Origin of the sequence: Vibrio sp. 10N.222.52.C12 (genome assembly GCF_041474215.1) — a bacterium.
GTDB classification, from domain to species: domain Bacteria; phylum Pseudomonadota; class Gammaproteobacteria; order Enterobacterales; family Vibrionaceae; genus Vibrio; species Vibrio crassostreae_C.
In genome coordinates this window covers 1-57,671 of record NZ_JBFRTR010000019.1, presented here as the reverse complement: position 1 = coordinate 57,671, position 57,671 = coordinate 1, and the positions used below count along the sequence as shown (strand labels likewise).

At 43.9% G+C, this 57,671-nt stretch carries 49 protein-coding genes, 1 pseudogene and 1 riboswitch (1 of these 51 running past the window's edge); of the genes and pseudogenes, 30 read left to right on the top strand and 20 right to left on the bottom strand.

Going from position 1 to position 57,671, the window contains the following annotated elements; translation table 11 throughout:
- On the bottom strand, positions 1-771 hold the 5' portion of the coding sequence (gene gbpA / locus AB4623_RS04310; protein ID WP_102332020.1) for an N-acetylglucosamine-binding protein GbpA. The gene continues 696 nt to the left of window position 1, outside the view; 771 of the gene's 1,467 nt are visible here — the first part of the coding sequence; the start codon lies at positions 769-771; its stop codon lies beyond the left edge, outside the window.
- Positions 772-843: 72 nt separating this feature from the next.
- A riboswitch (cyclic di-GMP riboswitch) is annotated at positions 844-933 on the bottom strand.
- A gap of 323 nt (positions 934-1,256) precedes the next feature.
- On the opposite strand from gbpA, the gene AB4623_RS04305 reads away from it, so the two are divergent.
- The 4 genes from AB4623_RS04305 (at position 1,257) to aroG (ending at position 3,977) form a co-directional block, all read left to right on the top strand.
- On the top strand, positions 1,257-1,610 hold the full coding sequence (locus AB4623_RS04305) for a hypothetical protein (RefSeq protein ID WP_017061749.1): 354 nt from the start codon (positions 1,257-1,259) through the stop codon (positions 1,608-1,610).
- A 100-nt stretch (positions 1,611-1,710) separates the two neighbouring features.
- A complete protein-coding gene (locus AB4623_RS04300) occupies positions 1,711-2,382 on the top strand; it encodes a DUF3313 domain-containing protein (protein WP_372098249.1) in 672 nt (223 codons plus the stop codon).
- A 13-nt stretch (positions 2,383-2,395) separates the two neighbouring features.
- Positions 2,396-2,611: a DUF3820 family protein gene (locus AB4623_RS04295; RefSeq protein ID WP_004730103.1), complete on the top strand. Its 216-nt coding sequence runs from the start codon at positions 2,396-2,398 to the stop codon at positions 2,609-2,611.
- 313 nt (positions 2,612-2,924) lie between these two features.
- A complete protein-coding gene (aroG, locus tag AB4623_RS04290; RefSeq protein WP_017061746.1) occupies positions 2,925-3,977 on the top strand; it encodes a 3-deoxy-7-phosphoheptulonate synthase AroG in 1,053 nt (350 codons plus the stop codon).
- 110 nt (positions 3,978-4,087) lie between these two features.
- Here aroG and AB4623_RS04285 read toward each other — a convergent pair whose 3' ends face one another.
- The 3 genes from AB4623_RS04285 to AB4623_RS04275 all read right to left on the bottom strand — a co-directional run bounded on the left by AB4623_RS04285 (position 4,088) and on the right by AB4623_RS04275 (position 8,319).
- Positions 4,088-5,512 (bottom strand): phosphomannomutase CpsG, encoded by a 1,425-nt coding sequence (locus tag AB4623_RS04285; RefSeq protein WP_372145826.1) that lies wholly within the window; start codon positions 5,510-5,512, stop codon positions 4,088-4,090.
- A gap of 15 nt (positions 5,513-5,527) precedes the next feature.
- Entirely contained in the window at positions 5,528-7,063 is a 1,536-nt protein-coding gene (locus AB4623_RS04280) for a mannose-1-phosphate guanylyltransferase/mannose-6-phosphate isomerase (protein WP_372145834.1), read from the bottom strand.
- Positions 7,064-7,149: 86 nt separating this feature from the next.
- Positions 7,150-8,319 carry a mechanosensitive ion channel family protein gene (locus AB4623_RS04275; protein WP_017064827.1) on the bottom strand — a complete coding sequence of 390 codons (1,170 nt, stop codon included), beginning with the start codon at positions 8,317-8,319 and terminating at the stop codon, positions 7,150-7,152.
- Positions 8,320-8,505: 186 nt separating this feature from the next.
- On the opposite strand from AB4623_RS04275, the gene AB4623_RS04270 reads away from it, so the two are divergent.
- Both AB4623_RS04270 and AB4623_RS04265 read left to right on the top strand, forming a co-directional pair.
- Positions 8,506-9,162, top strand: a complete 657-nt coding sequence (locus tag AB4623_RS04270) for a TrkA family potassium uptake protein (protein WP_019820412.1) — start codon at positions 8,506-8,508, stop codon at positions 9,160-9,162.
- A 19-nt stretch (positions 9,163-9,181) separates the two neighbouring features.
- Complete coding sequence (locus AB4623_RS04265) at positions 9,182-10,549, top strand: TrkH family potassium uptake protein (RefSeq protein ID WP_017065604.1); 1,368 nt, start codon at positions 9,182-9,184, stop codon at positions 10,547-10,549.
- Between the two features lie 98 nt (positions 10,550-10,647).
- Here the strand turns inward: AB4623_RS04265 and msrB are convergent, their stop codons facing one another.
- Positions 10,648-11,790, bottom strand: a complete 1,143-nt coding sequence (msrB, locus tag AB4623_RS04260; protein ID WP_017061740.1) for a peptide-methionine (R)-S-oxide reductase MsrB — start codon at positions 11,788-11,790, stop codon at positions 10,648-10,650.
- 200 nt (positions 11,791-11,990) lie between these two features.
- Here msrB and AB4623_RS04255 point away from each other — a divergent pair, with 200 nt between their 5' ends.
- Positions 11,991-12,389, top strand: a complete 399-nt coding sequence (locus AB4623_RS04255; RefSeq protein WP_371720962.1) for an OsmC family protein — start codon at positions 11,991-11,993, stop codon at positions 12,387-12,389.
- A gap of 133 nt (positions 12,390-12,522) precedes the next feature.
- Here the strand turns inward: AB4623_RS04255 and AB4623_RS04250 are convergent, their stop codons facing one another.
- The 4 genes from AB4623_RS04250 to phnW form a co-directional block, all read right to left on the bottom strand.
- Positions 12,523-13,581 carry an OmpA family protein gene (locus tag AB4623_RS04250; protein ID WP_372145824.1) on the bottom strand — a complete coding sequence of 353 codons (1,059 nt, stop codon included), beginning with the start codon at positions 13,579-13,581 and terminating at the stop codon, positions 12,523-12,525.
- Positions 13,582-13,913: 332 nt separating this feature from the next.
- Entirely contained in the window at positions 13,914-14,732 is an 819-nt protein-coding gene (phnX, locus tag AB4623_RS04245; protein ID WP_050649212.1) for a phosphonoacetaldehyde hydrolase, read from the bottom strand.
- Positions 14,733-14,824: 92 nt separating this feature from the next.
- Complete coding sequence (locus AB4623_RS04240; protein WP_372145822.1) at positions 14,825-16,246, bottom strand: aspartate aminotransferase family protein; 1,422 nt, start codon at positions 16,244-16,246, stop codon at positions 14,825-14,827.
- Positions 16,246-17,349 carry a 2-aminoethylphosphonate--pyruvate transaminase gene (gene phnW, locus AB4623_RS04235; RefSeq protein WP_102332028.1) on the bottom strand — a complete coding sequence of 368 codons (1,104 nt, stop codon included), beginning with the start codon at positions 17,347-17,349 and terminating at the stop codon, positions 16,246-16,248. Before phnW ends, AB4623_RS04240 begins: the two co-directional genes overlap by 1 nt.
- A 326-nt stretch (positions 17,350-17,675) precedes the next feature.
- Here phnW and AB4623_RS04230 point away from each other — a divergent pair, with 326 nt between their 5' ends.
- From AB4623_RS04230 to AB4623_RS04205, 6 genes are all read left to right on the top strand, one after another.
- Positions 17,676-18,686, top strand: coding sequence for a putative 2-aminoethylphosphonate ABC transporter substrate-binding protein (locus tag AB4623_RS04230; protein WP_372145821.1), 1,011 nt, complete (start codon positions 17,676-17,678; stop codon positions 18,684-18,686).
- A 200-nt stretch (positions 18,687-18,886) separates the two neighbouring features.
- Positions 18,887-20,308, top strand: coding sequence for an FAD-dependent oxidoreductase (locus AB4623_RS04225; RefSeq protein WP_372145819.1), 1,422 nt, complete (start codon positions 18,887-18,889; stop codon positions 20,306-20,308).
- A 227-nt stretch (positions 20,309-20,535) separates the two neighbouring features.
- Positions 20,536-21,645: a putative 2-aminoethylphosphonate ABC transporter ATP-binding protein gene (locus tag AB4623_RS04220; RefSeq protein ID WP_017067332.1), complete on the top strand. Its 1,110-nt coding sequence runs from the start codon at positions 20,536-20,538 to the stop codon at positions 21,643-21,645.
- Between the two features lie 21 nt (positions 21,646-21,666).
- A complete protein-coding gene (locus tag AB4623_RS04215; protein ID WP_372127501.1) occupies positions 21,667-23,376 on the top strand; it encodes a putative 2-aminoethylphosphonate ABC transporter permease subunit in 1,710 nt (569 codons plus the stop codon).
- Positions 23,377-23,443: 67 nt separating this feature from the next.
- Positions 23,444-24,148 (top strand): phosphonate utilization transcriptional regulator PhnR, encoded by a 705-nt coding sequence (phnR, locus tag AB4623_RS04210; protein ID WP_372145832.1) that lies wholly within the window; start codon positions 23,444-23,446, stop codon positions 24,146-24,148.
- Between the two features lie 137 nt (positions 24,149-24,285).
- Positions 24,286-25,188, top strand: a complete 903-nt coding sequence (locus tag AB4623_RS04205) for a multidrug transporter (RefSeq protein ID WP_372145818.1) — start codon at positions 24,286-24,288, stop codon at positions 25,186-25,188.
- A 127-nt stretch (positions 25,189-25,315) separates the two neighbouring features.
- On the opposite strand, the gene AB4623_RS04200 is transcribed toward AB4623_RS04205, so the two are convergent.
- The 3 genes from AB4623_RS04200 to AB4623_RS04190 form a co-directional block, all read right to left on the bottom strand.
- Positions 25,316-26,098 (bottom strand): siderophore-interacting protein, encoded by a 783-nt coding sequence (locus tag AB4623_RS04200; protein ID WP_102332033.1) that lies wholly within the window; start codon positions 26,096-26,098, stop codon positions 25,316-25,318.
- 200 nt (positions 26,099-26,298) lie between these two features.
- Positions 26,299-27,777, bottom strand: a complete 1,479-nt coding sequence (locus AB4623_RS04195; protein WP_069601584.1) for a peptide MFS transporter — start codon at positions 27,775-27,777, stop codon at positions 26,299-26,301.
- 415 nt (positions 27,778-28,192) lie between these two features.
- Complete coding sequence (locus AB4623_RS04190; RefSeq protein WP_372135170.1) at positions 28,193-29,563, bottom strand: L-serine ammonia-lyase; 1,371 nt, start codon at positions 29,561-29,563, stop codon at positions 28,193-28,195.
- Between the two features lie 356 nt (positions 29,564-29,919).
- On the opposite strand from AB4623_RS04190, the gene AB4623_RS04185 reads away from it, so the two are divergent.
- Entirely contained in the window at positions 29,920-30,798 is an 879-nt protein-coding gene (locus tag AB4623_RS04185) for a YdcF family protein (RefSeq protein WP_372145816.1), read from the top strand.
- Positions 30,799-30,952: 154 nt separating this feature from the next.
- On the opposite strand, the gene AB4623_RS04180 is transcribed toward AB4623_RS04185, so the two are convergent.
- Positions 30,953-31,213 (bottom strand): DUF333 domain-containing protein, encoded by a 261-nt coding sequence (locus AB4623_RS04180; protein WP_016769158.1) that lies wholly within the window; start codon positions 31,211-31,213, stop codon positions 30,953-30,955.
- A gap of 369 nt (positions 31,214-31,582) precedes the next feature.
- Between AB4623_RS04180 and AB4623_RS04175 the strand changes: the two genes are divergently transcribed.
- The 5 genes from AB4623_RS04175 to AB4623_RS04155 all read left to right on the top strand — a co-directional run bounded on the left by AB4623_RS04175 (position 31,583) and on the right by AB4623_RS04155 (position 36,924).
- Positions 31,583-32,101: an NUDIX hydrolase gene (locus AB4623_RS04175; RefSeq protein WP_372145814.1), complete on the top strand. Its 519-nt coding sequence runs from the start codon at positions 31,583-31,585 to the stop codon at positions 32,099-32,101.
- A 228-nt stretch (positions 32,102-32,329) separates the two neighbouring features.
- Positions 32,330-34,093, top strand: a complete 1,764-nt coding sequence (locus AB4623_RS04170) for an ABC transporter ATP-binding protein (RefSeq protein WP_372103278.1) — start codon at positions 32,330-32,332, stop codon at positions 34,091-34,093.
- Entirely contained in the window at positions 34,087-35,871 is a 1,785-nt protein-coding gene (locus tag AB4623_RS04165) for an ABC transporter ATP-binding protein (RefSeq protein WP_229647726.1), read from the top strand. The genes AB4623_RS04170 and AB4623_RS04165 overlap by 7 nt, the downstream gene beginning before the upstream one ends.
- A 235-nt stretch (positions 35,872-36,106) precedes the next feature.
- Positions 36,107-36,373 carry a hypothetical protein gene (locus tag AB4623_RS04160; RefSeq protein WP_017059525.1) on the top strand — a complete coding sequence of 89 codons (267 nt, stop codon included), beginning with the start codon at positions 36,107-36,109 and terminating at the stop codon, positions 36,371-36,373.
- A gap of 116 nt (positions 36,374-36,489) precedes the next feature.
- On the top strand, positions 36,490-36,924 hold the full coding sequence (locus AB4623_RS04155; RefSeq protein WP_017064806.1) for a hypothetical protein: 435 nt from the start codon (positions 36,490-36,492) through the stop codon (positions 36,922-36,924).
- Positions 36,925-37,004: 80 nt separating this feature from the next.
- Here AB4623_RS04155 and AB4623_RS04150 read toward each other — a convergent pair whose 3' ends face one another.
- The gene (locus tag AB4623_RS04150) at positions 37,005-37,520 is read right to left on the bottom strand and encodes a cytochrome b (protein ID WP_082151303.1); all 516 of its coding nucleotides are present in this window, start codon (positions 37,518-37,520) and stop codon (positions 37,005-37,007) included.
- A 276-nt stretch (positions 37,521-37,796) separates the two neighbouring features.
- On the opposite strand from AB4623_RS04150, the gene AB4623_RS04145 reads away from it, so the two are divergent.
- Both AB4623_RS04145 and AB4623_RS04140 read left to right on the top strand, forming a co-directional pair.
- On the top strand, positions 37,797-38,636 hold the full coding sequence (locus AB4623_RS04145; RefSeq protein WP_017067625.1) for a tetratricopeptide repeat protein: 840 nt from the start codon (positions 37,797-37,799) through the stop codon (positions 38,634-38,636).
- Between the two features lie 161 nt (positions 38,637-38,797).
- The gene (locus AB4623_RS04140; protein ID WP_372145812.1) at positions 38,798-40,063 is read left to right on the top strand and encodes a peptidoglycan DD-metalloendopeptidase family protein; all 1,266 of its coding nucleotides are present in this window, start codon (positions 38,798-38,800) and stop codon (positions 40,061-40,063) included.
- Positions 40,064-40,232: 169 nt separating this feature from the next.
- On the opposite strand, the gene AB4623_RS04135 is transcribed toward AB4623_RS04140, so the two are convergent.
- Both AB4623_RS04135 and AB4623_RS04130 read right to left on the bottom strand, forming a co-directional pair.
- Entirely contained in the window at positions 40,233-40,553 is a 321-nt protein-coding gene (locus AB4623_RS04135; protein ID WP_004730185.1) for a heavy metal-binding domain-containing protein, read from the bottom strand.
- Between the two features lie 28 nt (positions 40,554-40,581).
- Complete coding sequence (locus AB4623_RS04130) at positions 40,582-41,538, bottom strand: LysR substrate-binding domain-containing protein (RefSeq protein WP_372145810.1); 957 nt, start codon at positions 41,536-41,538, stop codon at positions 40,582-40,584.
- 91 nt (positions 41,539-41,629) lie between these two features.
- Here AB4623_RS04130 and AB4623_RS04125 point away from each other — a divergent pair, with 91 nt between their 5' ends.
- Complete coding sequence (locus AB4623_RS04125) at positions 41,630-42,655, top strand: DMT family transporter (protein ID WP_372145808.1); 1,026 nt, start codon at positions 41,630-41,632, stop codon at positions 42,653-42,655.
- Between the two features lie 42 nt (positions 42,656-42,697).
- On the opposite strand, the gene AB4623_RS04120 is transcribed toward AB4623_RS04125, so the two are convergent.
- The gene (locus AB4623_RS04120) at positions 42,698-45,721 is read right to left on the bottom strand and encodes an HD domain-containing phosphohydrolase (protein WP_029236400.1); all 3,024 of its coding nucleotides are present in this window, start codon (positions 45,719-45,721) and stop codon (positions 42,698-42,700) included.
- Positions 45,722-46,042: 321 nt separating this feature from the next.
- Between AB4623_RS04120 and AB4623_RS04115 the strand changes: the two genes are divergently transcribed.
- The 4 genes from AB4623_RS04115 (at position 46,043) to AB4623_RS04100 (ending at position 49,628) form a co-directional block, all read left to right on the top strand.
- On the top strand, positions 46,043-46,789 hold the full coding sequence (locus tag AB4623_RS04115) for a phosphatase (protein ID WP_017059533.1): 747 nt from the start codon (positions 46,043-46,045) through the stop codon (positions 46,787-46,789).
- Between the two features lie 144 nt (positions 46,790-46,933).
- On the top strand, positions 46,934-47,329 hold the full coding sequence (locus AB4623_RS04110; protein ID WP_017059534.1) for a cytochrome b562: 396 nt from the start codon (positions 46,934-46,936) through the stop codon (positions 47,327-47,329).
- A 301-nt stretch (positions 47,330-47,630) separates the two neighbouring features.
- Entirely contained in the window at positions 47,631-47,981 is a 351-nt protein-coding gene (locus AB4623_RS04105) for a hypothetical protein (RefSeq protein ID WP_017064798.1), read from the top strand.
- 111 nt (positions 47,982-48,092) lie between these two features.
- Positions 48,093-49,628, top strand: coding sequence for a PepSY-associated TM helix domain-containing protein (locus AB4623_RS04100; RefSeq protein WP_371724808.1), 1,536 nt, complete (start codon positions 48,093-48,095; stop codon positions 49,626-49,628).
- A gap of 111 nt (positions 49,629-49,739) precedes the next feature.
- On the opposite strand, the gene AB4623_RS04095 is transcribed toward AB4623_RS04100, so the two are convergent.
- Both AB4623_RS04095 and AB4623_RS04090 read right to left on the bottom strand, forming a co-directional pair.
- Positions 49,740-50,123, bottom strand: a complete 384-nt coding sequence (locus tag AB4623_RS04095) for a VOC family protein (RefSeq protein WP_017069423.1) — start codon at positions 50,121-50,123, stop codon at positions 49,740-49,742.
- Complete coding sequence (locus tag AB4623_RS04090) at positions 50,123-51,055, bottom strand: LysR family transcriptional regulator (RefSeq protein ID WP_065584581.1); 933 nt, start codon at positions 51,053-51,055, stop codon at positions 50,123-50,125. The genes AB4623_RS04095 and AB4623_RS04090 overlap by 1 nt, the downstream gene beginning before the upstream one ends.
- A gap of 455 nt (positions 51,056-51,510) precedes the next feature.
- Here AB4623_RS04090 and AB4623_RS04085 point away from each other — a divergent pair, with 455 nt between their 5' ends.
- Both AB4623_RS04085 and tdh read left to right on the top strand, forming a co-directional pair.
- Positions 51,511-52,704, top strand: a complete 1,194-nt coding sequence (locus tag AB4623_RS04085) for a glycine C-acetyltransferase (RefSeq protein ID WP_017064793.1) — start codon at positions 51,511-51,513, stop codon at positions 52,702-52,704.
- 110 nt (positions 52,705-52,814) lie between these two features.
- Positions 52,815-53,846 (top strand): L-threonine 3-dehydrogenase, encoded by a 1,032-nt coding sequence (gene tdh, locus AB4623_RS04080; protein WP_372145806.1) that lies wholly within the window; start codon positions 52,815-52,817, stop codon positions 53,844-53,846.
- A gap of 110 nt (positions 53,847-53,956) precedes the next feature.
- On the opposite strand, the gene AB4623_RS04075 is transcribed toward tdh, so the two are convergent.
- On the bottom strand, positions 53,957-54,994 hold the full coding sequence (locus tag AB4623_RS04075) for a tyrosine-type recombinase/integrase (protein WP_102257532.1): 1,038 nt from the start codon (positions 54,992-54,994) through the stop codon (positions 53,957-53,959).
- Positions 54,995-55,140: 146 nt separating this feature from the next.
- Here AB4623_RS04075 and AB4623_RS04070 point away from each other — a divergent pair.
- Together AB4623_RS04070 and AB4623_RS04065 are read left to right on the top strand one after the other, a co-directional pair.
- Positions 55,141-55,554 (top strand): annotated as a pseudogene (locus AB4623_RS04070) (ISAs1 family transposase); the annotation flags it as partial.
- Positions 55,555-55,847: 293 nt separating this feature from the next.
- The gene (locus AB4623_RS04065) at positions 55,848-57,476 is read left to right on the top strand and encodes a methyl-accepting chemotaxis protein (protein WP_017082422.1); all 1,629 of its coding nucleotides are present in this window, start codon (positions 55,848-55,850) and stop codon (positions 57,474-57,476) included.
- The last annotated feature ends 195 nt before the right edge of the window (positions 57,477-57,671 follow it).

The window sequence follows — 57,671 nt, the reverse complement described above, 5'->3', positions numbered from 1 at the left end:
GGCTTTGCCTTGTTCAGAAGTTTCAATCACAAGCTCAGTGCTGTATGAAGCGTTCTCACCAGACTGGTCGAATACACGCGTATAAACAGCGTCACCAACATTCAGGTCTTGTGTCGGGTTGATTTGACCACCTTGATCCCAATCAGGAATGATAGGGCCGTCACCATCAAATTTCACGTCGATAACGTTGTAGAAAGCCGCTGCAGTGTCACCTACATCCCATACGGCAAGGATCACTTGATAACCTTCACGCTCTGGCACATTACACAAGTGACTGACTTGCATCGGTGGCTGTTCCATATTGCCTTCAACAACACAGAATGGCGTTAAGTCAAAAGAGCTGCGAGCCAACGGCTGGTTTGGATTCCAGTCGGGTTGAGTAATGTAATATTTCCAATCGCGAGTCTTGTGGTTAGCTGTGAATGTCCACTCGAAGTATTGAGAACCAGACTTGATAGGGCGTTTAACCCAGCGGTCTGCCTTTTGTTCGTCTAGTGCTGCTGCTAAAGAAGATTGCGCACTGGCGATTCTCCCATCAGCAGGGCCAACTTCTGGGAAGCCTTCAGGGCCTTCTACACTTTGTGGTTCGTATTGGATACCACCACAGTTGGTGTTTTTCTCTTGCGTATCACTCGCAGGGAACTTACATAGGGCAACACGGCTCTCAGCTACGCCATTGTTGTATGCCGAGACATAACCGTGACCGAAGCTTGCACCGCTTACGCTAAGAAGCGATAGCGCGATGAGTGATTTTTTTTGGAGTTGTTTCATTATTTGTCCTTACTGTATTTGGCCGACAAAAAAGAGAACACCCCGGCATGCATTTACACTTAAATTCTATTAAGTGGCGGCCCCGCTATCATAGACAGAATATTTGTCGACAGACCGGTGGCTTTGCGTCTTGTTCTTTCAAATAGTTTGCCAGAAGTGCGTTTGAGCAATCGAAATGTAGCCAACCACTTTTATAAATGCGAATCAATCGATTGAAATGTGGAATGCCAATCTCGAACTTTTAATTCTTGATACAAATTAACTTGCTATATGTTTAGTTCGTTAACGTATAAATTATTGATATAAATAAAGAAAGCATTTGCTCTAATCGTTTTAGTGAATGACTTTGGGTTGTTTCGCTTCGCTCTGTACAACAATTGTGCACATATCAAAACCAAACCTTTGGTTTCCACTAACCGAACCCTGACACGCCATGTATGAAAAACCGGACAATTGATTGGTATGAGTTATATAAAGGAGCCGGTATGGAATTCACAGAACTAGACAGAGACGCGTTGTATCAAACGTGGATGTCACAAAAATCGAGAATGCGAATTACGCAGATGGAGTTTTCAAAAAAGCTAGGCATGAACCAGCTTGATTTCTCAAGAGTGCTAAGAGGGGAGACGCCATTAACCATGTCTTTCATTAGTCATTTTTGTCGTTTACTTCATTTGGAACCAAGGAATGTATTCCCCTCGCTAAAAGAGGGCAATGAATCGGGGCCTAAAGTGGTCTACCTGAAAAGTAGAATGAGTGTTGATGGTGAGATCCAAAATGCTTATATTGAAGGAAATCAGGTAATTGTAGAGTACGCACACACTGTTCAACATGATTAATTTTAGAGTTAGCTCTGATTTTTAACCCCCTTTTTCTACAACCTTTTCACATAGGGTATGTCATACTTAATTAGATTCCTTAATTTTGACTAAGTGCGTTATGAACCCTTTAAAAGTCCTTTTGCTTGTTGCAACCAGCATTTTCTTGCTTGGTTGTGCAGGCGGCCCAATTAGAACCGCTACTAAATTTACCAGCTACGAAGATTTTCAGGCTGGGCCTGACGGAGGCGTCGACTTGGTTTGGGCAAGGGTTGGGCTACGTGACGCGCAGCGTTTGAAATCCAAGTTAGATGACTACGATTCTGTAGTGATCGACCAAATTTTTGTTTTAACAGAAGAAGGTTCGTTGGATCAGGAAGAGATTCAGGAACTCACTGAGCACATGGTTGCGCGCTTGGAAGATAAAATATCGCCTCATAAAACGATTGTCGATGAACCGACAGGAAAAACGCTCCGCTTGAGTATCGCTCTGAGTAACGTTGAAACGCCCAATCCGATCTTAGCTGTAACGAGCAGCGTTCTGCCGTTTGGCCTTGCGATGTCAACCATATCTAAGGTCACGACTGGTGAGCACACCAATGTTGGGAGTGCGAGTGTAGAGTTATTGGTCAGTGATGCTCAAGAGGGCACACCACTGTTTGCAGCCATCGACCGTGAAGCGGGTAACAAAGATTTTTCAACCATGATTGATTCGCTGGATGATGCCAAAGACGCGATCAACTATTGGGTTGAACGTTTAGGTGATACTCTACACAACATAGATGACGCATAGTAAAGACCGAATAATGCTAGAGAAAGAGAACCTGATTAAGTTGGCTCGAATGCAGATGCCATTTGGAAAGTACGCGGGTCGTACACTGATTGACTTACCTGAAGAATATTTGCTGTGGTTTGATAAAAAGGGATTCCCGTCTGGTGAACTCGGCGATTTATTGAAACTGTGCCTTGCTCTGAAAATTGAAGGGCTTGATAGTGTCGTCAAGCCATTGAAAAGAATGTAATTAAATAAAAGCTCACGCTGATCACGTGAGCTTTTTTGTTTTTGAGTTCGACACAATTTTACATGCATGATGTAGCTTGAAGAATGGCTCTTCTTACCTTGCTATAAAATACGCAATCGATAGTGTGTAAATAATGGTATACAGGGTGTTTTAAATATAAAACACAAAAAAAATTGCGTTTATTTTTAATTAGTGATTGAAACTAGAGTTTTTACTAGTTAAGTTACAGGGAACAAGAAGATTAGTGCTGATAGAAAGTGACGTGAGACAACGTACATTCAGCTCAAGGATAGAAAAAAGGAAGAAGTAAGCAATGTTCCAGACTGATGATGTAAGAATTAACAAAGTAAAAGAGTTATTACCCCCTGTTGCTGTTTTAGAAAAGTTTCCAGCGACAGAAGTTGCTTCTTCTACAACCTTTGAAAGCCGCAAAGCGATCCACAATATTTTAGAAGAGAGCGATGATCGCTTGCTTGTTATTGTCGGCCCATGTTCTATTCATGACACAGAAGCTGCTCTTGAGTACGGTAAACGTTTGAAAGTGTTGCGCGACGAACTTGGTGATAACCTTGAAATCGTAATGCGTGTTTACTTTGAAAAACCACGTACAACTGTTGGTTGGAAAGGTCTAATAAATGACCCGTACATGAACGATACGTTCAAGCTAAATGATGGCCTTCGTCTAGGACGTAAGCTACTGCTGGACCTAACTGACATGGGCATGCCAACGGCAAGCGAATTCCTAGACATGATCACGCCTCAATACGTTGCTGACCTAATCAGCTGGGGTGCAATCGGCGCACGTACTACAGAATCTCAAGTTCACCGCGAACTGGCTTCTGGCTTATCTTGCCCAGTTGGATTTAAGAATGGTACTGATGGCAACATCAAGATTGCAACAGATGCTATTCGCTCTGCTAGCGCTTCTCACCACTTCTTATCAGTAACTAAGTACGGTCACTCAGCTATCGTTGAAACAGCAGGTAACCCTGATTGTCATATCATCCTACGTGGTGGCAAAGAGCCAAATTACAGCGCAGAACACGTTGGTAAGATTAAAGAAGAGCTAGCAGCTTCTGGTCTTCCACAAAAAGTGATGATCGATTTCAGCCACGCAAACAGCTCTAAGCAGTTTAAGCGTCAAATGAACGTATCTGACGACGTAAGCGCACAAATTTCTGGTGGCGACAAAGCTATCTTTGGTGTGATGATTGAATCTCATCTTGTTGAAGGTCGCCAAGACCTGGTTGAGGGCAAAGCTGCAACGTACGGCCAATCTGTTACTGATGCGTGTATTGGTTGGGAAGACACTGAAACAGTACTTCGCCAGCTGGCAGACGCTGTTGAAGCTCGTCGTAACAAATAGACTAATTACAGTCAGCGATTAAGCTACTGAAAATTCAAAGCCCTTAGTTAGCAACAGCTAATAAGGGCTTTTTTGTGGATCTTAGTTGAAAACTGGAAGTGTCTGTATTCTTAAATGAGAAAAGACAGTAACTCGTCGACTTTAAGTGACAGTAAAGCTTTATCTTGTTTGGTTTCAACGTTAAGGCGTATTAATGGCTCGGTATTGGACTTTCTTAAGTTGAAGCGCCATGAGTCCATATTCATGCTGATTCCGTCTGTGTGATCGATCTCAACGGCATTATCTTGGTAGTGCGATAACACGCAAGCCATGACCTGCTCTGGGTCTGAGACTCTTCGATTGATCTCCCCGGAAGAGGGGAATCTATCTATACTAGTACTCGTTAATTGGTGAAGAGATTGTTGAGTTTTCGACATCAGCTCGATAACCAATAGCCAAGGAATCATGCCTGAATCGCAATATCCAAAATCACGAAAATAATGGTGTGCGCTCATTTCGCCCCCATAGACGGCATTCGTTTCACGCATCTTCTCTTTGATCAGTGCGTGTCCTGCTTTAATTCCAATCGCTTTTCCACCATGCGTTTTTGCGATTTCAATTGTGTTCCAGGTCATGCGCATATCGTGCAATACAGTCGTGTTAGGCTGTTTGACCAAGAATGCTTCAGCAAGCAACCCTACAATGTAATAACCCTCGATGTAATTGCCTTGCTCATCAAAGAAAAAGCATCGGTCGAAGTCTCCATCCCAAGCAATTCCAAGGTTGGCAGAATGCTCTAAAACGGCATCTCGAGTGGCTGCTTGGTTCTCTCTAATCAAAGGGTTTGGAATACCATTTGGGAAGTTTCCATCAGGGTTATGATGAACTTTGATGAAGGTGATAGGGACACCGAGTTCGTTAAATTTATTATCTAAAGCATCAATGATATGTCCTGCAACACCGTTCCCAGCATTAACCACAATCTTCATCGGTGACAGCTTTGATGGGGTTATGTACGAGAGTAGGTGCTCAACGTACGGAGCAAGAATACTGTTCGATCTACTAGAGTTACTTGGTTGTGCATGAACGAACGGTAAATTGCAGTTCAGCTCTTGATGAAGTTCTTCAATGCGTCGTTTGATTTCATCTAAACCACTGTTTTTACTGATAGGGCTAGCGTCTACACCGACCATTTTCATGCCGTTGTAATTGATTGGGTTGTGGCTGGCTGTGATTTGTATTCCGCCAATCGCTTTTAGGTAACGAGTCGCAAAGTAGACCTCTTCAGTGCCAGTCATACCTAGATCAATGACGGTAATCCCTGACTCGATTAAGCCTTTGGTCATGGCTTCTTGTAATGACTGGGAGGTTTTGCGGTTATCACGACCAATCACTACCTGCGCCAAACCATCGAGTGAGGTTTCAGGCTTAGCGGATAGGACGTATTCGCCAAATGCCTTACCGAGCAGGTAGGCGAGTGGCTCATTGATTTGTTTACCAATGACGCCGCGGATATCGTTGTTCTTAAAGCAGTTTAGGTCTAATGTTGGTTTCATCGATTTGTCGCTGCTTTATTTCGTTTGGTTGTGCTTTGATGAGTGGACTTGTCGCTTGCGCACGTCTCGCCCATAACTGTCTTGATATCGAATGATGTCGCCTTCACTTAAATGACTGCCTGTTTGTACTTCAATCATCTCGAGTGGGAGATCCCCTGGGTTCTCTAGGCTGTGAATATGACCTAAAGGGATGTAAGTGGATTGATCTTCTTCAACCAGATAGGTTTTCTCATTGTTGGTCACTTTCGCAGTACCCGCCACGACTACCCAATGTTCCGCTCTATGGTGGTGCATTTGTAACGACAACTTGTGACCGGGTTTAACGGTGATACGTTTAACTTTGTCGCGCTTGCCTAGGTCGATAACATCGTATTTACCCCAAGGTCTAAACACCTCACGATGATGCACATGTTCTGTGCGACCCGCTTGATTTAGTTGACTGACAATCGATTTAACACCCTGAACCTTGTCTTTATTTGCAACCAATATAGCGTCTTTGGTTTCGACAATAATCAGGTTGTCGACACCTACCGTCGCAACCAGCTTATTTTCAGCATGGATGTAGTTGTGTTGAGAGTCGACGGTTAACACATCACCTTCAATGACGTTATTGTGCTGATCTTTTTCGCTTACATCCCAGATCGCGGACCATGAGCCAATATCGTTCCAGCCGACATCCATCGGGATCACCGCGGCGTGCGAGGTCTTTTCCATCACGGCGTAATCGATTGAATCACTTGGACTGCTTTTGAATGCTTCAGCGTCTATACGGATAAAGTCGAGGTCGGTATTTTGCGTTGCAAGAGCGAGTTTACAAGCCGCTACTATCTCAGGGTGGTGTTCGGCGAGTTCTTCAACATAGCGTGATGCCTTAAACATGAACATGCCACTGTTCCATAAGTATTGTTCTGAGCGGATGTACTCTTCTGCTGTTGCTGTGTCTGGCTTTTCTACAAAGCATTCTATGGCGAAGGCGTGATTGATTGGCTGCTCTGTTCCATTAGTATCAGTTTGAGCACTGGAGGAAAGAGGCTCTCCCTGCTTGATATAGCCATAGCCAGTCTCTGGGGAGCTAGGTGTTATACCGAATGTCACCAGCTTGCCTTGTTTTGCATAATCAACACCACGACTAATCGCTTGTTGGAATTCAGAGGTTTTCGCGATGTGATGATCAGCAGCCAGCACTAACAAGATAGGGTCGGATGCGCTTTGTTCATTAAGCGGTGGTTTACTTAAAGCCTTTAGGGCGGCAAGCGCAATGGCTGGGGCTGTATTTCTACCGACTGGCTCTAGCAGAATACCACTATGTTGAATGTTAGCTGATCGAGCTTGTTCAGCGGCAATAAAGCGATGCTCTTCATTACAGATAATGAATGGGGCATCACATTTACTATCCATCAAGTGCTCTTCAAGGCCTTGCAGGCGTTGAAGTGTGTGCTGAAGCATTGACTGGTCGCCGGCAATATTGAGAAATTGCTTAGGGTAAAGCTCGCGAGACAGTGGCCAGAGACGACTTCCGGAGCCGCCGGCTAGAATGACAGGTAAAATCATAGCGTGGTAATTAGGTGCATTAGAATACTGCCAGCATATTACCACGCTTCACGCTTATTACTTATCGATAACCAAGAAGGATATGACTATCGATGACCTTCCGTAGGGGAGTTCAACATGTCTTTGGGATCGCTAATATTCTGATTATCACCTAGGCTTTGAACGCTGTTATGATCTTGAACATTAGAAAAGTCTTGAGGGTCAATCTTGAGTGTCTGTGTTGGGAACGCGATGTCTGCATTGTGTTTATGAATAATCGCCAGAACCTGTAACAGAACGTCTTGCTTCACTTTGTGGTACCTGATCCAGTTGACTGTTTTTGTGAAGGTATAGATAAAGAAGTTGAGCGTTGATGGCCCAAATTTGTCAAAGTTAACGATCAACGTCTGTTTGGCATCAATATCAGGGTGGGTCTCGAGCATGGTTCTTACATCATCAACAATGAGCGCCAATTTGTCTGCATCTTGATAACGAAGACCAAAGGTTTCATTGATTCTACGATTCAACATTCTCGATGGATTCTCTACCACAATACTACTGAACACCGAATTTGGCACGTACAAAGGACGCTTATCAAAAGTGCGGATGATCGTCATGCGCCAACCAATGCGTTCGACAGTGCCTTCGATTTGACGATCGGGAGAACGTATCCAATCACCGACTTTAAAAGGGCGGTCGAAGTAAATCATCATGCCACCGAAGAAATTCGACAGTAGATCTTTTGCAGCTAAACCGACAATTAAACCACCAACACCACCAAAGGTGAGTAAGCCGGAAAGACTGAGCCCAAATGCCTGCATAATGGTTAGGCCGCCCATCACCATAAAGAACAGGCGAGCGACTTTCGCAATTGCCTGTACTGTGGTTTCGTCTCTGTTTTTTTGCTCTAAGACATAGGCTTCTGTGTTAGTGATCATTCGTAAGGTAAACCAAACGAAGGTACAGATAATTAATATGTGCTTAAGTGTTTTTAACCAGTTGATTTCATTGCCAAACTGGTCTTGAAGGATGAGCCCGACAGATACTGTAGCAGGCCAACACCAAAGTAACGTGCTGACAGGGGTTTTTAGTGCTTCTAGCAGTAGATCGTCCCAGTGGAATGGGGTTTTCTGAACCAGAATTTCTAAGCGATTATGGATAATTCGCCAAGCTACCCAAGCGAGAAAACTCGCCATAGTGATGAATAGGACGCTGTTTGCCCAATCACTATGGCTCTGGTTGATGTAGGTTTGTACTTGGGTTATGAATTCATTCATTGTGTGTGCTGCCGCAGAAATTATGAATTGGAAATTAGCAGAAACTCGAGTTGTTCTCTACCTTTATAAATCAAGCGATTATGACAATAGTATAACCTTATTCTTGCAGAACTAACTTTTTTTGAGATAGAAACTAATGTAGGTTTGGCTATCCCGTGTAATTAAAATTTCTAAACAGGATTTCAAATGAGCGACAAACAATATGCAGTTATCGGTTTAGGGCGATTTGGTCTGTCTGTTTGCAAAGAGCTACAAAGTTCAGGGGCACAGGTACTGGCCGTCGATATTGATGAAGAGCGAGTGAAAGAAGCAGCGGCTTTTGTTTCACAAGCGATTGTTGCGAACTGCACGAGCGAAGAGACGGTGAAAGAGTTAAGACTCGATGATTACGATATGGTGATGGTATCGATAGGCTCTGACGTTAACTCAAGCATTCTAACGACTTTGGTGGTGAAAGAATCTGGAGCAAAAGCAGTCTGGGTTAAGGCGAATGATAAGTTCCACGGCAAGATCCTCTCTAAGATTGGTGCTGACCATATCATCATGCCCGAGCGCGATATGGGTATTCGTGTTGCTCGTAAGATGCTGGACAGACGCGTTCTCGAATTTATCGACCTTGGCAGTGGCTTAGCGATGACGGAGATTGTTATTGGTTCTAAACTGTTGGGTAAGAAACTTGGCGATCTTAAGCTGTGTAAAGAAAATGGTGTTGAGGTACTTGGCTTCAAGCGAGGGCCGAACCTCACTAAAGCACCAGAATTGGATGTGAGTTTAGAAATTGGGGATGTGGTGATCATCGCTGGGCCGAAAGAGACCTTATCTAGAAAGCTACGCAATTGGTAATTGGCAATAAGGTAACAGTATGAATTCGTTAAAACGAAAAGGTACTTTCTACACGCTTAAGAGTGATAAAAAGCCACGTAAAGGCTCTGAACCTAAGATTATCCTTACGAGCTTCTTAGGCGTACTTATCCCCTCTGCAATATTGTTGACGATGCCTGTATTTTCTGTGACAGGCCTAAGTTTTACGGATGCACTGTTTACAGCAACCTCGGCGATCAGTGTGACAGGATTAGGTGTTGTCGATACCGGTGAGCATTTCACCTTGGCGGGTAAAATCTTACTGATGTTCTTGATGCAAGTCGGCGGGTTAGGGCAGATGACTCTATCTGCGGTACTGCTTTACATGTTCGGTGTTAGGTTAAGCCTTAAACAACAAGCACTCGCGAAAGAAGCGCTTGGCCAAGATCGTAAGATTAACCTTCGTAAATTGGTTAAGAAGATTATCATCTTTGCATTAGTGGCTGAATTTATCGGTTTTGTATTGCTCTGCTTCCGCTGGGTACCTGAGATGGGATGGTCAACGGGCAGTTTTTATGCTCTATTTCATGCGATATCTGCATTCAATAACGCAGGTTTTGCACTGTTTTCAGACAGTATGATGAGTTTTGTTGATGATCCGCTGGTGATCTTCACCTTAGCTGGCTTGTTTATTTTCGGTGGGCTAGGCTTCACAGTCGTCGGCGACCTATCGAGTAACTGGCGTAAAGGTTTTCGACATCTTCATTTACACACCAAGATTATGCTAACCGCCACTCCGACTCTATTGTTGGTAGGTACGGTATTGTTCTGGCTGCTAGAAAGAAATAACTCAGCAACCATGGAAGGGTTATCGACTCAAGGACAGTGGCTAGCCGCATTTTTTCAGTCGGCAAGTGCTCGTACTGCTGGCTTTAATAGTGTGGATTTGTCTCAGTACACACAGCCTGCGTTGCTGGTAATGATTGTACTGATGTTGATTGGTGCAGGTTCTACCTCAACAGGTGGTGGTATTAAGGTTTCGACCTTTGCAGTAGCCTTTGTCGCAACGTGGACCTTCCTCCGTCAGAAAAAGCACGTGGTGATGTTTAAGCGCACTGTGACTTGGCAAGCGGTAACAAAGTCATTGGCCATTATTGTGGTAAGTGGGGCGTTATTAACCACCGCGATGTTTTTGTTAATGCTTACTGAAAAGGCAGCGTTTGATCGAGTCATGTTTGAGGTGATTTCTGCCTTTGCAACGGTTGGTTTAACAGCTGGCTTAACCGCAAACCTGACTGAGCCAGGTAAATACATCATGATTGTGGTTATGGTGATTGGACGTATCGGCCCCCTGACCTTGGCTTATATGCTAGCTCGCCCAGAACCTTCCTTGTTGAAATACCCTGAAGACACGGTGTTAACGGGTTAATTAGGTCCACGGGCTGATAAATAAAGCTCTGTAAATAAAAACAAAGCTAGCGATATGCTGGCTTTGTTGTCATAGGCTGATCGTTAATTGCTGAATGCCTATCCCTCAAACATCTCAACGTATTCCTCATAGCCTTCTTCTGCTAATTTATCCGCAGGGATAAAGCGCATTGCGGCTGAGTTCATGCAGTAACGTAACCCTGTTGGTTTTGGACCATCTTTGAATACATGCCCCAGGTGGGAATCGCCAAACTTACTTCGAACCTCTGTTCTTGGGTAAAGCAGTTTGTAGTCAGTAGTTGTGACGACATAAGCCTCGCTGATTGGCTGTGTAAAGCTCGGCCAACCTGTACCTGACTTGTATTTGTCTTTGGAAGAGAACAATGGCTCCCCAGTCACGATATCAACGTAAATACCTTCTTGCTTGTTATCCCAGTATTTGTTGTCAAATGGGCGCTCAGTAGCGTCTTCTTGCGTTACATCGTATTGAAGTGCTGTAAGCTTCGCTTTGATCTCTGCATCAGACGGTTTTACGTATGTTTTAGCATTCGCTGTCGCATTCTTACTGTCGATGATCTGACGTAGTGTTTTAGGGTTGTCCTTTCTATCATCACCGAAGATTTTATCTAAATACTGATCACGACCTGAAGCGTAACGATAGTAGTTATAACGAACCTTACTCTTCTTGTAATAATCTTGGTGGTAATCTTCTGCTGGCCAGAACTTCTCAAATTTTATCAGTTCTGTTTTTAGTGGTGCACCAAAGATATTAGCTTTGTCGATCTCCATCATGAAGTTCTGAGCAACATCTTTTTGTGCTTGGTTATGATAGAAAATAGCCGGTCGATAATGACGGCCTCGGTCTACAAAAGAGCCTTTGTCATCGGTTGGATCGATGTGTCTGAAGAATTGGTCAAGAACCTGTTCATAGCTAACAACATCAGGGTTGTAAGTCACGTTTATCACTTCGATGTGACCCGACTTGCCTGAGGATACTTGTTTGTAGGTTGGGTTTTCTAGTTCACCGCCAGAATACCCAGAGATAACGTCGGTGACGCCTGTCAGCTTTTCTAGGTCGGATTCTGTACACCAAAAACAACCACCAGCCAGTGTCGCGATTTCACTATTACCTGAATTAGCTGTTTTATCCATTGTATTGGCAGTGCCAGTCTGGCTTACAAACAGCGAAATCAGTGGTAGCGCAACCACGAGTGATACCAATATTTTAGATAATTTATTCATAGATACCTCATCTTGACGTTCTTCTCATTCGATTTTGAATGTACGAATAGAGACAGGTTTTAGATGGAAAAAATTGCATCATTCACAAAAAAATATGTCGCCGAGAAAATCTTGCTCATAAATGCCGCCAGTAGTAGGGTGTCAGTATTGATATCCAATAATAGACAGCGATGGCGGTTATCGTACATCTAAGGAACAACATGCAAGCAGAAGTTAAATGGGTCGAAGGCTTTAAATTCCTAGGTCAATCTCAATCTGGCCACTCTATTGTCATGGATGGCAGCGGTGGTGCAACGGCGCCAAGCCCGATGGAAATGGTTCTTATGGCCGCTGGTGGTTGTAGCTCTGTTGATGTGGTAGATGGATTGAAATCTGCTGGTCAAAGCATTACAGGCTGTAACGCGAAACTTGAAACTACACGTCGTGAAACCGCGCCAAAAATCTTTACTGCGATTAACATTCACTTTGAAGTTTCAGGTGACAACCTTGATCCTAAGTTGGTTGCAAAAGTATGCGCTGATTCATTGGAAAAGTACTGTTCAGTGTGCCTAATGCTAGGTGCAGGCGTAGAAATGACGCACAGCTGGGAAATCGTCTAGTCTTCTGGCTGTATAGCTTGGCTTTGAGTCGTTACTTTTCGGCTTATGAGCAAACATAGATAAAGAAAGGGAGGAGCACTTAGCAGTGCTCCTCCCTTGTTATTAAGGAAGTCGTTATTACGTTAGAATACGATTATTCCACTGTTTCAATGATAACTTCTTCAACTTGAACATCTTCTTGGTACTCGAAGCTTGGGATTGTTGCTTCCACACGACGGTTTTGAGCACGACCTTCAGCCGTATCGTTTGATGCGATTGGGTTTTCTTCCCCTTCACCAGAAGCGGTAATGCGATCAGCTTCAATACCTTGCTCTTCGATGTATGCTGCTACTGCTGCCGCACGTTTCTTAGATATCATCATGTTGTACTCAGCTGCACCTGTTGAATCTGTGTGACCAACAATGTTAACGGTAGACTGAGGGTATGTTTGTAAGACTTCCACAATTGGCTGTATAGCGGCTTTACCTTCGTCTGAAAGTTCTGTGCTGTTAGTCGCAAATGTACCTTGAGAGAAACTCTCAGTTTGCGCTTTGGTAACCACTACCTCCGCTTCCTCTTCAACGACCACAGCTTCTGGCTCTGTGATTGGTTCAGAAGGTGCTTGAGTTACAGCCGCCGCAGAAGCTGATGCGGTTGTATTACCCGTGCCGAAATTGTAGCTAAGACCTACTGTGACAAGGTTGGAGTTTAGGTCTTGGATGATCTTATCGTCAAAATCATCGAAGTATTGGTATTCCACTCTCAGCGCCCAATCGTCTGAAAGCTGTTTCTCGGCACCGATACCTAAGGCTAAAACAACGTCGTCTTCGTCATCGTGCATGATGTAAGCAGGACCTGCTTTAAAGAAGATATCAAACTCTTGTTTAATCGCTAGTCGATACATTGGGCTTAAAGAAATGGCTACGATAGAATCGCTGTATCTTTGAGTCGCTCCGTTGTTGTTAAAGCTGGTGTCATAATCACCTAAGTAATCTGCATTCAATTCTAGAGCAATGTTATCGGTAAAGTTGTAACCACCGTAAATACCGCCCGCCACTGAATCATCTTCACAATCAATGTTGTCGACACAAGCGCTATCTAGCCAACCCATGCCAACTTTTGCGCCTACGTATGTCGTTGCGGCAATTGATGGAGCAGCAGCGAAACCTGAAGCAGCTATCACAGCACACATGATTTTTGACAATTTTTTCATAATCTTATCCTTGGATTAACTCTTATTGTTATCTGAATGAGCCTTTAAAGCGACGACTTACTGATTGGGACACTGCAACAGTAGATCGTTCAAGGCGTAGATTCAGGTCGAACCTATCTTGGAACTGTTATTACATTGTTAGTACAGTTGCTTATTATGGTCAATGAAATTGTTAAAAATTATATATTTAAGGTGCTATTTACAGAGGTTTTTGTCAATTAATTGCTGTCTCAAATGTTGGAAACGAAGAAACCTCGTATCATTTTTAGGCGATACGAGGTTTCATTTTCATGTGTACGGAATGTTTGGTTGGGTAATCTAGGTGATTACCGTTATGGGCGCTCACCAGCTAACAAACGTTTTTCAATATCTGCAATGACACCTGGTAGGTCTGCAATGGTATCGATTAGGTAGTGTGGGTTTGATTTGTTTAGCTTAACGCTTGCTTTTTCACGTGCAGCTGCAAGTGTTGTCTCGTCTGCATCTAAATATTCTTGATACGTTAAGCCTGCTTCGTTCCCCGATAATACAAGTCCAACTGTCCACATGCCTGCGTTGTGACCCTCATCGATCCCCGGTGCTGCGTCGTCTACTTTTACACACGCAGCAACGCTAGTTACACCTAGATCGATTACGTTTTTCAGTGCCATAAATGGAGCAGGGCGACCACCTTGAGGTAAGTCATCGGTCGCTACCACGTTATCTGGTCGGTAACCGTAATCTGCAGCAGCAGGAATTAAAACATCCATCACTTCACGTGGGTAACCTGAACAAGACCCGATCTTCACGTTCTTCTCTTTTAGGTTATTGACCACTTCTATCGCATTCAAAATAGGTGCTGCGTGATCGGCTACTTTCGCTTTTTGAAGAGGCATGAATGCCGCGTAGATCGCGTCAACGTCTTCACTTGTCATGGAGCGTCCGAACTGAGCCTTCCAACGAGCGTCAACAGCTGGAATTCGACCCACTGCTTGGATGTGGTCCCATTTGCCGATCCCCATAGGTTCACGCGCTTCAGCTAAGTCGATGTCAAAGTCGAAACCTTGTTTGAATGCTTCAACGAAGATGCTAGTTGGAGCAAACGACCCAAAATCAACGATAGTGCCGGCCCAGTCAAAGATAACCGCTTGGATAGGTGATGTCGTGTTCATAATAGTGTCCTATTTTTGTGTCACTCCCAGTTCAAAGTTCTGGGAAACAAATGGTTGTTTAAGGTTATTGGTTTAAATGTTGATTTCGAGAATTAAAGGTATTCAAAATCTTTGCAGACTTTGGCTATCGCTTTTTCGAATACAGACAGAGCGACTTCTAGCTCGCTACGGCTGATGATCAATGGTGGGCTCAATTGAATCACGTTACCTTGTGAAACCTTAAAGCTCAGGCCATCGTTCAGACATTGGTAAAGTACTGCTTCTGCTTCATCGAACGCTCGGTTTTTGGTGATATGGTCAGTGACCAATTCCACTCCCCAAAGCAGACCGATGCCGCGAACGTCACCAATGACTGGGTATTTCTCTTTCATTTGAAGCAGTTGTTCACGCACGAATGCGCTGTCCGCTTGTACTTTTTCAAGTAGATTTTCTTGCTCAATCACTTCCATCGTAGCCAGTGCCGCTGCGCAGCCAATAGGACTTTTCTCGTGGGTGTAGTGACCAAGTGATACTTGCGCTGCCGTGTTGTATTTGTCTTTAGTGACCATGGCTGCAATTGGAACCAAGCCCCCGCCAAAACCTTTACCGATACAAAGAATGTCAGGTTCGATATCAAAGGCCTGGTGAGTGAACCATTCGCCACTACGACCCATACCGTTTGGAATGTCGTCGATGATCAACATGACGTTATGCTTATCGCAGATCTCACGGATGCGCTTCCAGTAAGCTTTGCTTGGAACCTGAACGTCTGTGTTACGCACTGCTTCGGCAATGAAGGCTCCAATGCCACCTTCTTTTTCAATCACATACTCTAAATAGTCGGCATAGTGAACGTCGCATGCAGTTTCGTTTGCATTGACTGCGCTATTCTCGTTAAACGGGAAAGCGCCACGATAAGAGACGGCTGGTGGAATGCGTTCTACGCCAGCCATTAACGGGCCCATGCCTTCGCGGAAACAAGCTTCACCACCCACTGAAATTGCGTCCAGTGACGCGCCATGGAATGAGTCCCACAGTGAAACGACCTTGAAGTTGTTGGTGACATGTCGAGCCAGTTTGAGTGCCATGCCGATAACCGAAGTACCACCCGGTGCAAACAACACGCGGTTCAACTCACCACCGCAGATCTGTGTCAGCTTTTCAGCGCATTGAACGGCTGTTTCATTGGTAAAGCGACGTGGTGAAAACGGCAATGAAGCCATTTGTTGAGTCACTTTATTAATGATATGTGGATGGCCATAACCCAATTGATGAACATTGTTACCGTGAAAGTCCATGTACTTCTTGCCCGTCGCATCTTGAATGTAGATGCCTTCAGTTGCTTCAAGTGTGTCTAGACAAGGCGTTGACATCGCTTGATGAAGAAATACGTCAGAGTCACGTTTTAACATCGCTTGAGTCGCATCATCGTTTAGCGACTCGTTCCATTTCTCACGCGCTGGCGTGGTGTTCACATCGCCTTCGCTTCGAAAGTGTGTGGCCTTTAGAACTGGCTCTGGATTGGTCGTCGTCATTATTTGATGTCCCAGTACATAGCATTCTTAATTGCGTCAATTAGAGCTTCAATGTCTGACGGATACACTTCACCGATGTTACCGATTCGGAAGCAGTCGGCGTTTGAAACCTTGCCCGGGTAAATCACAAAACCTTGTTCTTTCAAACGGTCATAGAATTCCTTGAATTGGTAATCGCTATGAGTTGGAGAATAGAAAGAGGTGATAATCGGTGAATGAAGTTCATCATTTAACAGAGGTTCAAAACCAAGAGAGCGCATACCTGCAACCAGTGTGGTTTGGTTTGTTTGGTAGCGATTATGACGAGCTTCGATACCACCTTCCTGTTCCAATTCAAGTAGAGCTTGATAGAAAGCACGCACTGTATGCGTCGGAGAGGTAAAACGCCATTTACCGAGGTTGCTTTCCATGCAGTGCCATTGGTCAAACAGATCAAGGCTTAATGAACGAGCTTGGCCTTTGCACTTTGCCAGTTCCGATTGCTTAGCAATAACAAAGCCGAAGCCCGGTACACCTTGGACGCACTTGTTTGCAGAGCTGATCATGTAATCGATACCTAAGTCAGCGATATCCATAGGGATGCCACCAAAGCTCGACATTGCATCGAGAATGACGGTTTTGTTGTGCTGTTTTGCCAATTTGGCAATGTCTTCAATTGGATTCAGCATGCCTGTCGTGGTTTCACAGTGCACAATCGCAACGTGAGTAATGTCTGAATCCATGGCCAATGCCGTTTCCATTTCGTTCAAGTCAGGCTGTGATGTTTCACCTGGGGAAACGACATGGCATGGAATGTTTAAGTATTCTGCGATTTGAGCAATACGAGCGCCGTACGCACCGTTATCAACAACAAGAAGCTTACCGTTGTTAGAGATAACGCTACCGATTGTTGCTTCTACCGAAGCGGTGCCGCTACCTTGCATTAATACGCTTGTATATCCCGCTTGCTTAGTCGCTAAAGTCACTAGCTTGCTACGAATCACTTCAACAACGTCTTTGTTGTATTCATCATCCCAAGTACACCAATCTTTTAACATCGCTTGGCGAACGGTTTCAGAAGTAGATAAAGGGCCCGGTGTCAGCAGTAAGTATTCGTTTCTCATGTTCAATTCTCGTGATTTGTATTTTGGACTATACCAGTATTTGCGATTACTTTAACAACCAATTTAAACGGTCGTAAATAGCCCAAACGTTATTTTCACAAAAGCTTCATATTCAAATTTGTCACTTGTGTTGAGAAATTTTCCGATCTTGAAATTGCCATTTTTTGTTCATTTAATCGTCATAAAAGCAAGTTAGCTTAATACTCGAAATCTGGTACATACCAATATGAATATGTGTGCTAACAACCTAAATGAATTTATGGATATAGAAGCCTCTAGATGGAGCTTCTAACTTCTAACCTTGGCATCGGGCCTGACTGGAGAAAATGATGAAAAACCGTTTTATGAAAGGATCACTTGCAGCATTAGTCACACTATTAGCTGGTAACGCTTATGCGGCACAGGAAGTGACGGTTTATACCGCTTTTGAAACTGACATCTTAGCGAAGTACAAAAATGCTTTTGAAAGCGAAAACCCAGACATCAACATCAAATGGGTTCGTGATTCAACAGGAATCATGACGGCAAAATTATTGGCTGAGAAAAACAACCCTCGTGCAGAAGTGGTGTGGGGCCTTGCGGGTTCTTCAATGGCATTGCTTAAAGAAGAGGGCGTCCTGAAACCTTATACGCCTCAAGGTGTAGAAGCGCTGCGCTCAAACCTCAACGATCCGCAATCTACTCAAGCTTGGTACGGTAATGATGCATTCTTCAATGCAGTTTGTTTCAACGAAGTGGTGGCTAAGCAACTTAACTTACCTGCACCTAAATCTTGGGATGACCTAACGAAGCCTATCTATAAAGGCCACATTGCTATGCCAAACCCAGCATCTTCTGGTACGGGCTACATGCAGGTTTCGGCTTGGTTACAAAACATGGGTGAAGACCAAGGTTGGAACTACATGCAGAAGCTAGACCAAAATATTGCTCACTACACGCACTCAGGTTCTAAGCCATGTGTTCAAGCGGGCATGGGTGAAGTCGCTATCGGTATTTCTATGGCGAGCCGTGGCGCTAAGCTGAAAACTCAAGGCGCTCCACTTTCAGTGATTACACCTGAAGGCATCGGCTGGGAATCTGAAGCGGTAGGCCTTGTTAAGCCTTCTGATGCAGCACAACGTGTTATCGATTGGTCTATTTCTAAAGCGGCAAATGAGCTTTACATCGAAATGTACCCAGTTGTTGGTCACCAAGATGTGACAGGCAAAGCAGAGAACTTCCCTAATGTAGAAAAGAACATGGCAAAAATGGACTTCGCTCGCATGGGCAGTGAACGTGCAGACGTTCTTAAAACATGGTCTGAGAAGTTTGACGCTAAATCAGAGCCAAAATCTTAATCTGCTGAGCTTTTTAGTTCATGAGCTCCTTGGTTAATTATCTACCGAGCTTATTAGACACATGGTTTATTAGATATATGGCTTATTAGACACGTAGTCCATTAGATATGCAGCTCATTAGAAGTTAGAGATCAGTAAAGGAAGGCTTCGGTCTTCCTTTTTTAGTTTTACGCCTTTAGGTTTTAAGTAAGGTACAACAAATGACAAAGCACTACTCATATTGGTTCAAGCAAGCGTTAGAACAAGAGTTTGGCAACATCAATGAGGGGCTAGATTCGGCGAAGTCGCTCCAAAAAGACGTCAACTGTGATATCGCCATTGTTGGCGGTGGCTATACGGGTTTATGGACGGCGATTTTAATCAAACAACAGCAACCCGAAAAGCATGTTGTCGTGATTGAAAAAGGTCTATGTGGTAGCGGTGCTTCTGGTGCGAACGGCGGTTGCATGCTGACGTGGTCAACTAAGTATCCGACGCTGAAAAAGCTCTACGGAAAAGAACAAGCGAAATGGTTGGTTAAGGAATCGGAAAAGGTTATATACGAGATTGAAGCCTTCTGTAACGAACACAAGATTGACGCGCATCTATATCGAAGCGGTACTTACTACACGGCGACCAATGAAGCGCAAAAGGGTGGAATGGAGCCTGTTGTTAATGAGCTGGTTAAGCAGGGTATCAATAGCTGGAAGAAGTGCGACAATTCTTTGGCTGATAAAGCGGGATCTGAACGCCACATTGAGGGTTACTACTCAGAAGCTGCGGGTAGTGTGCAGCCAGCGTTATTGGCGAGAGGCTTACGCCGCGTTGCGATCGAATTGGGTGTCGAAATTCACGAAAACACAGAAATGACATCACTCGACTATGGCTCTCCCGCTCGAATTCAAACCAAAGGCGGGTCAGTATTTGCGGATAAAGTGATTTTGGCACTCAATGCGTGGATGCTCGATCACTTCAAAGAGTTCAAACGCAGCATTGTGGTTGTCTCTTCAGATATGGTGGTGACCAAGCCCATTCCGGAAAAGCTCAAGCAATTTGGCCCAGAGAAAGGGGCGGCGGTGGTAGATTCGCGTATCTTTGTCCACTACTACCGAGATACCCAGGACGGACGACTCATGTTGGGCAAAGGCGGCAATAAATTCTCGTTTGCGAATCAGGTTGAAAGCATGTTCAACCAAACGACTAACTACCTACCGATTCTCAATCAATCGTTCCAAAAATTGTTCCCTAAATTGGAACAAAGTGAATTCGATTACAACTGGTCTGGCGGCTCAGATCGTTCGGTCACCGGATTGCCATTTTTCGGTAATCTAAAAGGCCAAAGCAACATCTATTATGGGCTTGGTTACTCTGGAAATGGCGTTGCTCAAACCCGTATGGGCGGGAAGATTTTGTCAGCAATGGTACTCGATATCGACAATGCTTGGACGCGAAGCGGTTTAACTAAAGGCCCATTAGGACACTTCCCGCCAGAGCCATTCCGTTGGGTAGGTGCGATGATAGTGCGTGATGCGGTACGAAGAAAAGAGAACGCGGAAGATTCGGGTAGCACGCCATTGTGGCTAGATAAACAGTTATCCAAACTCGCAGGTGCGGCGGGCAAAGCCGACAAGGTTGAATCATAGATTAATCTAGCGTTTAAATTAGAAGTTTACATTGAGGCTCTCAGTGATTTATGGGCAAGTCACTGAGGGCTTTCAACGTTGAACTAACTTTCAATGTTGAACAAATAGCAATTTTTAATGCTTATTATATCTGCAATATAACTGTCATTTAGCTTCTATAAATTTGTCACTCAACTGCAATATTCTCAGTATAAATTTGGTATATACCATATAGAGAGTGCTGTAGTATGAGCAACCAAACTTATTTGAATATTGAAAACGTTGTAAAGCAATTTGGCCAATTTACAGCGTTAAAAGACATCTCCCTATCGATAGATAAAGGCGAGTTCGTCTGCTTCCTTGGCCCATCTGGCTGTGGAAAAACCACCTTATTACGTGCGATTGCAGGCCTAGACTTACCAACGTCAGGTTCTATTGAGCAGAACGGTAATGATACGACCTTCTTGCCACCAGAAAAGCGCGACTTTGGCATCGTGTTCCAATCTTACGCTTTGTTTCCAAATCTCACTGTGGAAGAAAACATTGCGATTGGTCTGAAAAACCAAGGCATGTCGACCAAAGAAGCCCTTGAGACGGTTGAGTCTTGGTTAGAGACCATTGGCTTACCAACGTCTGGTCAGAAATTTCCAAATCAGCTATCTGGTGGACAGCAGCAGCGTGTTGCTCTGGCTCGCGCATTAGCCTTGTCTCCAGGCTTGTTGCTACTCGATGAACCGCTTTCTGCGTTGGATGCGAAGGTAAGAACACACCTACGTGATGAGATCTGCCAACTGCAACGCAAATTGGGTATCACCACTATTATGGTGACGCACGACCAAGATGAAGCGTTAACGATGGCAGACCGTATTGTCGTGATGAATCATGGTGTTATCGAGCAGGTCGGTGCTCCTCAAGAGATCTACCAAAAACCTGTCAGTCGTTTTGTGGCTGAGTTTGTTGGTAGCATGAACTTTATTCAAGCTTCTGTTGCGGCTCAAGGCAAGATGCGTATTGCTGAGTCAATGCTGCCGTTACCTGGCTTAGATAATCTCACGCCAAATCTGGGTGATGTTTTTGATATTGCCGTTCGTCCAGAGCAAATCCAGTTTGTTGATCGTTTTAGTGAATCCTTGCCAGTGAGAATCGTATCAAGCGAATTCTTAGGGGCGTTTTATCGTGTTGAGTGTCAATTGCAACATGACTCAACGGCGAAAGAGATCATCGTTGATGTACCCGTCAAAGAGTTCAACCGATTGAAGCTGCGTCGCAGTGATATTCGTTACGTGGCGTTTGATCAAGAAGGCCTTAGAGCTTACTCATCGAAAAGCCTGCAAGTGATGAAAGACGAGGCGGCGTAATCAATCATGGAATCGACTCAAATGATGCAATCTAAGCTGCTAATTCAACGACGAGTACAACCTTTTCTGGCTCGGTTAAGCAAAGACAACGTAATTCTATTTGGGCTGTTGGCCTTTTTGTCTGTGGTCATGACGTTGTTTATCCTGATGCCACTGTGGGCAATGTTGAAAAAGAGTGTTCAGAACGCAGACGGTGAATTTGTAGGTTTACAGAATTTCGCTACGTATTTTGCGTCTCAAAGCCTGTGGCAGTCGGTAGGCAATACCTTCACGCTTGGATTGCTAGTGACCGTAGTCGTGGGTGTCTTGGCGTTTGGTTATGCCTATGCGCTAACTCGTTCATGCATGCCTTTTAAGGGGCTTTTTCAAGTACTGGGTTCTGCGCCTATTCTTGCTCCGTCACTGCTTCCTGCAATCAGTCTTATCTTCTTATTTGGTAACCAAGGTATCGCTAAAGAAGTCTTGGGGGGCAACTCGGTTTATGGTTTGATTGGTATCTCACTGGGCTTGATATTTTGGACGTTTCCACACGCCTTGATGATTCTGACCACCTCATTAAGAACCTCTGACGCTCGCCTTTATGAGGCAGCACGTGCACTCAATACTTCATCGTTAAAAACTTTCTTTATGGTGACGTTACCTGCGGCAAAATACGGCTTGATCAGCACTCTGATCGTTGTGTTTACGCTGGTAGTTTGTGACTTTGGTGTGCCAAAAGTGATAGGTGGTAGCTACAACGTGTTATCGACTGACATCTTTAAGCAGGTGGTTGGTCAACAGAACTTCTCTATGGGTGCAGTAACCAGTATCTTGCTGCTATTACCTGCGTTGCTTGCGTTTACCGTTGACCGCTGGGTTCAAAAGAAACAAAAGAGCTTGTTTGATACTCGTTCTGTCGCGTACCAACCTGAACCTAGTTCACTACGTGATGGCTTATGTTTCCTTTATTGCACCATCATCTCTGCTGCTGTGGTTATTGTGTTGGGCATGGCGATATACGGTTCGATGGTCACCTTCTGGCCTTGGAACAAAGCGCTGACGCTAAACAACTACAACTTCGCAGAAATGAGTACTTATGGTTGGGCGCCATTCTTCAACTCCTTAACGCTTGGTGCTTGGACTGCGGTTATTGGTACTGTTCTGATTTTCTTAGGTGCATACTGCATTGAGAAAGGTCGCGCCTTCGGTCCTGTTCGTCAAGCGATGCAAATGCTCAGCGTTGTTCCGATGGCCGTTCCGGGTATGGTGCTGGGTTTGGGTTATATCTTCTACTTCAATGATTTGAGTAACCCACTTAACTTCTTGTATGGCACGATGGCGTTCTTGGTGATTAATACCGTGGTTCACTACTACACGGTAGGGCACATGACGGCGTTAACGGCATTGAAACAACTGCCTTCCGAAATTGAAGCAACAGCGGCTTCGGTAAACTTACCGCAATACAAGCTGTTCTTTAAGGTGACGGTACCTGTTTGTCTGCCGGCGATTTTAGATATTGCGACATACCTGTTTATTAATGCACTTACCACGACATCTGCGGTAGTATTCTTGTATTCTACCAATACGATTCCAGCGTCAGTATCAGTACTGAATATGGACGATGCAGGTCAAACCGGTGCAGCAGCAGCGATGGCGGTGATGATCATGATATCTGCAGCGAGTGCGAAGTTGATTCATATGCTAATCAACAAGTTATTCGATAAGCGCACCCAAGCTTGGCGTAAACGCTAGCGAACCACTTATATTGCAGTTGGCCAAGGAGTGGCTGACGACAAGAACAAGAATGAAAGGAAATGAAGTGCAGTACGTAAAAATCAAAGATGTCATCGTAGAGCAGATAGAGTCGGGGATGTTAACACCACGACAGAAGCTGCCTGCGGAACGTAAGCTGGCTGAATCGTTTGATACGACTCGAGTTACCTTACGCGAAGCCTTGTCTTCACTTGAAGCGGAAGGGCGCATTTATCGAGAAGACCGACGTGGTTGGTTTATCTCTCCCGAGCCGCTTCGTTACGATCCAACACAAACGCTGAACTTTACCAATATGGCTCTATCGCAGAATCGACAGCCGAAAACTGAGTTGGTGGCGGCGAAAGGAATGTTAGCAACCAAGGAGGCGACTCGGCTTCTTGAGTTACAACCTTTCTCGGACGTTTATCGAGTAGACAGAGTTCGTTATCTTGAAGATAGGCCGGTTGTGTATGTGACCAACTACATTCGACCAGAGTTGTTCCCTAACTTGCTTGATTATGACTTGTCTAAATCGTTGACGGACATCTACCGTGAGCACTTTGGTGTGGTATATCAGAAGATCCGTTACCGAGTGAGCACAACGTCTTTGCTTGGCGAAACCGCGCAAGCTCTGCGTGCGACTTCTGGGTCTCCAGCGATGGTGGTTGAGCGTGTTAACTACAACCAAGACGGTGATTTGATTGACTGCGATATTGAGTATTGGCGTCATGACGCGATCAGCATTGAGTCGATCGCACAGCTAGAGCGATAGTCATACGTTATAACGTTGGCATACCTGCAATTATGCAGGATTGCCCAATTGAAACGCTCAAAGGTCTCTTATTCGGAGGCCTTTTTTATCACCTGTTGTCAGCCGTTGTGCTAATTCATCAATAATTTAGGAATGAAATGGAATTCTCTGCCATTGTCATCGTGATCATTTCGGCTCTGCTTCATGCGGGTTGGAATGTTCTAGGTAAATCTAATCAAGGCTCGGGCTCGTCTTTCTTCTTAGCCTCTGGCTTTGCCGCTGCCGCGATATTGACGCCTTACTTGATCTGGTATGTTCACAGCGTTGGACTGTCAAATATCTTACTTCCATTTTGGCAACTGGTTTTCTTGAGCGGGATTTGCCAAATCATCTATTTGATCGGCTTGGGGGCAGCCTATAAACAGGCTGATATCGGCGTGATTTACCCAATGGCAAGAGCACTGCCCGTGTTGATGGTGGGTTTAGGCACGGTGTTGATAGGCTATGAGCTGTCGCCGAATCAATGGTTTGGCTTCACCTTGATTACCTTGGGTTGTTTGTTTGTACCACTTAAGAAGTTTTCAGATCTTAGGTTAAAAGCGTATCTCAACCTTGGCGTACTGTGGGCGTTGATCGCGGCCATTGGTACCACGGGCTATTCCATCATTGATAAAGAAGCGCTTTTGTTACTCGATCCTTTGAGCACACCAGTTATAACTAACAAGCACACCGCGATTTTCTATCTAGGCATTCAGTTTTGGGCGATTGTGATTCCACTCAGTGTTTGGTTATTCGTAACCAACCAAAGAATCGAGTTTACTAATGCTTGGATACTGCGAAAGAGAGCCACAGTGGCCGGCATCATGATGGCTTCGACTTATGGTTTGGTGTTGTTTGCGATGACCATGACTGAGAACGTCAGCTTGGTTGTTGCTCTTAGGCAAGTAAGTATCATCTTCGGCGTAGTGATGGGGATCTACTTTTTAAAGGAAAAGTGGCACGCGACTCGCGGTGTAGGCGTATCTCTAATTATTGCTGGCTTAGTTATCTCATTGACTTAAAAGATCGCCTGAGTGATTTGGGAATAGGTATCTCTATTAAGTTAAATGAAAAAACGCCCTTAGCGAAACAAACTTCGTTAAGGGCGTTTTCTCTTTATCTAGTAAGAAGCTGTAGGTAGTAAAAGACTTACCCCGCTAAATCTTGAGCATCTTGCTGTTTCAACACTTTGTGGCCATCTTCAGTGACACCACGTTTCCAGTAGCTGCTGATGTAGATGTTCTCTTTCGCGACTTCTTTTTCGTTGCGGAAGTATTGTCTTAGCTCACGCATGCTTTCAAATTCACACGCTGTCCATATTGAAACCTGACCTTCTAACCATTCTGTGTTGCGCACGGTTTGTGAAAGTGACTCTGAGGTTTCATCTTCAATCAACCAGGTTACTTTGATACCTTGAGGGGTCTCAAGTACCTGCTTATCTGCTGCTGAGTTGATCTGAATGATAGCGTGACCAGTTGCTGTTTCTGGGAGCGTTTTTACTTTTGCAGAAAGCGCAGGTAGGGACGTCATGTCTGCAACTAAGAAGAACCAGTCTGACTCTAGGTTAAGCCCCTGAATTAAACCAGGACCAGCCACTGAAATAGTGTCACCCACTTTCGCGTTCATTGCCCACCTTGCAGCAAAGCCACACTGCAAATCTTTAGTGATGTGACGAACGAAATCGACTTCAATCCATTGCTCTACAGGATTGTACTGACGAATGGTGTAGGTACGCATGGTTGGGCGCTCACCTTCGTTTAGCTGGCTTAAATCAGTCGTGCCAAGTGGCGAGAATAAAAGCTTGATGTAGCCGCCGGCACATTCTGTTGGGTATTTACTTAATCCCTCACCGCTAAGCGTTATGCGCTGCATGTTTGGAGTAATTGTTGAGGTTTGAGTAACGGTTAATGTGATAGGGCTAGGCTTGCTCATATAAGGCTCTCTTAGATTTGGATTTCCACATCATAATCCTGAACTAAAAAACACTCAATACTAATAGTTATCATTTACTTTTATTTACACATGTACTACCTAACTTATACGACAGATCCTATTGAGAAACGGATCCTACAAAAAAGAGCCCTTTAGAAAACTAAAGGGCTCTTAGGATTGGTTTGACTCAGCGAACAGAATTAGCTGTTTGCTTGCTCTAGTTCAATCGTTTCTTCAGCGGCTTTCGCAGCTTCTAGCATCTTACGAATAATGAACGATGCTGCCATTGCGATACCTACCATCACGACGGCAAGAACAGTCAGCATTTGGAAGTAATCACCGTAAACCGTTTGCACGATCTCTTGTGTGATCTCTTGACCTTTCTCTAGTGCAATAGACGTTGAGAATACCGCGCCAACAATGCCTGATAGTGCGATAGCAACAGAGAACAAGCTTACTGAGAAGTTTTCAATGTGCTTAGGTGCAACAGACAGGATGAAGGCTACAACCATTGAACCTACAATCACTTCACCGAATGCTAGGAAGAAGTGAATCGCTAGGAAGACTTCTGGGCGGATCAGAACATCGTCACCAACTGTCGTTACTGCCATCGTAAGGATACCGAAAGCGATAGCCGTAAGGATGAAAGAGAAACCGACTTTGGTTGCAGTTGAGAAGTTAATGTTTTTCTTTTCTAGGCTAGAGAAGATACCCGCGATGATAGGACCAGCAACCATACACCATAGTGGGTTCATTGCCATTGAAGCTTCAGGTGCAACAGGGATAAAACCAAATAGATCGCCACGCATTGTGTTGATCGCTACCATTGTCATCGAAGTCATCATCTGACCGTAGTACACGAAGAAACATGTCGTCAGGAATGTGATGATTAAAATAGTGCCCATTTTCAGCATGTCTGATTTCTTCGATTTCAACATCAAAGAAACAAAGTAGACGATTGCTGCACCGCCAATTGCGTATACGATGTTTTGGCCAATATCCATGTTCGAGAACATGAAGAATACCAAGCCAATCATAGCGGCAGAAAGACCAAGGAACGCTGCCCAGTTTTTAGTGCTTACTGGTTTTTGGTCGATTTCAGCACTTGCTTCAACAAGGCCTTTGCGAACAAAGATCATCATCAGAAGCGCAGCACCGGCTAGAACCGCTGAAAGAAGGAAACCACCGTGGAAACCAACAACAAGTACTAGCATTGGGAACAGGTATTGGCCTAACAGAGCACCAATATTGTTTACTGAGTAGTTGATTGGGTAGCAGTTCTCAAAATCTTCTTGAGTTTTGAACGTGCGTTTGTAAAGACTTGGGTAAGAAGGGGACATCAAACCACGTGCATAACTTGCTAACGCAATACCACATAATGCCATCGGAACATTGGTTGCTGCTGCACCAAGTACCAGTAGAACGTAACCACTTGCGAACCCTAGGAAGGCAATGGTTAAAGATCGGTAAGCGCCTAAAAACTTGTCGGCGATAAAGCCACCTGCGATAGCAAATAGCGGTCCGATTGCAGAGAAAGCACCAACAACCATCATGGTGTCGGCTTCATTGTAGTTCAGATCTTCAAGGAAGAAACGAGTCAAGATCACCATGACGCCATAGAACGAAAGTCCGAACATCATTTGGCAGAACATCATTGATTTGTTTAATCTATTCCACATTATTTTATTCTCACGTTTGTATTGATATGTAGTGTAATTACCCGATTATAATATCATTAGTAGTAATACATAAACTGAAACATCTATCCCAAACAGAACTATACTCGATATATCTTTTCTTATGAGTGCATTCATATTTCTCATGAATGAGATTTGCAACGTTAGATTTTGCAAGTGGATGCATGGCGGTATGAAATTTAGCCATCATCATTTGTGGCTAAGTAATGAACTAATAAAGGGAAAGTTAGAGGTAGTCATTCTGTAAGTTATTTTGAGTGAGTATCACTTTCAATTAGCTGTTGGGCTTTAGCCAATAAAAAAGCCAGCTTGGTGGCTGGCTTTGTTGAGATATTGAAAACTAAGTTTACAAGAATGCTGTCTCTATAGAGGCTTTCTCCACTCGTGTTCCTGTCTTTTATTCACAAGGTGGTGCCATGTGGATCACGGCTAGGCCGCCTAGAGAAGTTTCACGGTACTTCTTGTTCATGTCTTTACCTGTTTGATACATGGTCTCGATAACCTTGTCTAACGAGATAAGACACTTGCTGGTACGTTTCAACGCCATGCGCGATGCATTGATGGCTTTCATTGCACCCATTGCGTTACGTTCGATACATGGCACCTGAACAAGGCCACCGATCGGATCGCATGTCATGCCCAGTGAGTGTTCCATCGCGATCTCAGCGGCAATACAAATCTGTTCGTTGCTACCACCACGTAGGGCAGTTAGGCCTGCTGCGGCCATTGATGAAGAAACGCCGACTTCACCCTGACAACCTACCTCTGCGCCAGAAATCGAAGCGTTGGTTTTGTATAAGATGCCGATTGCGCCAGAGACTGCCAAGAAGTCTTTAAGCTGCTTGGTGTCTAGCTCCTTGATGAAACGATGGTAGTACATCAATACCGCAGGAATAACCCCAGCCGCACCGTTGGTCGGTGATGTCACGACCTGACCGCCCGCTGCATTCTCTTCACTCACGGCAAAGGCAAATAGGTTAATCCAATCCATGATCTCCATTGGATCGTTTTCAATCGAGGCATTCGCTTCAAGCTTTTTAAGCAGAGCAGGTGCTCGACGAGTGACTTCTAGGCCGCCATCAAGGATGCCTTCCGTGTCAAAGCCACGCTGCATACACAGAGACATCACCTTCCAAATTTGGTCGGCTTTCTGGTCAATCACATCCATACCTTGGAATGAAACTTCGTTACGTAGAATTAAGCCACCAAGGCTCAGTCCTTGTTGTTCGGATAGTTCAAGCAACTGATCAGCAGAAGAGAAAGGGAACTCAACTTGAGTTTCTGCTTCCTGTTTGCCGTTTTGTAGCTCATCAGCGGTTGCGATAAAGCCACCACCAATCGAGTAGTAGGTTTCCATATCCAGAAGGCTGCCGCTTTCGTTAAAGGCAGAGATAGTCATACCATTTTCATGCAGCGGAAGGTTGGTCTTGTGGAAGAGCAGATCGTTTTCTACATCGAAATAAATTTCATGGTTACCGCTAACCAATAGAGATTTATCTTCAATCGCCTTACGCATTGCTTGGTTAGCACTGGTGATTTTAATGGTGTCGGGGCGGTTACCTAGCAAACCTAACAAGGTCGCTCTGTCTGTGTGGTGACCAATACCCGTCAATGATAACGAGCCGTATAAGTCGATTTGAATACGCTTCACTTGCTTAAGCTGAGCATCAATTTTTTGGGTAAAGTTAAACCCAGCGATCATTGGTCCATTTGTGTGGGAGCTGGATGGTCCAACCCCAATTTTGTAGATATCAAAAATAGACAGCATAGTAACTTCCTGTGAAGACGGTTCGATGGACGAACTCTGTGTAAAATTTGTATTTGGTTAGTTGCACTTCTTTGAGTGAACCTGTTCTGTGGGTGAAACAGTTATGCGATAGAGCGTATTCATTGATTGAAAGGGCTCTTTTATCGACTAGTGCTAACAAGCATAGAGCGATGAAATACAAGAGCGTGCTATGTTTGCTGTAAAGCGACACGTTTATTCTTGTATTACCTAAGATGTCGCTATCAATAGTGAGCATTATTGCGAGCAACATATAAGAATTTCAAAATACTTTTGTTAACAAGTATTGTATACATAATTCACTCCATCTAATCCCCAAAACGAGACTTGAACATAAAATGAGCATTAATCACCTCCTTATTGTGCTGGGTAAGCGACTTAATGAGAATAAATTGACTGATGAAGGAATCAGTCGAGTTGATGCTCTGGTTGAATATCTTGCTGAGCTTTTGGTAGAAGAGTCGAATCAGCAAACTGCGGTTGCATTTTGTGGTGGAGTGACAAAGGGCCAGACAATCTCCGAAGCTGATGCAATGCACGCGTATTTTCGAAATCTGGAAAGTCAATGTGAAGTTCCGTTTATGCTGAGTGCAGTTTTACTAGAACAGCTTTCGACAAATACAGTAGAGAATATTCAAAACCTAGCTTCGGAAATGATTGACAGTGGATTGTTTACTCGTGGGCAGAGTGTACGGGTAACATTCATTTCTAATGACTATCACTTGCAACGTATTTTTGACATCCAGATGTTGATGGACGAGCAAGGTTTGCTTAAGGTTCTAGTCGAGAAGTGTTCTGCACTTGGGGTAGAGCTGCAAATAGATCGTCAGCTAGAGGCTCATGTTGCGGTGCCATATCCTCATCAAAGTACTCAAGGGCAATTGTTTCTATTGATGGATGTACTGACGACCTACCGAGTCTATCTTGAAGGTGTCTCTGCGGGCGCATTTGAGAGAGACTTGGAGTCCATAAGGCGTGAGCCTGAAAGGTTGTCCTTGGAAGCACTGATAGCCGCAAAGGAACTCGTTGGGCGTTCATCTCACTTTGAAATTGTGGACAGTTTACTCCCAATATTGGAGCGCTGTATCCAGCAAACTCCTGTCGATACTGACATAAAAAAAGTCAGGGAATATCTAGCACTGCTAGATACTAACCTGACTTTATTGAACCGTTATTTAGATCCGGAATCGGATCTCACACATCGCTGGTGGCGATAGGTGATTATTTCTTTCTCGTGATGCCAATAACGGCCTTTAAACTCGCAAAGGCAATCAGACAGTAAGCTCGAAGCTTTGTGCCTTCTTCTGCTCACGCGAACGTAATCACCGCCCGTCACATTGGCCAAAAGGCTCATGTGTTGTATTACAGTGATTAACTTTGGGTTTCTGAATCTTGCTCGTGGTGGTTGCGGTAGTATTCCCACTGCTCAATGCGTTCACCGTCTTCGAATACACAGTAAGTTGTACGTTGATCGTTTTCAGTGACAGTATCTAACTCACCATTCTGTTGAACACAGTAAACCGCAGCAGGGTTAGCCACTGATACACGTTGGCCTTCGCTATATTCTGCATAATCGTTCGCACAACCGCCCAATACAACGGCAAATACAGCCATCAAACCAATTTTCTTCATGTTCATCTCCTACGTGATAAATCTAAAAGTGAATACGTTAAGTTCTACAGAACCAGTTTAGAAGCTCTATGAAATGAGTATATTTTAGATTTCAGAAAAGGTTGTCCTAATTTGGTCAAGATATTGAAATAGGTTGATATTTCTTTATGTTTAATAACTTTTTGAGTGCTTGATCAAGCTAACTTGAGTGAAGTGACTATTGAGCTACTTTCGGCTGGTTAGTGGTGTACGCTGGTTATTGCGAATCGAGAGCCATGAACTCACCAAGGCAACATGGAGAAAGCAGGTGTACTTGTGTGGGGATGTGAGCCTCGAATCTATTGATGATTATGATATGATGCCGCCAAATTCAGTAAAGCAGTCAGAATCATGAGACACCTAAAAACAACCATCCATCCTGATATCGATCATCTAGACAATAAAACGGTCTATAAGCGCAACGCTGCCCGTGCCATTGTGTTAGATGGCGAAGACATTCTGATGCTTTATACAGAGCGTTATCACGACTACACCATCCCTGGTGGTGGCTTGGACGAAGGTGAAGATGTCATTGCTGGTATGGTTCGTGAATTGGAAGAAGAGACTGGCGCTAAGAATATCCATAGCATCAAGCCGTTCGGCATTTTTGAAGAATTTCGTCCTTGGTACAAAGATGATGCGGACATAGTGCACATGATTTCTTACTGCTACTCATGCAAGCTCGATAGTGAGCTTGGTGAAACGGCTTACGAAGATTATGAAGTGAAAAACGGGATGAAACCGGTTTGGATGAATATCCATGAAGCGATCGCTCACAACGAGAAGACCATGGCCGAGAGCCCTAAAAAGGGTATGAGTATTGAACGTGAAACCTTTTTGCTGCATTTGATTGCCAAAGAGATGCTTTAGCCTTTATCAATACAAGCCTGTTAAGCTTTTTACTTGCCGCCACTTTTGGCGGCAAACTTGTTTCTAGCGATGCTAAAATGTAATAGCGAAAACTAATTATTAAATATGGTTGATATTGTCAACTATGTGTTTTTGATGTACCTTTACCTCAGCGATGACCCTATTTAGCTAAACTGCTCGGTTAAATCGCTAAATCTCGCTGTGAGCCTGCCCTAAACAAAGAATACTATGAATAAAAGACAGTTTATTGCCCATTACCTGCGCATGAATCGCACCTCTTACTTTTTGGCGATTGTGTTCATTTTTCTCGTCAACTGGTTGCAAGTTGAGATCCCTCGCTATATTCAACTCGCCATAGATTTGATTGATGATGCTTCTCCCAGTGGCCATCAACAACTTCAAAGTTATGTGTGGATGGTAGTTGGCATGTCGGTCGCTATGGTAGTAGTACGTATTCTGTCTCGTATTTACGCGCTTAATCCAGGGCGAATTACAGAGGCTGCACTTAAAAGTACATTGCTCAAAAAGTTAAATCGTTTACCGAATAGTTTTCATGAGCGTTTTGCTTCTGGTCGGCTAATATCCATTATCAATAATGATCTTGGTGGCATACGCTTGTTGTTTGGTGTGGGTTTCCTCCAGTTCTTTAATGCGCTGCTGGCGTTGTCGCTGACACCTCTTTACATGTGGCGCATATCGCCAGAATTAACGCTTTATTCGATTATTCCTATCTCAATCGCTTTTGTGATTTTCCGTGTGGGTTTTAAACGCATGAAAGCACTGCATTTAGAGCACATGAAACGTCTGCAAAACCTGTCTGCTCAGCTAATGAGTTACCTATCTGGGATTGACTTGATTAAGAGCCAGCAGATGTCACCTTGGGTGAAAGCTGAAACTGAAAAACTGAACCAGTTATTGCTTGAATGCCGCCTTAAAATTACACGCATTCAAGTCTTCTTTATGCCGGTACTCGACTACGCCAATGACCTGATGAAAATCATCATTCTTGGGCTTGGTGGCTACATGTTAATGAGACAGGAACTCACACTTGGTGAGATTACCGCCTTTCTGACTTACTCAGTTTTGCTCGCTATGCCATTGATGCAACTTGGCAGAATCGCGACCATTTATCAGCGAGGCATGGTCGGTATCCAAAGTGCACAAACCATTCTTAATGCCAAAGTCCCAGAGCTAGATGAAGATAAGCTGACTGAACTAGATGTTGAATCACTGAAGGGAAAAACGTTTTCTGTTCGCAACCTCAGCTTCAGCTATTCAGGTGAAGAACGCGTGATTCTCGATGACATCAGCTTTGATATTCCAACAGGTAAGAAAGTGGGTGTGTTAGGCGGGATCGGAGCGGGTAAAACGACATTAGTGAACTGCTTAAACCACCACTTGGATGTACCACAAGGTTCTGTTTTCCTTGGTGAAAGAGATGTCACTAGCTTCTCACGCAGTGACTTACGCCGTTACGTGAAAACCGTGACTCAAGACCCTTACCTGTTTTCAGCAACCGTCGAAGACAATATCCGCTTTGGTAGCCTAGATACCGATTTGGCAAAGAGTCAGGTTGATGAAGTGCTAGAGCTCAGCCAGTTGGCTAGTGATGTGACACGTTTTGAACACGGCGATCAAACCTTAGTCGGTGAGAAAGGGATCATGTTGTCAGGTGGTCAGAAGCAGCGCTTAAGTATTGCGCGTGCTTTATTGCAACCCACCGACCTGATCATCATGGATAACGTTCTATCGGCTGTCGACTATGAAACAGAACGTAAGATCTTGGAAGGTTTGTTTAAACGTTTGGAAAATCAATCGGTTCTTGTGGTTTCACACCGCGTTAATGCCCTTGAATATATGGATGAAGTCATCGTGTTGAACGAAGGTAAAGTGATCGCGAAGGGCGACCACGCCACGTTATTGAAAACCTGTGATTACTATTACGATACATGGCAACTACAGCAGAATGAAACGGAGGCAGCAGCATGTTAAAAGGTGTTGATCTCAAATACCTCAAGCACTTTTTTAAGTTTGCTAAGAAATACAAAGGCTCTGCGATTCTGGGCATCGCTATGCTTCCTCTTTCTGTCATCACGAGCTTGTTGTTCCCTTGGCTGATCATTCAAGTGATCGATGTTCACCTGAGTCATGGGGATATGGATGGTCTGCTCGAATACGTCTTCTATCTCGTTGCCGTGCTGGTGGCGAGTTATGTGGTGGATACCACCTATTCGTACAACCTTCGTAAAACTGGGCAATACACGATAACTGACATGCGCTCAGTGTTGTTTGCTCGCGTGCTCAAACTGCCACGCAGCTATTTTGATAACACACCGATTGGCGTAACGCTTTCACGATTAACCAGTGATTTGGAAACCATCGGCGAGACGTTTGTTCAGTCGGTTGTCGGGCTAGTTAAAGACAGCATCAATACCATTGCTCTGTTGGTGATGATGTTCTTCATTGATTGGCAGTTAACGATGATTGTATTGATCATTATGCCGCCAGTGATGTATTTGACGGTGTATGTGAGAAACCGACTTCGTGCTCTCTATAAGGTGACTCGTTCTTCTCTCGCTCGCGGTATTGGCTTTTTACAAGAAGTCTTATTTGGCATGAAAACCGTTCAGATGTACCGAGCGGAAGAGCAAGTCGAGCAACGCTACCAAGGCTATACCGATGAGTTTTTAAGAGCGCAGAAGAAGATCAATAAATACGATGCGATTTTGTTCTCGTTTATCTCTGGCATCACCTCCATCACTATCGCGATTATGATCTGGTATGGCTCTGAGCAAGTGTTAGAAGGGGCGCTCACCTTGGGTGTGCTGATTGCGTTCATCAACACCTTAGAGAAAGTGTTTGTTCCGATTCGTGACTTTACTTCGCAGATCGCTTCGATTCAGAGTTCATTTGCAGCGTTTGACCATATTGAAGAGCTGTTTGTTGAGCCGACTGAAGAAGAAGGGCGCAACCTGTTGTCATCTAACAAGGTTGAGAAGCAGCTTGAACAGTTTGTGAGCCTAGAGTTTAAGAACGTAAGCTTCCGCTACAAAGACGACTCTCCCTACGTTCTAAAGAATGTCTCGTTTGTATTGGATAAAGGGCATCAAATCGCGCTTGTGGGTTCGACGGGCTCGGGCAAGTCGACGATTCTGCGTCTGATCTCTAAAGCCTACCAAGACTATGAAGGCAGCATTTTGTTGAATGGAATAGAGCTGTCACAGATCTCAAGTGAAGACTCTGCTCATTTGTTCTCAATGATGATGCAAGACGTGCACTTATTTGAAGAGACCATCCAATTCAATATCGCGCTGGGCAAAACGCATCTATCTAGAACTGAGGTTGAACAGGCGGCGCGCTATGTTTATGCCGATAAGTTTATTGAACAATTGCCACAAGGTTATGACTTCCACTTGGAAAAGAACGGCTCTAACTTGTCTGTAGGGCAAACGCAGCTTATCTCGTTCGCTCGAGCGGTTGCACAGGGTGGTCAATTGATGATGCTTGATGAGGCGACCAGTTCGGTAGATTCAATCACTGAAGACCTGATTCAAAAAGCAATGCAGCGCCTTTTCAAGGAAAAAACCGTGATTGCGATTGCACACCGTTTGAGTACCGTTCGTCACTCAGATACGATTTTGGTGTTGGAAAAGGGTGAAATTGTTGAGCAAGGTAATCATCAACAGCTGGTGGCACACAATGGTATTTATGCTGGCTTGTTACAAGAATCGATTGTAGAAACGGGCGATTCTCAAGTAACGGTTGCCTGATCACCTCAAATCAGGTTTACCGTTATCGATACTATGAATTGGTGTTGCTTATGTTTCACCAATTTCTATTCTTTTCTAGTATTCCCAGTAGCTTAGGGAAAATAAAACATATTTTACGATTATTAATATGTTATGATCTCCCTACTACTAAAGGGGTGTCTTAGGGCATCGGGATGTATGCAAGCAAAAAGAACCGGCTTGTGTCAGTCACTTTCTGGCGAATATGGAATCGAAAATGTTGTTGGAAGAAGTTGTAGAAATTATCGAATTAACCGACTCAGACCATTTATCTCAAGCAATGGAACTGTTTAACGAGCATGGTTTTGTTGATGCTGAGTCTTTACCTTTTATGAATGTTGTTTTTGAAACAGCACCAGATCAACTTGCGAAGAAGCTGTCGCAGATTGGTTTTAAAGGTTTAGTGCAAGTCGAAAAGAATGAAGATGCATCAGGCTTCACCATTATTGATGCTGACCGTGTTCTGCTAAAAGATTCTGCTTAGTCGAAAGGCTCTGCTTAGCTGCAAGATTCTTCTTAATAACAAGAATAAGATTCAGCTTAGTGAAAAGACTCTATCCAGTTCAGTAACACCCGTTATGATTATTTGAGGTTAACACAGTGACAACAGCAACCGTTTCATCAACAGAACAACATATTTCCAACGAACATGCACTTTTAGGTGCATCGTTATTAGCGTCTCAAAAAGTTGAGTTGGCTCTGTTCAGTGTGATCTCTAAATTAGCTAAAGCCCTATCAAAAGAGCAGCAACAGTCATTAGGTTTGGATTTGGATACCTTTTTAAGGGAGAAGCCAAGTGAACAAGCCTCGACTCTGAGCCGCTACGAAAATACGTTTGGTGAACAACTTCCTTTGAAGGCTAATGAACTCAACGATTTTATTTATCATCGAAACTTGGTCACTCGTGGCTTTTGGCGTGTGACTGGTGCTGATGTTAAAGGCGGTGAGAAACTTGCTAACCCAGAGCTTTATTTAAAAGAGTTCTTGGCTAAATGTGAATACTGGCAAGTGATGATTGATACTCAAACCAAGTAATCAAATTGAAATAAGAAAGCCATAGCGAACATGCTATGGCTTTTTTGTTGTTTGTGCAAATTGTCTTGAATTCTTTGAATCTAGAGCATCATCTTCAATACATAGTTCCTAGAGACAAAGTGATGTTTAAGTGCGGCACTGATATGCAGCACAATTAAACAGGCTAGGGCAATACAACTGGCACGATGTAAATAGAAAAAGAAGCCGTTGATTGCAGAGTCGGTAATTAGATTATTTACGCTCACTAACCAAAATAAAGAGTACGGTTCTTTTAGCATTAAGTAGCCGGTGCTGAAAACCATAAACATCACAAGATACATCAAAGAGTGTGCAAGCTTGGCAACGCATTTTTGCCCTTCAGGCACAGAGGTTGGCATGCTTGGCGACGAGCGAAAGTGGCTCCAGATATAACGAACCACAAGCAGTGGCGTCGCAACGGTCGCCAATGACATGTTGAGCACTGACAGAAAAGAAAACAGCTCTGGATGACTGGTGACATAGTGCATCACATACCCTGCGATCGTTGCATAGATGATTACAGAAGCCATTACCCAGTGCAGTACACGGCTTACTAAATCGTATCGTGGATTATTCAAATTAACCTCGTTCTGATCGTTATTAATATAAGATTCATCTCGATGCAATAAACCATTTTTCGGTATATTCGCATCGCGAATTAATCATATAGAACAGTATTACGCGGTATTTTTATAATTTAGAAATTAATGATGTTGCTTCAGGTGTTTTATAATTATCAATGATGTTTTAGAGTGTTAATTCCAATATGGACATAGCAAACTTGTCGACTTCCTAGCTTGTATGCCTATTACGAGATACAGTTAGTCTAAATATAAACATATAAGGAATGTATAATGCTTCGAATCTTATTGGTTGCAGTTATCTCGGTGTTCAGCACGATGAGTTTTGCAAGCGAAGATGTTAAGTACTCGGAACAAGAGTATTTGGATAGACCGCTGATGGAACGCTATATCTTGGATGAGTTGAAGCAGCTTCGAATGGAACAGCAGGATCTTGAAAGACGCTTGACCATTCAGATGACTGACCGGGAACTGACTGTGGCAGACAAGTCTCTGAATTACGCCAATGTAACCGTAACCTACTTCTTCTACATTATTGCTGGTGTGGCCTCTCTTATCGCGCTGGTGGGTTGGCAATCCATCAAAGAGCTTAAACACACAACTCAAGACATGGCTGATAAGCGACTTAATTCTATCGCTCAAGACTATGAGAAGAAGTTTAATGTTCTTGAACGGGATCTTAAGCGCAAGACCAGAATCATTTCCGACAACAACCGCGAAATTGAAATTATCAATGAGATTCATAACCTATGGTTGAGAGCACAGAACGCACAAACGGCAGAGCAAAAAATTGAAATCTACGATGAAATACTGAAGGTTCGTCCTGGAGATTTAGAAGCACTTACTGCCAAAGCTGACGCTGCTATGGATATACAGGAATACCACTGGGCAATGAGTCTTTGTAACCGTGTATTAGAAGTCGATGACCAAAATGCTCATGCCTTGTATCAACGTGCTTGCGCCTATGCTCGATTAGGGGCAGAAGGTCAAGCTATCGATGACTTAGAGCGCGCTATTGAAGCCAGTGGGTCCATGAGAGAGCTGCTAACTGAAGAGCCGGACTTTGAGATGCTGCGAGGCTTAGAACGCTTCGAAGTACTTCGTGAAGAGTAATATGAGGTAAAGATCCGTGTTAACTAAGGTGGTGGGCTTTGCATGCTCACCATACTTTCACACCTATCGCGCTATGGTTTCTTACATTTCATTTATTTTTTTGATTTAATTGTTATGTTATAACACTTTCTAAGTTCCTCGTTATAACCGCTAAGTATTTTATGAAGTTCCTCCGTATTGGTCTGATCGTTACTGCGATCAGCGCATTTTCCCTTGCTGCTTTGCTCTCTTTTCACTCCAAACCAGCACCAGAAATCTCTATCAAAATAACACCTTACCAAGGTTCTCAACCTAATGATAAGGAAGTCATCGACTCGCAAGCGACTCCCAACTCTTTGGTTAAGGTCCATTATTTTGTGAAAGTTGGCGATACCCTCAGTAACATATTCGAGTCATGGAATCTGCCTTATGAAACGGTTCATAAGATCATGGAAGCGGATCTTGAATCTTTGAAACTCGATACGATAAAACCTGGTGACCACTTAGAGCTGCTTGTCGATGGTGAGTCCAAACAGCTCGTAGAGTTGGTCTTTCACGAAAGTCTGGTTGAGCAAGCAGCCTTTACTCGAAACGATGATGGTAGCTTCACCTATAAATTCCACGAGATCCCAGGCGAATGGAAAGAAAAACTCTATGCGGGTAGTGTTCACGGTAGCTTTTCAACGTCAGCCTACAAAGCGGGGTTAACTACTAACCAGATAGCCAATATCACTCGAACGTTAAGAGACAAGATTAACTTCTCAAAGCAGTTAAGAGCGGGCGATGAGTTTAATGTGTTGGTCAATGAGCAATACACAGGCGACCATCTAACAGGAAAAACGGAGATCCAAGGCATATCGATTACGTTACGAGGTAAGGAAGTGGCCGCGTTTCTTGCTCCAGATGGACGCTTCTACGACAGAGAGGGTAACAGCCTTGAGCAAGCGTTCAATCGCTACCCAATAGACAAACAATTCCGAAGAATTACTTCGCCATTTAACCCGTACCGTAAGCACCCAGTGACCGGACGTATATCTCCGCATAATGGTACTGACTTCGCAACACCCGTAGGGTCGCCAGTTTATTCAACCGGTGACGGTAGAGTTATTGCTATTCGTAACCACCCGTATGCGGGGAAATACATAGTGATTGAACATAACAGTGTTTACAAAACTCGCTATCTGCATTTGAGCCGATTCTTGGTTAAGAAGGGGCAACAGGTTAAGCGTGGGCAGAAGATTGCGTTGTCTGGCACGACTGGTCGCGTAACCGGGCCGCATTTGCATTTTGAAGTACTGGTGCGTGGAAGGGCTGTGGATTCAATGAAAGCGAACTTACCTTTAGCGAGTTCTATCTTACCTGAAAATAAAGGTGCATTCTTGGCGAGAGTTGCCTCGTTTGATGACATGCTCTCCGGGCAAAAGGTTGCACGAGTAACATCTAGCTAAGTATCAGCTTATAACCGTTCTAACCCTCTGGCGGCTAATCATCAAAGGGTTGGAACGAGTTTTCATTAGGCTGCCTGATTGCTCAATAGCTTAAGTGCTCAACATCTTATGTGCCCAAGTGTTGAGAGATTAAGTGATTAAGTGACTAATTGACCAAGCGATTAAGCGATTAAGCGACGACAACCGCCGTGCCGCTGGCTGATACCATCAACATGCCATTACCCGTTCCTAATACTTCATAATCGATATCGACACCCACCACTGCGTTGGCACCTGCTTCAATCGCTTTTTGCTCCAACTCTTTGAATGCGTAGTTGCGTGCTTTTTCTAATTCTTTCTCGTAGGTGCCAGAACGTCCACCCACAAAGTCACGAATTCCTGAAAACATATCTTTGAAAACGTTCACCCCTAGAATGGCTTCTCCGGCGATAACCCCTTTGTAATCGACAATGCGTTTGCCTTCAACAGATTGAGTGGTGGTAATAATCATAATGGCCTCTTGTAAGCTTGCTGAGTTGTTACTCGCTGTATGGATTGATAGTTTGGTCTTGTTCTTGAATGTCATCGTTCAGTGTTGTCTCTGAGCGTGTGAATTCATACCTCAACCATGTTCTCAGTTTTAGCACACTTTCTTGTTTTAATTTGTTTTTTGGGCAAACAAAATAGAAATCTTGGTGTGGGTTCGCGACGGGTTCGCCAAGCTCTACTAGCATCCCATGGCTGATGTCATCTTTCACAAACAAGCGATGCGTTACCAACACACCTAATGAACGAATTGCAGCTTGCACGGCTTGAATCGAGATATCGAACGTCAAGTTACTGTGGAATGTGGGCATTAGTATTTGGTAATGATCACACCACACCTGCCAGTCATGCTGTCGCCTTGGGTTAAAGGCACCAATGGTTGGGTTTTGTTTCACAAGTTGTTCAACGCTCAACCCCATTTGGTTTTTCAATAGAGCAGGGCTGCACACCAAGACTAGTTCATCGTCACCGAGCTTTTCGCTGTAATATTGTTCCCACTCGTTTGGCTTGCCGTGTACGAGGGCAATATCGACACCTTCTTGTTCGATATCGAAAGGGCCGGTTAATGTCGAAATACGGATATCAAGTGAGGGAGCAAATGCTTGGAATTCGGGGACTCGAGGGATCCACCAGTGCATCGCGAGTGAGTTCACCATGTTGAGAGTGATACGGTGATCGTTAGGCGTTCTGGCAAGCTCTTCGGTGGCTTCTATCACCTGTTCCAGTGCTGGCGCGACTTTACGATAATATCGCTTACCTGCGGAATTTAGAACAACACGACGGCCGACACGTTGGAACAGCGGCTTATTGACCAGTTGCTCCAATGATTTGATGGCTTGGCTTACTGCAGAATGACTGACATACAACACTCGAGCAGCGTCGGTCATGCTGCCAGTCTCAGCAACAGCAATGAAAGCATAAACGGATTTAAGCGGAACGAGTTTTTTCATTGGTAAGTTTTCCTTACAGTTATAGTTAATATTACTCGCTATTTTTCATTACGTCACGCCTCTAAAATAGATGTCATAGGAGGTGATAATTATGTCTGATATTACCAAGGCGACGACTTTCATGTTGTTGTCGACGTTCAGTTTGTCTTTAAGTGGCTTGATGGCCAAGTATCTATCTGAAGTGATGCCCACTTCGTTACTCAGTTTTGTGCGTTTTTTGTTACCCAGTCTGTTTTTATTTCTTTTCCTGACCTTTTACAAAATCAGCAAGCCGACACGAGAAATGTGGAAACCTTTGGTGATGCGGGCGATCTTTATGGTGGCGTGTCAGTGGTGTTTCCTTACTTCACTGCAAACCTTAACGCTTGTTGAAGGGGTTGTGTTGTTCAGTACGGGGCCTCTGTTTATTCCATTGTTAGAAAAGTTAATATTTAGAACCAAGATTCATACAACGACGATAGTGTGTTTAGCTACCACCTTTGTTGGCGTAGTGATGATGGCGGGGGATTGGTCGCAGTTTGAGTTGGGTTCGGAGTTCTTTAGACCTGCGCTTCTGCTTGGGCTTCTCGCGGGGGTATTTAATTCTGGCTCGCAAGTGAGTTTGTACCGAGCGTCTAAAACCAGCCTGACTCCGGCAGAGCTTAACGCGTGGACCTTTTTAGTTGCGGTAATTATTGTGATACCAATGGTGGTGTTTACTTCTATTTCTGCGGTGCCTGATGTACTTGAAAGTGCAGAGAAAGGAACCTTGTCGGCGTTGCTGTCTTTTGACGATTTACGCTGGATTGTTCTCGGATCACTTGGTCTTGCACTGTTTACCATCAATACCCAAATCTTCCGTTCCAAGGCGTATAAGCTTGCAGACAGTGGCTCCCAGTTGGCACCTCTGATTTTTACTAACATGCTGTTTAGCGCGCTTTGGCAGGGCTTGTTCTTTGATGATGTGTTTTCTACACAGCAGATGATTGGCATTAACCTGATTGTCGTGGCGAGCATCACCAATACATTGCTGGCAAAAAGACACAGCAAGGCGAAAGCCAAACAAAAACCGCACACCACAGTGGCTGTAGCGACTGTAGTGGACGTTGCGGTATTGGACTCGGCAGCTAAAAGCTAACCATTGAGTTATGGCTTATCCTCTGAATGGTTAATTTAAAACTTAGAACAATGAGCGTATGTATTCTTTTACTCGGTCGATGTGTTCGTGCGGGTCAATCTCGCAGCGTTGGTTCATTTCTAGGAATCGCTCAGCGTATTTATCGTAGATTTTGTTTTCCAAAAACAGTAAATACAACTTGGGATCGATATGACCGCTGGTGGCCATGTCGGTCATGATGTTGAGTGATTCGCTTAAGAGTTTACCTTTCTTATAAGGGCGATCACTAGAGGTGAGCGCTTCAAAGACATCAGCAATTGCCATTGCTCTGGACGGCAGAGGTAACTGGTCTTCGTTTAAGCCTCTTGGGTATCCCTTACCGTCGATACGTTCGTGGTGTCCGCTGGCGATATCCGGAATGTTTTGAAGGTAAGGCGGGTAAGGCAACTTGTTGAGCATGGTGAAGGTTTGGATAATATGATCGTTGATCATGAAACGTTCTTCATCGTTTAGCGTACCACGGCGTACTTTCAAATTGTGCAGTTCACCTTGGTTGTATTTAACTTCTCCGGGCTTAAGTACAAACGCTTCTTGCCATACATCGGCAGGGTTAAAGCCATTGTCCCAAGGTATTTTATGCTCCGGTTTGTCTGCAAGCAGAGGCTCCATGACAGGCAAACCCTTTTCCTGACTTGTTGGCTCAGTTCTCTCTTTCTCAACCGACTCTTTTTGGGTATTAAATCTCTCTTTTTCAGACCAAGACAAACCCAATTGATCATCCAGTGTACGTTTCCATTGGCGTTTGGCTATTTGATCTAAGCGTTCTAGCTGCTCTTCCGTCATAGATTCGCCGCCAAGATTACACTCAGCAACGAAGGCAAACTCCTCATCCAGTTCAGACAGGCTTTGTTCGAGTATTTTGAGTTGTTCTTCTTGTAGTGCACCGTTCGCCATCGCTTTCCAGTAATCGGTTTCCGCTTGCTGTTTCAACAACTCAAAACGCATTCGCACTTCGTGGATTCGGTCGTAAATGGTTTCCAGTTTTGTTGCCTTATCTACCACATATTCAGGCGTGGTCACCTTGCCGCAGTCATGAAGCCAAGCGGCGAGCATCAACTCTTCCCACTGTTTACTGTCCAATGAGAATTGCGGGTAATAGCGGTCATCATCTATGGTTGCTTGAGTTAGCCATTTGGTGAGCTCAGGCACTCGTTGGCAATGCCCGCCCGTATAAGGTGACTTGGTATCAATCGCCGATGCAATCAGCTCAATAAAGGCATTAAGCATGTCTTTTTGTTGCTGCATTTGGTCGATGTTGTCTTTCGCTATTTCCGCAAAGCTGAGCAACTCTCTTAAAAAGGCGTGCTTGTCTGCCTGCATCTTGGTAATTGGTCTCTCATAGCCAATTGCCACAATCCCTACCAACAGTTTCTCTCGGTTTAATAGTGGAAATAGGTACAGGTCTGAATTGAAGATCGAATCTTGGTAATAGTTGAGAACATTGTCTTCTCTGTTCAAATGGATCGTCTCACCAGATTTAAGCTGACACAGCAACCAAGGCGTGTGTTTGATGAAGTCATTGATGTCGGCCTTAAAAGGAAGAATGGCAAGGTTGGCTGCCGTATCAAACACGTCTTTCTCTTTGGATTGAGTGAAAAGGACAATAGTTTCTGCTTTGGTAATTAAATAGCTTTGATGAGCAATGTTCTTGGCTAAGATCGAAAACTCCTGATTCCCGGCGGTGTCTCGAAGTAGGGTAATCAGATCATGAAGCGTGTGTTCCATTAGCTCAATCGAGTGGGCGAGGTTAGCCACTTCTTGAATCATGCTTTTGGGATAATGAGTACGCCTGAAGTCGAACCGAGCGATGTTGTCGGTGAGTTGCATCAGCGTATTGAGCGGCTGAGACAGTCGATTAGCAACAAACCATACGATAGCGAAGCAGATGAACAACATCCCAATCGCGACCGCAACTTGCTTGTCTCGCATCGAGATAAGATCAGCGAGCAGCTCATTGTGTGGCGTCGCTTCTGCCAAGTATAAGGTGACATTTTGAGTCAGTTGAACCGGCGTTAGCGTTAGTGCCCAAGTGTTTAAGTTGTACTCAACGTTTTTTAGATTGAGGTTAAACTTCTCTTCATCAGAGATAAGCGGCGCAATAACGGACGCTTTCAATGCTTCCATCTGTTCACGTTTGGGCACATTAAAGAAGCTTTGGTCTTGCTCACTGCCAGAGAGATTCCCCGTCGTTTGGTTGTTCGTTTGCTCAGTTTTACTTGTGTCATCAGATTGGGAGTCAGGCTTGGGTACTGATAGCTCAAGTTGATGCTGACCGAGAAGATTAAAATGTTGATCGAACAAGGCGAGTCGGGTTTGCGGAGAATAAGCTAATTCACTGATCTGAGAAGAGAGGGAACTCAACGTAAAGTCGGCACCAACCACATGCTTGCCATCGGCAGAACGCCTAGAGAGCGTAATACCATTGGTTTGCAGGAAATAGAACAGATAGGGTTCAGAGAGTTGTATTGAGCCATCAGGCTTTGCGTTACGAAACCAAGGACGAGTGGTGGGGTTGAACTTACTCTCTGCTTGTCGAGTACTGATCACTTGATGTGCGCCATCAAGATAGGTAATAAAGTTTTCACCGTCTAGATTGGTGCTGCTGACCATCATGGTCGCTTTAGCGGGCGCGCTGTTTTCGGCTCTCTGTTTATTGGTGCTTAATGGACGAAAGATTCTGAAGTCACCATCTTCAGAACCATAAAATAGAGCGACCAAATTGGTGTTTTGCTTGAAGATGATATCGACCGAAGCAAGCCAAGAGTCTTTTTCGACAGCGGAAGCTTGATGAGCAACAAACGGGCTCACCGCCATCACATTTAAGGTTGTGATAACAGGGGCAATGGCTTGTTTAAATACTGATTCCAGTTTGTCGCGGTGCTCATTACTGATCTCGCGCACTGTGCCTAGCAGCAGCTCTTGGGAGTGCCGATAACTAATCGAAATCAATACCGCACCGACAAGTGTTGTCAAAATTAGAAAAAGGCTAGTGATGTGGATACTCAGCGGATATCGTCTTCTTCTCATCTAACACTCCAGTTTGTAGGCTGGTTTAAGTATTGACGAACTTGGGTAGGTTGCAAAAAATTGGCGCAATTACCGAGTGTGTGCGGTTCGACTTAGATAAGACCAAGCGCTGGCTGGCTCTGGTTAGCCACGTATTCCCGTGTCGTGTAAATGAACCAGTAATAAACCTTTATGTTTGGGTGCTAATTGTCACTTTCAGCTGATAAACTGGCCGAATTGTTGCCATTAGGCATTCATTTTCTGAAGTATTCTTTTCCTGAAAGAGATTCAGAGTTACTTTCTGAAAAACGTATTTTGACCGAGCGAAGAGGGCATTGATTCATGGAACTCAAAGTAGATACTCACACCCACACATACGCAAGTGGTCATGCTTACAGCACATTGATCGAAAACGCCAAGTCGGCAAAGCAAAATGGTTTAGCCATGTTTTGTACTACTGATCATTCAGAATCAATGCCGGGCGCGCCACACTATTGGTTCTTCAGCAATCAGCGTGTGCTCCCTCGTTTTATTGAAGATGTCGCAATTATTCGAGGTGTTGAGTCAAACATCATGAACACACAGGGTGAAATCGACATTCATCCGAGTGTGGATAAGAACTTGGATTGGGTGATCGCGAGTTTTCATGAGCCAGTATTTCGCCCATCGGATGTCGCTACCCATACAGAAGCATTGTTGAATGTGATTAAGGGCGGTCGAATTGATGCGCTTGGTCACTTAGGCAATCCTAATTTTGATTTCGATTTCGAAGCCGTTATTCAATGTGCGGTTGAGAACAACGTGGCGATTGAGATCAACAACACCACACTCAAAGGCAATAGCCGAGTTGGCAGTGTTGACCGCTGCTATGAGATTGCAAGAATAGCGAAAGCGAAGGGTGCATTTATTACAACAGGCAGCGATGCGCATTTCTGTTTAGATGTCGGTGGCTTAGACTTAGTCGCAGCATTGTTAGATGAAGTGGGCGTAGATTCGAGTAAAGTGATTACCCATTCGCCAAAGCAGTTCCTAGCCTTTTTGGCCTTGCGCGGTCGTAATGAAATCCCAGAATATTCAGATCTTGTTTAAGAGAATGTCGGCGGGTTTGCATTTCGACACAATCAATTTTTGTGCCTGAAAGATTTTTGTATACACTAGCCGAAAATAATAAAGTCGAAGTGCCACAGTAATGACGGCTCTAACTTCAAAGACACCGCTTCACTTGGAGAAACAATGAAAACTCGCTCAATCCTTTTATCTGGCTTAATCGCTGCTTCAGTATTGTCTGGCAACGCATTTGCTAATGTAGACCTTAAGAAAAACATGCAAGAAATGAAGCTTGCGTTCAAACAAGCGGCAGAAGCTCAAAGCATTGAAGAGATGCAAAAGCCTATCGTTCGTTTAGATACGCTAGTGGCAGAGCTGAAAACGGGTGTTTACCCAGTCGAGAAAGAAGACAACTTCATGGAAGGCTTCAAAAAGATCAGTGCATCACTGGATAGCATTGAGCAGAAGCTAGACCAAGGTGACTTAGCGTCGGCACAGCAAGAACTTCGTACTATTGATGGCCTTCGTGAAGAGTACCATGAGAAGCGTAACCCAAGCATCTGGAGCAAGATCTTCGGTTAATTCGTTAATCATGAACGTTTGCTAGATAGGTAACAAAGAGCAAACCTCAAGATTCGATTTCTAAAACGCCGCCTTACATTACCCTCTTTCGAGGAAGGTGTAAGGCGGCGTTTTTATTGTCTCTTTTATCGAAAGCCTGCTGCAAAGAGATGAGTATTACTTTGTTAGCTTTAGTGTTGTAACCAGTATTTAACGAAAAAGAGTGTGCGTTAGCTTCAATTTTTTAACTTGCTGTTAATCTTTACGTTTACCTATATTCCAAGTCCCTCATAATAAGGGAAATTTATAAAGACTTGGAATAATGCGCCGAACCTCGTTCAACTTCTTCATGTTACTTGCAACAGCATTAAGCTGGGCGCTAGTGACATTAATGCCTGTTATCAATGCTCATGGTAATAGTGCGGGAGTATGGGCGTCGTTATGTACGGTCAATGGCTTTGAATTGGTTCAAATCGAAGAAGGCGAACCTAATACTCATAAAGGAAAGCCGTGTCCGTTTAGCCATTTTTCCACGTTTCACCAAGATGAACTTCCCACTACACTACTGACAACTCGACTGAGTTCTATTGTCTCCGACAGCTACGCTTTTTTGGCTCTAAGCGAACGCTACACGAGGCAAGCCCCGCGCGGCCCTCCCTTTGTTATTGCTTAAACCTAACCCATTAAAATAATTAAAAAATAAAGTATTAAGTAAAGTTAAACATGCTCAGATTACTTTATGATTTTTCAGAAGGTATGTTTGCGTGTGTCAAAGGAAATTATAATGTTGAGAAATGAATCTCAAACCCCTGCGAAAGCACAAGCAACTTCGCAGTCTAAAAGCAGTGCAACAACCGGTTCGGAAACCAATATAAAAAGCAAAGACCGCAATAAAACCCTCTATTTCCTCACATGGCGCTGGCACTTCTATGCTGGGCTATTTGTTATCCCGTTTATGTTAATGCTGAGCATTACAGGTTTGGTGATGCTGTTTGATGATGAAATCGAATTGACTTTCCACCACGAAGCCCTAGAGATTGTTGCATCGGGCGAGCCGATTAAAGTGTCACAACAGTTAGCTGCAGTACAACTTCAATACCCACAAGGTTCGGTTACCCAGTTTGTTCCGAGCAAAGCTCCTGATCTGGCTAACCGCTTTTCGGTAGCACTTGTAGACGGCACATCGGTCTTCGCCACGGTAAATCAATATACGGGCGAAGTGGTCGGAGAGATTCCGCGTAGCGACAGCCTGTACCAACTCGCGAATGACATTCACGGCACTTTGTTGATTGGTGATTGGGGTGATTATCTAATTGAAGTCGCAATAAGCTTGTCTATTCTGTTGCTCATCAGTGGTATTTACTTATGGTTACCTAGAGATAACGCGAGCCGCGCTGGTTTTCTTAAGCTTCGATTTGGTTCAGGAACGCGTATTTTAATGCGTGATCTGCATGCGAACATTGGAGGTGTGTTATCGCTCGTTCTGTTGTTGTTTATTCTGTCTGGATTGGCATGGACAGGTTTTTGGGGCGGTAAGCTTGTTCAAGCATGGAGCACTTTCCCTGCTCAAATGTGGGACGATATTCCGTTGTCTGATAAGACGCACGCTTCCCTCAACCATGGCTCAGAAGAAGAGCTACCTTGGAACTTGGAGCAAACACTATTGCCTTTGTCTCAAGATAAGCCAGCAGAACACGTTCATCATGTGGAAGAGGCGACGGAACCTCATGATCACTCTAAGATGGGTGAAGATCACTCTCAACATGTGTTGTCAGCAAGCAACTTCGACATTGATGACGTTACTGAAAAAGCATACTCACTTGGCTTTACACGATACAAGGTGAATTTCCCGCGTTCAGAAACGGGTGTTTACACGGTCACAGCCAACACTATGGGCGGTGACATCATTGATCCAACGCAGGACCGTACTACGCACCTCGACCAATACTCAGGTCGTATTCTGGGTGAGGTGACATGGCAAGATTATAACTTCATTGCCAAAACGTTAGCGGTAGGTATTTCATTGCATCAAGGTGACATCAGCATCATTAACAAGCTTCTAAATGCTTTGTTTTGTTTGGCGTTCATTGTTGTGTCCGTGACTGGCGGTGTGATGTGGTGGATACGTAGACCTTCAGGTCAAAGAAAGCTTGGCACGCCACCGAAGTTTGGCGATGCAGGGCTTTGGAAGACAGGTTTAGTGATCGTGATAGTTATTTCAGTACTGTTTCCACTGGCGGGAGCGACGATCGTGACAGCAATGCTGCTGGATTGGTTACTATTTTCACGCGTTGAGAAATTCAAGACGGCATTGAGTTAATTGATATACAAACTGACCTCCTTTTTGAGGAGGTCAGTTTCATTATTCAGATGACATGCTCTGTTTATTAAGAAGACGTTAGACTTGTACAGCTCTATATTTGATAAAGCTCTAGATTTCATAAAGCTCTAACGGAAGCCCGTCAGGATCGGCAAAAAAAGTAAATGCTTTACCTGTAAATTCATCAATTCGGATCTGTTCGACTTCGATTCTTTGTTCTTCCAAATAGCTTTTGATTTGTTGAACGTCATCAACACAAAAAGCTAAGTGTCTTAGCCCTTGAGCTTCAGGAAAGCTAGGCCTTTCTGGCGCGTTAGGGAAGCTGAATAGTTCTATTTGAGCACCATTAGGTAGCGCTAAATCAAGTTTGTACGACTGGCGAGCCTCACGATAGTTTTCGGCAATTATCTCAAGTTTCAAAATCTCAGTGTAAAAGTGTTTCGACGCGTCGTAGTTTGAACAGATTATGGCCGCGTGGTGTATTCCTTTCAGCATCAGTTTATTTCTCCTGCCAACTTGTCACCTAAGTGCTTCATGGCGTAATCAATGAATACACGCAGTCGTGCGGGCATATACTTGGTTTGAGCAAATTGCATCGCGATAGCACCATGGTAGTTACTCTTGATGGTCCAATCTTCCAACACTTGTACCACGGAGCCTTCAGCCAACGCATCTTGAATCACGAAGTCATGGAAAATACCGACGCCTAGACCTTCTTTCACACCTTTCAGTCGCATCTGCGAGTGGTTAACTGCGTAACGTCCACTGACGGGTACTGTGTGAAATTCATCATCTTTAAGAAAATCCCAAATGTGATCTTTGTCTGTCTCTGCAAGATACAAACAGTCGTGTTCAGACAGCTCGGTAGGGTGGTGAGGAATCCCCTTGGCATCTAAATAGTCAGGGCTTGCACACAACACGAGGTTTGTTTTTCCTAACTCTTTCAATACTAAGCTTTCGTCGGGCTTATCAGTCAGGCGGAAAGCAATGTCGATGCCTTGACGTAAAATATCGATGTCGCCGTCAGCCGCTCTCAATTTAAGTTGGATTTCTGGATACTGATTTAAGAATGGAACAACGAAAGGCTGCAATACCGAATTCAAGAAGGCTTCAGGCGCCGCTACCGTTATCGAGCCTGCAGGTTCGGTATGGTCGGAGGTAGACAGTTCAACGGCTTGTTGCGCTGCGTTGATCATCACCACACTCTGATCATAAACCAATTGACCCGCTTGCGTAATGATAAGGGTACGAGTGGTACGCTCAAACAGTTTCACCGATAGCGCTTTTTCCAAGCGGGTGATGAGCTTACTCAAGGCTGATGGTGTCACGCCTAACTGTTTTGCTGCAGCCGTAAAACTACCTTCGTTAACCACCAAAATGAACGAGGCGAGATCCGGAAGCAGGGCGATGAGTTTTGGGTTAATCATAAGTATCCAGTTAAGCTAGTTTCAACGATGAACTTAATGGTAATTGTGAGCGATTTACTTTGATTTGTGAATCAATTTCATTAATTGATTGACGTGATTGCTCTGATAGGTTGTTGTGTTTGAAGCTCATCTGTATAGCGGCGTTGCTGCTGCGCATTCTGAGATGAAAAATTGAGATTTGATATGAAAGCGAAATTAGACGGAAATTATAGCTAATTTGGCGTTTAAAAAAGCAGGTGAAGGGCGTTAATGTGCCCTATGTCACTGGGATGAACTATTATTAGTGCCTGTGATTCATTAATGTTTTTCCAACTAAAGGGATAATCGGAACGGGGATGTTCAACTAGAATATAGGCATAAGTTTTACAGTGTAAATGATCGTGTTGAGATCGTTTACATCCCTACATAAAGCGGCGCGCGATGCTGCTAAATTATAACTAGGAAGGAATGAGACAATGTCTTCTGCATTTTACCAACAGATTCAAACTCAAATCGAAGAAGTTAAAGAAGAAGGTCTTTACAAGTCTGAGCGCATTATTACTTCTGCACAAAAAGCAGCGGTTTCTATCTCGACTGGTGAAGAAGTACTAAACTTCTGTGCAAACAACTACTTAGGTCTTGCTAACCACCCAGCTCTTATCGAAGCAGCTAAAGATGGTATGGATCAGCACGGTTTTGGTATGGCTTCAGTACGTTTCATCTGTGGTACTCAAGATTCTCACAAAGAACTAGAGCAAAAGCTTTCTACGTTCCTAGGTAAAGAAGACACTATCCTTTACACATCTTGTTTTGATGCAAACGCTGGTTTGTTCGAAACAATTCTAGGTAAAGAAGACGCAATCATCTCTGACGCACTAAACCACGCATCTATCATCGATGGCGTTCGTCTGTGTAAAGCAATGCGTTTCCGTTACTCGAACAACAACATGGAAGAGCTAGAGCAGCAACTTATCGCTGCTAAAGAAGCTGGCGCTCGTCACACACTAATCGTAACTGACGGTGTGTTCTCAATGGACGGCGTAGTGGCTAACCTTCCTGCTATCTGTGACCTTGCAGACAAGTACGATGCACTAGTAATGGTTGATGACTCTCACGCAGTGGGCTTCATGGGCGAAAACGGAGCGGGTACTCACGAGTTCCACAACGTTGTAGACCGTATCGATATCATCACTGGTACTCTTGGTAAAGCAATGGGTGGCGCTTCAGGCGGTTACACTTCTGGTAAGAAAGAAGTGATCGACTGGCTACGTCAGCGTTCTCGTCCATACCTATTCTCTAACTCTGTTGCTCCTGCAATCGTATCTGCGTCTATCCGCGTTCTAGATCTTCTTGCGGAATCTGGCGACCTACGTACTCAACTATGGGAAAACTCTGCTCACTTCCGTACTCGCATGGAAGAAGCTGGCTTCACTATGGGCGGTGCAGACCACGCAATCATCCCAATCATGCTTGGTGATGCAAAAGTAGCGGCTGAGTTCGCTGAGCGCGCACTAGAGAAAGGCATCTACGTTGTAGGTTTCTCTTTCCCTGTAGTACCAAAAGGTCAAGCTCGTATCCGTACGCAAATGTCTGCTGCACACTCTCGTGAGCAACTAGACCGCGCAATCGATGCGTTCATCCAAGTTGGTAAAGACATGGGTATCATCTAATTTTGAAGGGGTGCCACGAGCATCCTTTAATTAGATAGAACAACACCCAGTAGAACATATAGATTTTTGATTCTCGCCTTACAGTTAGGCGAGATGAACTAGGTAACATTATGAAAATTAAAGCACTTTCTAAGCTAAAGCCTGAAGAAGGCATTTGGATGACCGAGGTTGAAAAACCTGAAATGGGTCATAATGATCTTCTTATTCGTATTAAGAAAACCGCAATTTGTGGTACTGACGTACATATCTACAACTGGGATGAGTGGTCACAAAACACAATCCCAGTACCTATGGTAGTAGGTCACGAATACGTGGGTGAAGTTGTTGGCATTGGCCAAGAAGTTCGTGGTTTTGAAATCGGCGACCGTGTATCTGGCGAAGGTCACATCACATGTGGTCACTGTCGTAACTGTCGTGGCGGCCGTACTCACCTTTGTCGTAACACAACAGGTGTTGGTGTTAACCGCACTGGTGCGTTCTCTGAGTTCCTTGTGATCCCTGCGTTCAACGCATTTAAGATCCCTGCAGAAATCTCTGACGATCTAGCTTCAATCTTTGACCCGTTTGGTAACGCAGTACACACAGCACTTTCTTTCGACCTAGTTGGCGAAGACGTGCTAATTACTGGTGCTGGTCCAATCGGTATCATGGCTGCAGCTGTTGCTAAGCACGTTGGTGCTCGTCACGTTGTAATCACTGACGTAAACGAATACCGCCTAGATCTTGCTAAGAAAATGGGTGTGACTCGCGCAGTAAACGTGATGGAAGAGAAGCTTGAAGACGTAATGTCTGATCTTGGCATGACAGAAGGCTTCGATGTAGGCCTAGAAATGTCTGGTAACCCATCTGCGTTCAATAGCATGCTAACTAACATGAACCACGGCGGTAAGATCTCTCTACTAGGTATTCCACCATCAGACATGGCAGTAGACTGGAACCAAGTCATCTTTAAAGGCTTGGTTATCAAAGGTATCTACGGTCGTGAGATGTTCGAAACTTGGTACAAGATGGCTTCTTTGATTCAGTCAGGTTTAGACCTATCACCAATCATTACTCATCACTTTAAAATTGATGATTTCCAAGCTGGCTTCGATGCTATGCGTAGTGGGCTTTCTGGCAAGGTTATTCTTGATTGGGAATAGAAAAATTAGGCTCTAAATAGCAAAAGGCGACAGTGAAAACTGTCGCCTTTTTTACGAATAAAACCGCTAAATAACGGTAGATTACAGTGTCTGCCGCCACTTTGTCGCCATTAATTCTCTAATGGATTGAGGTGGACAGCTTGTATCAAATGTTCTGGAGCAAAATGAGAATACGCCATTGTCTGCTCGATCTTAGTATGGCCAAGAATACGCTGTAACACCAAGATATCCCCTTTGTTCATCATAAAATGCGAAGCAAAGGTATGCCGTAGAACATGCGTTGCTTGCCCACTCGGTACGTGCTCTGGTAAAGCTCTTTTAATGTAGCGCCAGGCGTCCTTGTAACTCGTGTTAAAAATTTCATGGTCGCTCACGGCGATATCTAAGATCTCTTGATATAAAGCTGGTGAGATGGGCACACTTCGATTCCTCTTACCTTTTGTCTCGGTGTAAGTCAGTTTAAATTCAGCTGCCTGTGAACGGGTAAGAGTTAGAGCTTCACTTATACGGGCACCGGTGGCTAAGCAAATCTTAGAAATTACAATGAGCTGTGGAATCGAGACTGTAATGACTCGGTTGAAATTTTTCAGGTTAACTAAGAACTCTTCAATTTGTGGCTTGGTTAGATATGCTAGGTTCTTCTCACTTGTTTTGATTGTTTCGATAGCTTCAAGTGGATTGGGGTATTTCCATTGATTGTACTTAATCAGTTTCTTGAACATTCCCTTTAGATAAATCAATTCCGTGTTATGTGTTGTTGGTGAAATCTTAATAGATTTATTTTTGCCACGGTAAGGTATTCGCGCTGCACGATAGTCTAAATAGTCTCGTTCTTTAAAGTGGGAGGCAATTGGATTCCCTAATTCTTCAATTGTCTTGGCTATTAGCCCCCGAGCTTGTTTACCCGATTTCAACGTATGACCGTGTATGGTCCACCAAGCGTCTAACAGTTCGCTCATTCTACGGTGATCGGGTTTACTTCCCATCCATGGCTTATCGTCAATCTCCTTCATCGTGTGAAGCTCAAAAGCCTTTGCTTCTCCCTTAGTCGTAAACTTTTTACGAACACGTTTCCCCATTCGCCCATTCGGGTAACATTCGCAGAGCCAAGGTTTGGTAGAACCATCTTTTAAATTGCGGATAGACATAATAAAGCCTAAAATTACTGTATATAAAAACAGTTTAATTGGGGCTGAAACGTAGAACAATGTTTTATATCGGACAAAAAGCACAGGTTAGGCTCCTATCTCAAAGTGCTAAGAAAGCTAATAGGTTATTGTGATCCGCAACAGCAGTTTTTGACAGTACAAAACTGGAAGGTAACTTCTCTCGTTGGAAAGACTTGAAGAGCATTATAATGGTTGAAAACTTCCGTATTGAGAAATGAAAAGTAATCGACCTAGAGTATCGTTACTATATCAGCTCCAAAGTGCTAAGCGCAGAGCAAGCTGCGATGGCAGTTAGAGAGCTTTGGGATATAGAGTCAATGCATTGGGTACTTGATGTCAGTATGAATGAGGATGCGTGCCAGATATACAAAGACCATGGAGCGGAGAATCTATCTTGCTTGCGTCATATGAGCTTAAATATGCTCAGAGAAGAGCCAACTAAGCTAAGCATTGTTGGGAAGCAAAAGCGATGCATGATGAATACAACCATTCTAGAGGCAGTATTAAGTGCTGGTTTTACTCAGGCGGTGAAAAACTAGGCACTCATGCGGTCGCCCTGCTGCTCAATTGACACTAAATTATGGTTTTTTTATACAACCTCATTCAACTGAGGTATTTACTCTATTTTTTAACGAAAATACCACCATATTCTAGTTAAAAGTGAACTGCTGTATCGAATTCACGCTAAGTTGATGTTAATTCAGCCAATATTCGGCTATATTACACTCGATGAATAAGGGCGTAACGATTTTTATTCTCACTCCTCGGTTGTTAAGGTAGGTAATGTGCCATTAGTCATGGCGTTATTTTTAGAATAAATGTGGGTTCATTGATGAGTATTAAAGATTTAAGTGTAGTAAAGAAAATTGGGTTGAGTTACTTAGCCGTATTTCTGGTTTTTGCAGTTGTTTCTGTAGTGATGATGTCGAGTTTATTATCACTGAATAAAAACACAGCGATATTAACTGATAAAAGCCTGCCATCGGTTGCCTTGCTTAAAGGTATTCAAGTTGATATTACAAAAGTTCGTAAAGATGAATTTTCGCTTCTGTCAAATGCAAAGCATCCCAAAATCGCGGAATGGATAGAGGGGCTTGAACAATGGAGGGAAAATGTTCAACAAGGTATTTTGTCGTATGAAGCTCTAGCGCTGAGTGAGCAAGAAAAGCGTTCTTTTAAAGTATTTAAAGATACATGGAATAGTTATATTTCTGAAACGCAGCAATATAATTATTTACTTGCACAAGGTAAGGCAAAAAAAGCAAATGAAGTTGTTTTATCTAGTTTCACTACATATACAAAAGCTCTTACTAGCTTGGACAATACGCTTAGCTTAAATGATGAGCTTATAAATCAGCTAAAAGTAGAAGTACAAAGTGAATCTCAATCGACTCAACTTACTGCCGCCGCTGGTTCCTTAGTCATTATCGGTATGATAATTCTTTCGTCAGTTCTGTTATCTCGAGTAGTTTGTAAACCGGTTAATCGAGCTTTATGGTTTGCTTCTCAGATAGCTAAAGGTCAGTTGAATAATACAATTGACGAAAGAGAGTTAACTGAAGATGAACTTGGTACTTTGCTGAAAGAGTTAGTATCAATGCAAAATAATTTGCATTCTTTAGTCTCAGAGGTGAGTGATTCTACAATTCAATTAACAGCAGCGGTGGAAGAGGTGAGTGCAATATCAGCTCAAACGGCTTCAGGAATGCAAAATCAACAATTAGAGTTGAGTTCTGTTGCATCGGCCATGACAGAAATGCAGGCCGCAGTTAACGAGGTAGCGCAGAATACAGAAAGTGGAGCTACCTCAGCAAACTCAGCAACTGAAGTTGCAAAGCACGGAACCGAGATTTTAAATAAAACAATCCAAGAAATTGATAAGGTCACTAAAACAATACAAAACACAGATGAATTGGCAAGTGATCTAGAAAATAGTTCAAGTAGCATTAATGTTGTTGTTGATGTTATTAGAGGGATTGCGGAACAAACGAACCTATTAGCCTTGAATGCTGCAATAGAAGCTGCTAGAGCAGGAGAGCAAGGGAGAGGCTTTGCTGTAGTAGCTGATGAAGTTCGTTCTCTGGCTCAACGAACGCAAGAATCTACAACGCAGATTGTCGATATTGTTGAAGACTTACAAGAAAAAACCATCAAAATGGGGGAGGCAAGCAGGGAGTGTCAGAGTGGTATCGCTACATGTGTTGACCAAGTCAATGAGGCTGGAGAACAAATTGATATGATTGAACACTCTGTCGAGAATATTGCTCAGATGAGTACTCATATTGCAACAGCATGTAGTGAGCAAAACTCAGTGTCAGAAGAGTTAAATCGAAGTGTGGAGCATATTAATTCAGCATCCTCAGAAATGGCAGAAGGCACTTCACAAACCGCTATAGCGTGTCAGGAAATCAGTAGTCTAGCTCATAATCTCCAATCGAGGATGGGAGCATTCAAGCTATAGAAAGGTGCACTACGCCTTAGATTTTTTTAATCAGGAGTGGCGTTGTTGATCAAATCAGCTCGAAGATCAACTCTAAGCTATTTCTGTCCAGAATCGCTTGGTGATCACACTTCACAGTTGGCACTTTGTGATTACCGAGGGAGGTTGACGGTCTAAATACCGAAGGATTCTGTCGCTGCTTTATTCATAGTAGTC

Bases quoted from the DNA above. Each gene is read 5' to 3' on its own strand.
- AB4623_RS04140 (WP_372145812.1), top strand. From the start codon at position 38,798: ATGAAGTTCCTCCGTATTGGTCTGATCGTTACTGCGATCAGCGCATTT.
- AB4623_RS04135 (WP_004730185.1), bottom strand. From the start codon at position 40,553: ATGATTATTACCACCACTCAATCTGTTGAAGGCAAACGCATTGTCGAT.
- AB4623_RS04120 (WP_029236400.1), bottom strand. From the start codon at position 45,721: ATGAGAAGAAGACGATATCCGCTGAGTATCCACATCACTAGCCTTTTT.
- AB4623_RS04285 (WP_372145826.1), bottom strand. From the start codon at position 5,512: ATGAAACCAACATTAGACCTAAACTGCTTTAAGAACAACGATATCCGC.
- AB4623_RS04075 (WP_102257532.1), bottom strand. From the start codon at position 54,994: ATGTCTATCCGCAATTTAAAAGATGGTTCTACCAAACCTTGGCTCTGC.
- AB4623_RS04115 (WP_017059533.1), top strand. From the start codon at position 46,043: ATGGAACTCAAAGTAGATACTCACACCCACACATACGCAAGTGGTCAT.
- AB4623_RS04255 (WP_371720962.1), top strand. From the start codon at position 11,991: ATGCAAGCAGAAGTTAAATGGGTCGAAGGCTTTAAATTCCTAGGTCAA.
- AB4623_RS04125 (WP_372145808.1), top strand. From the start codon at position 41,630: ATGTCTGATATTACCAAGGCGACGACTTTCATGTTGTTGTCGACGTTC.
- AB4623_RS04180 (WP_016769158.1), bottom strand. From the start codon at position 31,213: ATGAAGAAAATTGGTTTGATGGCTGTATTTGCCGTTGTATTGGGCGGT.
- AB4623_RS04170 (WP_372103278.1), top strand. From the start codon at position 32,330: ATGAATAAAAGACAGTTTATTGCCCATTACCTGCGCATGAATCGCACC.
- AB4623_RS04220 (WP_017067332.1), top strand. From the start codon at position 20,536: ATGAGCAACCAAACTTATTTGAATATTGAAAACGTTGTAAAGCAATTT.
- AB4623_RS04175 (WP_372145814.1), top strand. From the start codon at position 31,583: ATGAGACACCTAAAAACAACCATCCATCCTGATATCGATCATCTAGAC.
- AB4623_RS04195 (WP_069601584.1), bottom strand. From the start codon at position 27,777: ATGTGGAATAGATTAAACAAATCAATGATGTTCTGCCAAATGATGTTC.
- msrB (WP_017061740.1), bottom strand. From the start codon at position 11,790: ATGAATAAATTATCTAAAATATTGGTATCACTCGTGGTTGCGCTACCA.
- AB4623_RS04270 (WP_019820412.1), top strand. From the start codon at position 8,506: ATGAGCGACAAACAATATGCAGTTATCGGTTTAGGGCGATTTGGTCTG.
- aroG (WP_017061746.1), top strand. From the start codon at position 2,925: ATGTTCCAGACTGATGATGTAAGAATTAACAAAGTAAAAGAGTTATTA.
- AB4623_RS04300 (WP_372098249.1), top strand. From the start codon at position 1,711: ATGAACCCTTTAAAAGTCCTTTTGCTTGTTGCAACCAGCATTTTCTTG.
- AB4623_RS04165 (WP_229647726.1), top strand. From the start codon at position 34,087: ATGTTAAAAGGTGTTGATCTCAAATACCTCAAGCACTTTTTTAAGTTT.
- AB4623_RS04145 (WP_017067625.1), top strand. From the start codon at position 37,797: ATGCTTCGAATCTTATTGGTTGCAGTTATCTCGGTGTTCAGCACGATG.
- tdh (WP_372145806.1), top strand. From the start codon at position 52,815: ATGAAAATTAAAGCACTTTCTAAGCTAAAGCCTGAAGAAGGCATTTGG.
- AB4623_RS04085 (WP_017064793.1), top strand. From the start codon at position 51,511: ATGTCTTCTGCATTTTACCAACAGATTCAAACTCAAATCGAAGAAGTT.
- AB4623_RS04225 (WP_372145819.1), top strand. From the start codon at position 18,887: ATGACAAAGCACTACTCATATTGGTTCAAGCAAGCGTTAGAACAAGAG.
- AB4623_RS04185 (WP_372145816.1), top strand. From the start codon at position 29,920: ATGAGCATTAATCACCTCCTTATTGTGCTGGGTAAGCGACTTAATGAG.
- phnW (WP_102332028.1), bottom strand. From the start codon at position 17,349: ATGAGAAACGAATACTTACTGCTGACACCGGGCCCTTTATCTACTTCT.
- AB4623_RS04095 (WP_017069423.1), bottom strand. From the start codon at position 50,123: ATGCTGAAAGGAATACACCACGCGGCCATAATCTGTTCAAACTACGAC.
- AB4623_RS04100 (WP_371724808.1), top strand. From the start codon at position 48,093: ATGTTGAGAAATGAATCTCAAACCCCTGCGAAAGCACAAGCAACTTCG.
- AB4623_RS04230 (WP_372145821.1), top strand. From the start codon at position 17,676: ATGATGAAAAACCGTTTTATGAAAGGATCACTTGCAGCATTAGTCACA.
- AB4623_RS04200 (WP_102332033.1), bottom strand. From the start codon at position 26,098: ATGAGCAAGCCTAGCCCTATCACATTAACCGTTACTCAAACCTCAACA.
- AB4623_RS04205 (WP_372145818.1), top strand. From the start codon at position 24,286: ATGGAATTCTCTGCCATTGTCATCGTGATCATTTCGGCTCTGCTTCAT.
- AB4623_RS04295 (WP_004730103.1), top strand. From the start codon at position 2,396: ATGCTAGAGAAAGAGAACCTGATTAAGTTGGCTCGAATGCAGATGCCA.
- AB4623_RS04280 (WP_372145834.1), bottom strand. From the start codon at position 7,063: ATGATTTTACCTGTCATTCTAGCCGGCGGCTCCGGAAGTCGTCTCTGG.
- AB4623_RS04110 (WP_017059534.1), top strand. From the start codon at position 46,934: ATGAAAACTCGCTCAATCCTTTTATCTGGCTTAATCGCTGCTTCAGTA.
- AB4623_RS04265 (WP_017065604.1), top strand. From the start codon at position 9,182: ATGAATTCGTTAAAACGAAAAGGTACTTTCTACACGCTTAAGAGTGAT.
- AB4623_RS04250 (WP_372145824.1), bottom strand. From the start codon at position 13,581: ATGAAAAAATTGTCAAAAATCATGTGTGCTGTGATAGCTGCTTCAGGT.
- AB4623_RS04065 (WP_017082422.1), top strand. From the start codon at position 55,848: ATGAGTATTAAAGATTTAAGTGTAGTAAAGAAAATTGGGTTGAGTTAC.
- AB4623_RS04275 (WP_017064827.1), bottom strand. From the start codon at position 8,319: ATGAATGAATTCATAACCCAAGTACAAACCTACATCAACCAGAGCCAT.
- AB4623_RS04215 (WP_372127501.1), top strand. From the start codon at position 21,667: ATGATGCAATCTAAGCTGCTAATTCAACGACGAGTACAACCTTTTCTG.
- AB4623_RS04240 (WP_372145822.1), bottom strand. From the start codon at position 16,246: ATGACGACGACCAATCCAGAGCCAGTTCTAAAGGCCACACACTTTCGA.
- AB4623_RS04160 (WP_017059525.1), top strand. From the start codon at position 36,107: ATGTTGTTGGAAGAAGTTGTAGAAATTATCGAATTAACCGACTCAGAC.
- AB4623_RS04190 (WP_372135170.1), bottom strand. From the start codon at position 29,563: ATGCTGTCTATTTTTGATATCTACAAAATTGGGGTTGGACCATCCAGC.
- AB4623_RS04105 (WP_017064798.1), top strand. From the start codon at position 47,631: ATGCGCCGAACCTCGTTCAACTTCTTCATGTTACTTGCAACAGCATTA.
- AB4623_RS04305 (WP_017061749.1), top strand. From the start codon at position 1,257: ATGGAATTCACAGAACTAGACAGAGACGCGTTGTATCAAACGTGGATG.
- AB4623_RS04090 (WP_065584581.1), bottom strand. From the start codon at position 51,055: ATGATTAACCCAAAACTCATCGCCCTGCTTCCGGATCTCGCCTCGTTC.
- AB4623_RS04130 (WP_372145810.1), bottom strand. From the start codon at position 41,538: ATGAAAAAACTCGTTCCGCTTAAATCCGTTTATGCTTTCATTGCTGTT.
- phnX (WP_050649212.1), bottom strand. From the start codon at position 14,732: ATGAACACGACATCACCTATCCAAGCGGTTATCTTTGACTGGGCCGGC.